Source organism: Sphingomonas sp. SORGH_AS_0879, assembly GCF_030819175.1.
Lineage (GTDB): Bacteria > Pseudomonadota > Alphaproteobacteria > Sphingomonadales > Sphingomonadaceae > Sphingomonas.
The window spans coordinates 2398998-2455686 of the sequence record NZ_JAUTBJ010000002.1; the positions used below are offsets into that span (position 1 = coordinate 2398998).

The window sequence follows — 56689 nt, forward strand, 5'->3', positions numbered from 1 at the left end:
GGCGGTGGGCTTGCTGGGCGCGGTCGTCATCGCCAACTGGTCGGTCGGGCTGATGCGGCAGGCGTCCGCCGTTCTCCTCGACGCCGCCGACCCCGTGCTGGCGAGCGAGGTCCGCAACCGGGTCGAGGGGCCGGGAGACCTGCGTATCCACGACTTCCATATCTGGCGGATCGGGCCGACCGCCCATGCGGTGGTGCTGGCGGTCGAGGGACTCGACTTCACGCCCAGCAGCGCCAGCATCCACCAGCGGCTGGACGGGATGAGCGCGCTCGGCCATGTCACCATCGAAGTCCGCTAACACCTCGTTCAGCGCGGGACGCTAAGTACAGGACCTGTTAATCGACTTGCGCAAGAGACGTCGGATTGCTTCATCCTTGCGGGGCTGGCGGCCGAGGACGAGCCACCAGACCAACTGATGATCGACACCACCCACCTGAAGGCGCATCGGACAGCGGCCAGCCTGCTCAAAAAGGGGCTCGAGCGATGCTCTCGTTCCCCGATGCATCGGGCGTACCAAGGGGTGGTCTGAACTCCAAGCGGCACGCTGTCTGCGAAGATCATGGCCGCCCGCGCGTCATGCTCCTTACCGAAGGGCAGATGAGCGACTACAAGGGCGCAGCCCTCATGTTCGAGGCAAGGCCGGCCGCTCCCAGAACATGTTCGGTCGCCTCAAGAGCCTGTCCCGGCCAAGGTCGGGGACTGGCGACGCATCCACGCCTGCTACGGCCAATGCGCCCACGCCTTCATGTCCGCCATCGCCCTCGCCGCATCCGTCCTCTTCCGGATCAATCAATGAGTACGGAGCCAAGCTTCCCCACGCGTCGAATGCACCGGCGCACGTTTTACTTTGATAGGATCGGGCAGGACATTGATCGGATCGGCGTCGCCGGTCGCACGCTTGCGGCGTATCTCCGGCTCATTCATTCCCACAGGAGAACCATCACATGCGTATGCGCCAAATTGGCCATAGCGGCCTCTTCGTGTCCGAACTCTGCCTGGGCACCATGACCTTCGGCGGCAGCGAGGGCATTTGGGGCCAGATCGGCCAGCTTCGCCAGGATGAGGCCGACGCGCTGGTTCGAACCGCGCTCGATGCCGGCATCAACTTCATCGACACCGCCAATGTCTATGCGGGCGGCGAGAGCGAGCGCATTCTCGGCCAGTCGCTCAAGAACCTCGGCGTCGCACGCGACGATGTCGTGATCGCGACCAAGGTGCTGGGGCCGGTCGGCGACGGTCCCAATGCGCGCGGCGCGTCGCGCGGCCATATCCTCAGCCAGTGCAAGCAGAGCCTCCAGCGGCTCGGCCTTGACCATATCGACCTCTACCAGATCCACGGCTTCGATCCCGCGACGCCGATCGAGGAGACGCTGGAGGCGCTCGACACGCTCGTCCGTCACGGTCATGTCCGCTATCTCGGCCTGTCCAACTGGGCCGCGTGGCAGGTGGTGAAGGCGGTCGGCATCGCCGACGCACGGCGGCTCGCGCCGATCCTGTCACTCCAGGCCTATTACACGCTGGTCGGCCGCGACCTGGAGCGCGAGATCGTGCCGATGCTCCGGTCCGAGAAGATCGGGCTGATGGTGTGGAGCCCGCTGGCGGGCGGCTATCTGTCGGGCAAGTATGACGGCGAGGGCCAGGCGGCGGACGGGCGGCGCGCGAATTTCGACTTTCCGCCGGTCGATCGCACCCGTGGTTCGGTGGTGATCCCCGAGATGCGCCGGATCGCCGAGACGAAGGGCTGCACCGTCGCGCAGGTCGCGCTCGCCTGGCTGCTCCACCAGCCGGTGGTGACGAGCGTGATCGTCGGAGCCAAGCGGGTCGACCAGCTCACCGACAATATTGCCGCGACCGAGGTGTCGCTCGACGTCGACGATCTCGCCGCGCTCGATGCGGTGACCAAGCTGCCAGCGGAATATCCCGGCTGGATGCTGGAGCGCCAAGGCGGCTATCGCGCCTGACGGTCGCAGGTTCGGCGGGACGGATTTGCGACCGTCCCGCCGCGCCGGCCCGCCCTCTCAGAGGCAGCGGATCACTTGAGCGGGATACGGCCTGTCCGGGCAGTATAAGCGGAGACTGGAAAACCAGATGCTTATGCCTGGCGCGCCGCGATCTCATTATCATAGGGTATGCCGTGCATCATAGCTGAGCATGGCAGGCCCCCACCAGCGATCGCCGTTACCGTGGACCGTTGGGGATCAGGACGATCTTGCCCGCGAAATTGCGATCTTCCAGCAGGCGATGGGCGGCGGCTCCCTCGCTCAGCGGGAAGGCAGTGATGGCGGGCGCGGTAATCGTGCCGGTCCGCAAGGCTGCGAACAGCCGGTCGGCGCGGCTCTGTCGGCTTTCCGTACGGTTCAGATAGGTCCAAAGATCGCCGCCGACGACGCCCTTGGACTCCTCCATCAGCGACAGCGGATCGATCGCGGGCGGCGTACCACCCGCCTTGCCGAAGATCACCACGCGGCCACCGGGACGCAAGGCGGCGAGGCTGTCGTGGAGCGTGGTGACGATCGAGTCATAGACCACATCGACGCCGTCTCCGGTCGCCCGCCGCACCTTCGCCACCCAATCGTCATAGCCATAGACCGCGCTCGCACCATTCGACCGCGCCTGTTCGCGCTTGGACGGGGTCGAGGCCAGTGCGTGAACCTCGGCGCCCAGCGCCACCGCCATCTGGGTCAACAGCCGCCCGACTCCGCCCGACGCGGCCTGGATCAGCACCCGGTCGCCCGCCGACAGCCTGCCGCTATCCTCGACCAGATATTGCGCCGTCACCCCTTGCAGCAGCGCGGCGGCCGTGCGGTCGTCGACATCGTCCGGTAGCGCGACCAGGCGCTGGGCGGGCGCGCAGACCCGTTCGGCATGGGCGCGGGGCACGTCGAGAAACTCGACCCGCTGCCCGACCCGCCAGCGATCGACAGCGTCCCCGACCGCGACGATCCGGCCCGCGCCCTCATAGCCGCCGATCCATGGCGCCTCGCCGTCGAGCACATAAATCCCTTGGCGGCGATATATGTCGGCGAAGTTCAGGCCTATCGCGCTGGTCTCCACCAGCACCGAATCGGCGTCCAATGCCTGATCCGGAAGAGCGCCATAGCGCAGGACCTCGGGTCCCCCGAACCGATCGAAGAACAACGCCTTCACCGCTCTATCCTCGACACGCCCATCGCCGATCATCCTTGTCCTGGTTGCCAATGACCGGAGGATGCCTGCTGGACCGTGGCGGAAACAGCCGCATAGGATGCGACGTCTTCGAACCAGGGGTTTGCAATGGACCGATTGACCAGCATGGCGATCTTCGTATCGGTCGTCGATCTCGGCAGCTTCACCGCTGCGGCCAAGGCGCACGACATCTCGGCGACGATGGTGGCCAAGCACGTCAATGCGTTGGAAGCGCGGCTCGACACCCGCCTGCTGCACCGGACGACCCGGCGGTTGTCGCCGACCGAAGCCGGTCGACGCTTCACCGAATCCTGTCGTCGCGTGCTGGCGGATGTCGCGATCGCCGAGGCGGTGGGGGCCGAGGTGGCGCAGACGCCGGTCGGTCGGCTTCGCATCGCCGCACCGGTCGCCTTCGGCACCGAACGGGTTGCGCCCTTGCTGGCCGCCTATCTCGACCGCTTTCCGGACATGCAGGCGGAACTGGTGCTGGGCGACCGCAAGGTCGATCTGATCGAGGAAGGCTTCGACCTGGCCTTTCGGATCGGCGCGCTGGAGGACGACTGGCTGGTCGCCCATCCGCTTGCCCCGTATTGCCTGATGCTCGCCGCCGCGCCGGCCTATCTGGAGCGGCACGGTCATCCGGAGACGCCCGCCGACTTGCGCGAACATCGGCTGATCGGCTTCGCGCAATTCGGTGCGGAGGACCGATGGACGCTGGTCGGTCCGGATGGTGCGCATGTCGTGCCGCTGCCTCCGTCCCGCCTGCGCATCAACCACGCGGCCGCCCTGCGGCAGGCGGCGGTGGCGGGCTATGGCATCATCCTGCAATCGCGGGTGACGCTGGACGCTGATCTGGGGTCAGGGCACCTGATCCCGGTCCTGGCGGATTACGCGCCCGCCCCTCGTCCGCTGACGCTCGTCCGCCTGCCCGATCGTCGCGTGACGGCGGGCCTGCGCGCCTTTGTCGAGATGGCGGTTTCGGCGTTCAATGTCGAAGGATGAAGCAAAGCGACAACGCTCGAAGCCGGTCGATCCCTCACCGAAGCGCCGGATTGAGGCGCCGCCGTCCAAGGTCGAATTCGTCGGACATGAGCATCTCCCACCGCGAAGCGCGTCGGATAGTCTTGGCGGCGCAGGGTTTCGGGCGTTCCCGGCCCGAACGCCCGTCGGTTCGCCACCTGCGTGGCATCGCCGAGCGGCTCAACCTCTTCCAGATCGACAGCGTCAAAGTGCTGACGCGGGCACATTATCTGCCCGCGTTCTCGCGGCTCGGCGGCTATGACCGTGGCCTGCTGGAAGCCGATGCTTGGGGGCCAAAACGCCAGCGGCGGATGTTCGAATATTGGGCGCATGAAGCGTCACTGCTGCCGCTCGACCTGCACCCGCTGCTCCGCTGGCGCATGGCGCGGGCTGAGCGCGGCGAGATCGGCTATCAGGCGCTGCGTCGGTTCGCCGTCGAGCGCCGGGCCGAGGCGGATGCCGTGCTCGAACGGATCACCGCCGAAGGCCCGCTGGCGGCGGCCGACTTCGAGAACGGGTCGAGCCGCAGCGGCTGGTGGGAATGGAGCCACGTCAAGCATGCGCTCGAATGGCTGTTCTGGTCCGGGCAGATCACCACCGCGACCCGGCGGGGCAGCTTTGCGCGCCTGTATGACCTGGCCGAGCGGGTCATCCCCGCGGCGGTGCTGGCGCTCCCTACGCCGTCGGTTGAAGCGGCGCAACGCGGGCTAGTTTTTTGATCCCGGCATTTGATGGTGCATTATCGGGGCAAGCCTGGAAGGATGCGCTATGGGACAGGTTCTACACGGGAGCGCCCGGATGACAGAGGCAGTCCGTCGAGCGATACAACATAGTCAAGAGAGCCTGAGGGTGCTGGCCAAGCGCTATGGCATCAACCAGAAGACCGTCGCGAAGTGGAAAAAGCAGACGGCAGTCAAGGATTTGCCGACTGGCCCGAAGGACCCGCACTCGACGGTTCTGAGCATCGAGGAAGAGGCGGTCATCGTCGCCTTTCGCCGCCATACGCTGTTGCCGCTGGATGACTGCCCTCTACGCTCTCCAGGCGATGATCCCGCATCTGACGCGCTCGTCGCTGCATCGTTGCCTGCAACGCCACGGGATCAGCCGGTTGCCCGAGGTCGCCGGCGACAAGACGCCAAAGCGCAAGTTCAAGACCTATCCCATCGGCTATTTCCACATCGACATCGCCGAGGTGCAGACGGCCGAAGGCAAGCTACGCTTGTTCGTGGCGATCGACCGGACGAGCAAGTTCGCGTTCGTCGAATTGCACGAGCAGGCCGGCAAGATGATCGCGGCCCAGTTCCTGCGCAACCTGGTCGCGGTCGTGCCCTACAAGATCCACACGGTGCTGACCGACAACGGCATCCAATTCACCGATGATGCATTGATCGTTCTGACACTGCACCGTTGAGCTGGTGCCGCTCACCAACTTAGCGTCGTGCCCGCAGAAAGGGCATTCCCGCAGCCGCTCGGTCAGGTCGGTCATGCCGCGTCTCCATCCGCCCATTCGGCAGACCATTGATCCAACCCAGGCACAGCGAAGCGCATTCCGCCGCTATGTTCGGCTAGAGCAAATTCCGAGCGTCGTGAATCGATGAGGGATTCCCAAGCGGCTTGAAGTCTGATTCATGATTGCCACCGGTGACGGGAGGCCGGTCAGATGGGCAAGCCGTTGTCGATGGACCTGCGCGAGCGGGTGGTTGGTGCGATTTCGGGAGGTATGTCGCGCCGTGCGGCGGCAGCACGGTTCGGGGGGAGTGCGGCCAGTGCGGTGCGGTGGGCGGCGCTTCAGCGCGATCAGGGAAAGCCGGTGGCCAAGCCGCAAGGAGGTGACATGCGCTCGGCTGCGACGGAGGCCAAGGCGGCGCGCATATGGGCGCTGTACGAGGCGGCACCCGACATCACCCTTGCCGAGTTGCGCGCGGCACTGGCCGCCGAGGGGAACGCGGTGGCGGTATCGACGCTGTGGCGGTTCTTCGCGCGCCACGGGCATACGCGCAAAAAAAGACCGGCCACGCGCAGGAGCAGGATCGCTCCGACGTCCTGAGCGCGCGCGAGGCCTGGTTCGATGGCCAGCTCGACCTCGATCCGGAAACGCTGGTCTTCGTCGACGAGACCGGTGCCAGCACGAAGATGGCGCGCCGCTACGGACGTGCGCCGCGCGGGCAGCGGCTGCGCATGGCCGTGCCGCACGGTCACTGGAAAACGACAACGTTCGTCGGGGGCTTGCGGCTCTCGGGCATGACCGCGCCGCTCGTCATCGACGGACCCATGACCGGGGCGTGGTTCGCGGCTTGGGTCGCCCGCGCGCTCGCCCCGACGCTGAAGCCCGGCGACGTCGTCATCCTCGACAACCTGCCCGCCCACAAGAGCGTCGTGGCACGCATGGCGATCGAGGCAAGGGGGGCCCGGCTGCTTTTCCTTCCGCCTTACTCGCCCGACTTCAACCCGATCGAAAACGCCTTCGCCAAGCTCAAGGCGCTCCTGCGCAAAGCCGCCGCCCGCACCCGCGACGACTTGTACCGCGCCATCGGTGCCGCCATCGACACGTTCACGCCGGCCGAGTGCGCCAACTACTTCGCTGCTGCCGGTTACGATGCAGACTGATCGGAATTTGCTCTAGCAGATCGCTGACGAAGCCATGGCGGGTCTGGAAACAGAAGGCCTCGCCAAGCTGGTCGCGCACCTGAGCCAGAACTGACGATGCCGCTCGCTCAATATCGGCTGCGCTGGGCAGTTCTCCGGGCGGGCAGTCAAAGCCAGCGCGGGCGACCATGTTGCCGTCCGTCAGGCTGAACTCAACCGTTACCTTGATCGGTGCGAACGCTGCAATTTCTGTGTTCATGCTGCTCATAGCCCAATCTCCCAAGGCTGAATGCCGCGCAACCCGACTGCCTTGCTGGCACGGGCAATCTTCTGCTCAGCCAACCGGACCCGCAGCTTCAACAGGTCGGTGTCACGGGTCACATTACCGCTGTTCCGGATCAGCGAGACGACCAGTTCCCATGTCGGCCCATCCTTGTCGCGGTATGGGGCATTGATGACGGTGACGAATCGTTCGCCATCCCATTCAATCAGTCCAGCCCAGTCGGGCACCTCGTCCTTTTTGAGCAGGCCGACCGGCGTGACATAATAGAACTGGTCGCTGAACAGTCGGGCCTCTCGCTGCTTAACCGCATTGTCACGCCGCAAGTCGGCGCGGCTGATCTTGACCTCGTAGGCTCGCGCTTTGAAACCAGCTGACGAATTGGCGCTGATCGTCCACAAATCGCAGCGTCGAGCGCCTTGGCAGAAGGCAAGCTCGGGGGCCCAAATCGCATCGCCAAGCGATTTGACCAGCGCCTCGGTGATCTGCTGAGCGAGGGGCAGCGAGTCGTTGTTGACCGACTCGGAAAGGCCATCGCCAACCCGCTCCGAGACTATTCCGTGGTTTTGACTTCCCATGATTTCCACCTGTCTCCGGTCTGTTCCGGTTTCAGATGGTTGGCGACGCTTTTCTCAGCGCAGGAATGGCGGAAAACAGCCATTCTGGTCGGGGAGACAGGATTCCTGACCTATTTTTACCGCGCGCTAAAGCATTGATTTTACGTCGCCGCTCAACCCGTCTGTCGGCGAGTTGCACAGCGATGGGTACAACCGGGGGTACAGCATGACAAGGCCCTGACTTGCGCCTGATCCTGCCTTCTATGTTGGTCATCGGCCCCGCCGTCAGCATCTTCCTGCTTCGGGGTTCGGTGCGTGAGATCTGCCACCCAACTCGAACCCGCTAATCATTGTCCAACGGATGCGTTCAAGGTCTCGACGGCATGAAGTGGTTTGCGGGTCGTAGCTGAGACGATAAAGAACCGCAGTCAGGCAAGCGAACGCTCAAGGATACGAAGCGAAACATGGCGAACATCACACGGCGGCGGACAGGTGAGTTTCTGCGTAAGCTGTTCGAGGCCCTGCTTGCCGAGCCGGAGGGTATGGCCGCAGCTGCCGCCATGAGCGCCGTTCGCACCGCCATCCCGCTCACTGCGTTCGAAAAAGGGCAGTATCCTTCTGGCGGCGAGCGGTTCGAAAAGATCCTGCGCTTTGCAACAGTCGACTGCGTGAAGGCGGGCTGGCTCTTGAAGAGCAACGGGGTCTGGAGCGTCACGGACATCGGCCAAAAGGCCTATAAAACCTATGTCGATCCCGAAGCCTTCTACAAGGAAGCGTGTCGGCTGTATGGCGCATGGAAGGCCCAGCGCGATGCGTCAGAGGTACTGCCTGGCGAAGCCGCGGAGCCCGATGCGATCGAAGAAGCGGCGGAGAAACTCAGCGTCACCGTCGAAGCGGCCCTCGATCACGCCTGGACCGAAATTTCCCAGTTCCTGCACTCCAGCGATCCGTTCGAATTCCAGGAGATGGTCGCCGATCTGTTGCGCGGCATGGGCTATCACGTTTCCTGGGTTTCGCCGCCGGGCAAGGATAACGGCGTCGACATCATCGCCTTCACCGATCCCCTGGCCACCGTCGGGCCACGGATCAAAGCACAGGTGAAGCGCTGGCAGTCCAAGGTCGATAGCGATGGGCTGAAGTCGTTTCTGGCCACCCTGTCACCCGGCGACGTCGGCATCTATATCTGTCTGGCCGGTTTCACCAAGGATGCGCAGGATTATGCCCGCAATCAGGAGACGCGCCGCGTCACGCTGATCGACGCCCGGCGCTTCTTCGATCTTTGGGTCCAGAATTATTCCAAACTCGCCGATCAGGCGCGCCGTCGCTTGCCGATTGTCCCGGTGTATTTTCTGGCACCCGCAAGTTAGGCACGCGTCGACTGCAATTGAACGACAGTGAACTGCCCCTCCTCTTCAGCCGACCTGATCGGGACTTTGTCCAGTCACAAGCCTGCATATTCGAGAGCGCCTGCATTGCTCTCTGGCGTGGCTGGACGCTAGTACGGGCGCCAGATCGTTACAACGCAGGGGTCAAGGTGCCGATACTGGAGTGGATGACGCGCGGGGAGGATGTGCGCGCGGCGGCGGCGGTGCCCTATCGATTGCTGGAAGCGGTGCCCGCGCTGGACGGTGGTGATGCCGACACCGCCAACATGCTTATCCAGGGCGACAATCTTGACGCTCTCAAGGCGCTGCTGCCCTACTATAAGGGCGCGGTGAAGTGCATTTTTATCGACCCGCCTTATAATACTCGATCACTAGTTTCTGAGCAATACGACGACAATTTAGAACACGCCAATGGCTAGCAATGATCTATCCCCGCCTTGTGCTGCTGCGTGACCTGCTTGCTGAAGATGGCAGCATTTGGGTGTCGATAGATGATAATGAAGGTCATTACCTCAAGGTAATAATGGATGAAGTATTCGGGCGTTCTAATTTTATTGATACAGTGATTTGGGAGAAAGCTGACTCCCCTCGAAATTCAGCACGCCAGCTCTCATCTGACCACGATTATATATTTGGCTACAGCCGCCGAAATGATTGGACGCCGCGCCGCCTTCCGCGAACTGAAGCAGCAAATTCAATTTACAGCAATCCTGACAACGATGCGCGTGGCCCATGGTTGCCCGGCGATCCTTACGCAAACAAACCGTATTCGCGCGGGCAGTACTCGATAGAAGGGCCAACTGGTCGTCGGTTTCAGCCCCCTGCAGGGCGATATTGGCGAGTGTCGGAAGAGCGTTTGCGGGAACTCGACGCCGATGGACGCGTGTGGTGGGGGCCGCAGGGATCTGCGCGTCCAAGCATTAAGCGATATCTTTCTGAAGTATCGGAGCTGGTTCCCCGCACACTTTGGCGAAAGGAAGACGTAGGCAGCAATCGCACATCCAAGAACGAGATGCGCGCTCTATTCCCGGAAGAGGCGTCGTTTGGCACCCCAAAGCCCGAACGGCTGATGCAGCGCATCCTCCATATCGCCAGCAACCCCGGCGATCTCGTGCTCGACAGCTTCCTTGGCTCAGGCACGACCGCGGCGGTGGCGCATAAGATGGGGCGGCGCTGGATCGGGATCGAGATGGGCGACCATGCCGAAACGCACTGCAAGCCGCGCCTCGACAAGGTGATCGCGGGCGAACAGGGTGGCATATCCGAAGCGGTCGGCTGGACCGGCGGCGGCGGCTATCGCTATTTTCGGCTGGGCGCACCGGTGTTCGAGGCGGACGGACATATCGCCGACGGCATCCGCTTCGCGACGCTCGCCGCGCATGTCTGGTTCAGCGAGACGGGAACGCCCTTCGTCGGCGCTGCCGATACCCCCGTGCTGGGGGTGCATGACGGCATGGCCTATGCGCTTCTCTACAACGGCATTCTCGGCGACCGGTCGGTCAGCGGCGGGAACGTCCTGACCGCCGCCCTGCTCGCGCGACTTCGGGCGGAAAGCGGCTGGGATGGGCCGATGACCGTCTATGGCGAATGGTCGAAGCTGGGCGCGGCACGGCTGGCCGAAGCCCAGGTCGTCTTCAAGCAGACCCCCTATGACGTGAAGGCTCGCTGATGGAACTGAAGGACTATCAGCGCCGGGCGCTCAACGCGCTGCGCACCTTTCTCGACCAGGCGGCGATCCGCGAGCATGCGGTCGCCTATGCCGCCGCCTGCGAGGTCGGCGAGCCGGGGGCCTATGGCGCGACCTATCGCCCGCTCGCCGGCCTGCCCGAGGCGCCCTATTGCTGCCTCCGCCTACCGACCGGCGGCGGCAAGACGCTGCTCGCCGCGCACGCCATCGGCATCGCCCGCGACAGTTATCTGGCGCGCCGCTATCCGGTGGTGCTGTGGCTGGTCACGTCGAGCGCGATCGCCGACCAGACGCTGGGCGCGCTGAAGAAGATCGGCCATCCCTATCGCCAGGCTCTGGAGACGCAGTTCGGCGGCGCAGTCCGCGTGTACGGCATCGACGAGCGGCGGCAACTTCGCCCACAGGATATGGCCGATGCCGCGACGGTAATTGTCGCCACCGTCCAGTCCTTCCGCGTCAACAACGTCGCCGACCGCAACGTCTATCGCGACGATGAAGAGCTGGAGCCGCACTTCGCCGCGCTACCTGCCGGGGCGGATCTCGCCCGGCACGAAGCCGGGCCGCGCCTGGGCAAGCCCATCGCCAGCTTCGCCAATCTGTTGAAGCTGCACCGGCCGTTGGTGATCGTGGACGAGGCCCATAACTTCACCTCCACCCTGTCTGGCGAAACGTTCGGCCGTCTGGCGCCCGCGGCTGTCGTGGAGTTTACCGCGACCCCGGTGCGATCCAATGTCATCGTCTCCGCTACCGCCGCCGAGCTGAAGGCGGCGGACATGATCAAGCTGCCGATCCATCTGTCGCAGCACGGCAGTTGGCAGGCGGCGATCGCCCACGCTGTCGACAACCGCGCGTGGCTGGAAGGCATTGCCGCCAAAGACGGCGGCGGCATCCGCCCGATCGCGCTCTATCAGGCCCAACCCGCCAGAGAAGATGCCGAGGCGACGGTCGACGTCGTCAAACGCCATCTGATCGACGATTGCCGTATCCCGGCAGATCGGATCGCGGTGGCGACGGGTAACCAGCGCGAACTGGACGGCATCGACTTGTTCGACCCCGCCTGCATCATCGAGCATGTCATCACCGTCGACGCGCTGAAGGAAGGTTGGGACTGTTCCTTTGCCTATGTCTTCTGCTCGCTCGCCAGCATCCGCAGCGGTGGGGCGGTGGAGCAGTTGCTGGGGCGCGTGCTGCGCATGCCCTTTGCGACCCGGCGCTCGTCCGAAGAGCTCAATCGCGCCTATGCCCATGTCTCCGAACGCAACTTCTTCGACGCGGCGGAAGGACTGAAGGACCGGCTGACCGAAATGGGCTTTGACGAGCGCACCGCGCTGGAGGCGATCGTCGAGCAGCCCCAGACATTCGACTGGCGCGAGGACCAGCCGCTGTTCACCCGGCCCGAGCTGCCGGTGCTGCATGTACAGGAACGCCCCGACCAGAGTGGCTGGACGCCCGAGATGGTTTCGGCAACCCGCATCGCCGATGATGGCGCGGGCGGCGTGGCGATCACCTTTGACACCGCCGCGCCCGATACGGTGCTGCGCGAGGTCGCTGCGGCGGTAAGTGCATCTGGCGCGACGCCGATGACGGCGATTGAGGCGTTCATCGCGCAACGTGCTGCAGCGTTGTCGCCCGCTGAACAGGGCGAGGTGCTGACGTTACCGCGCCTCGCGATCGAACGCGATGGACAGATCGAGATCGTTTTTCCGGAAACCCTGGTCGACGTCGGCGGCTGGGATCTGCAGCGGGTTGACACCAGCCTGCCGGGCTTCGCGCTGACCGACCGGCCCGACACGTTCGAGATGGATGTGGACGGCGATCAGGTCGTCTATAGCCGGATCGACGCCGCCACCGAATTGGCGCTGGATGATGCGACCGATTGGGACGTTGCAACGCTGTCGCGCTGGCTCGATCGCACCACCCGCCAGCACGATGTCGCGCAGCCGATTTTCCTGGAATATTGCCGACGCGTGGTGGAGGGCGTCGCCGCGCGGATCCCGCTCGCCCAACTAGTGCGCGGCAAATTCGCACTGCGTCGCGCGATCGTGGCGCGGGTCAGCCAACTTCGCCATGAAGCCGGCGTGCGCGGCGTTCAGCTATTGCTTGGCGACATCGTGCCGGTGCTGGCGTTGGGCGACAACGGCTTCAGCTTCAGCAACGAGGGCTATGATCCGCGAACGCCCTATTCGGGACCTTGGCGGCCTCGAAACCACCTCTTCTCACAGGTTGGCGATTTGAAGCATGGCGGGGAGGAATGGAAGGCGGCCGTACAGATCGACGATCATCCCGCCGTCCGCCGCTGGGTGCGCAACGTCGACCGTACCCGTTGGTCCTACAAATTACCGACCTCGACCGACTTCTTCTACCCTGACTTCATTGCCGAGCTGACGGATGGCCGGAAGCTGGTCATCGAATATAAGGGTGCCGATCGCACGGACAGTGCTGAAAGCCTAGAGAAGAAGAATATCGGCGCCCGATTACAGGAGGTAAGCGGTGGCGAGGTGCTATTCCTTTGGGCGGAACTAGATCGCGGTGGCAATGTCACGCGACAAATCGACAGGGCGATTGACCGAATTCTTCCATTGTGAAGTATTCCATAAGCAAAAACCGCATGCTTTTTCCGTTTTTCTAGTTTGGGAGTTGGTTCGTATTGCGGAAATATGGGTAGGATGGCTCGATCTGGGACAAACCAGTCGTATAGCTGCGCGGTTCTGAACGTCGGTCTAAACCGAAACCGGTCATTTGTTGGACAGCGCAACCCCTCTCTCGTTTGCCCCTTATTTCGGGTGATCCGGTAAGTCCGCATCTATATGGCCACAAAGAAGCAATCGTTCATTCATCTAACCGCCGCTAGGGCAACTTATAAGCATAACTTAAAGCGTCGGCATGTCCACGCCAAGTGCTACGCCAGTATTCGCGCCGACGATTCCGTCTGCTTGGCTTTTGCCGAAATTGGCGATCTGAAAGCGGATGACCACTTCTAACGTGTCGCGGTCAAACTTGCCGTTAACGGTGCCCAGCGGATACCCTTTAGTTTTGAGGGCCTTTTGCACATCCTTTACCAAAGTACCTTCCGAGCCGAATCGTACTGACTGGACCAGATCACTGTCCGGCTTGAGGGCGACCATCGCCAATTCCGTGCCGCTGAAAAGATAATAGGCATAGGTTTTTTGGAGGGGGTGCGCCGCGCCGTAGGCGTTTTCAATGAAGCGCTTCCACGGCCCGCTCTCGGGAAGGTTGCCGTTGGCGGGCATTGAAGGCCGACCCGCGACCACCTGGCATCCCGCGCTACTGTAGCCCGGCGTTGCGAGGTTATCGTGATAGGCGCAGTGGAGATTGTCCGCCACGATGCCGCCATCATTGTCAATCTGGTCATCGAGATCGTAATCGGTATCGTCGGCCGTTCGCCAGACCGGGAAGAACATGGCCTGCAGGAACGCGCGGTGGCCGGTGGGCTTGCTGCTTTTGTGTATGCCTCGAGTGTAGGCATATTTTCCCAGCATCAGCGTGTTGACGCCTGCGCCGCCCTTGGCGATCGCAGCCTTCACATATTTCAGGGTGGGAACCGTCGAGCCGGGGAAGACGGCCAGCGTCTGGTCCGACGATCGCACCTGACCAAGCGTGCAGCGCATGAGCAGATGATCGGGATCGGTGACGCGCATCGGATGTCCATTCCCGAAGGGCGTGCCCGATACATCGAGAGGCAAGGCTCCCCTGACGCCGAAGAACATGAGGGAGCCATGGTCCAAAGGATAGTTGTTGCGCCTCGCAGCCCTTTCGAACAGCGCATAGTCCAGCACGAAATCCGGCATCGAGACGTCCCCCGTTACGAGATGAAATCAGATCAGACTGATGAATTCAGCCACCGCGTCACGGCTAAGCCAAGGATCGATCTCATGGCGTTTCACGGGGCCATTGTGATTGACCGTATGCCGGAGCAACCGGGCGATGTATTCCATCGCGAGCGCATGGTCGCTTTTCATTGCGGCCTGGAAAGCATTGCCGTCTGTCGTGCCGACCCTGGCGTTCACCAGATCCTTAAGGTCCTGTCCGAAGCTCAACGAGTTGGCGCTGACCTGCCAAGCCCCGGCTTCGATCGTAGTCGGCGTCGTGGAGGTAGGGTTGGTGACATCGACGCCAGCATTCCATTTCCAGGAAGACTCGAACCCGGCGAGAACGCGCATGACCTCCAGCATCACGGCCCTGCGGTGCTTGGGATCGAGCCACGGCCCCAATGCTTCCCGAACCGAGGAATAGACGTCGTGCACCGCATTGGGCGCAAAGATTGCGTCAGGTGCGGCCTTCCCCCAAGCGACAAGCTCATTGAGGAAGGCATCGGGTGGAGTACCTCGGTTCTTCACTTTCAGCGTCAGAAATTTATAGGCCACTTCACCCACCTCCTTCTATTTCGCCGGAGTCTCGCGCTTGGCCTGTGATGGGGTGGCTTACGGATTCGAATCCGGCGAGCACCCGCATGAACTCCAACATAACGGCCCGACGGTGCTGCGCTCCCTGCCGCCTCCCAGGCGATACTGGAGTGTCGTCGTCGGACCGGCACAAGTTCAACCGGATGCGCAGGCCCTCGTTGCTTGCGGCGTTGCGCGCGGCCTGGAACTCGTTGACTTGGTGGTCGGGGATCAGGCAGCGGAACAGCGGATCGCCGACCCGCTCGACATCGGCGAGCATGCCGACCTGCCGCGGGAAGTCAGGCCCATCGTCGCCCGCGTCGCGCATCGTTCCGCCCACGCCGCCCGCGCTGGCGGGATAGTCGAGCGGCGGGATGTCCACCTCCAGCGTCTCGTCGAAAAACTTGTCGCCCTGGTTGGGTAACTCGGCGCACACCTTGCTGCGCTCGGCGGACCCGCTCGGGGTGAAGGCGATGCGGACGAGACGTGCGGGCATGGTGCTACTGGTATAGCGGCAGGCCGGCGAGCGTGTCGGGCACGCCGGGAACCTGGCCAGTGTCGGAGATCGCGCCGCCGCCGAACGCATCGCGCATCAGCTCCTCTGCGGCCGCGACAAGTTGGCGCGCGTCGGCGGTGATCAGATCGGGGGAGAAGATCGCGGTACGTCGGAACACCGCCAGCGTCTCCTTCGCATCCGCCTCGACCCCCTTCAAGATCGCGGCGCGGAACGCGGCATAGCTCGCCTTCAGCTCGGGAATGTCGCCGTAATCGGCCTTGCGGTCGACCGCGCGGATCGAGAACACGCAATACGCCGCCTTCAGCGGCTCGCCCGCGACGAGCAGCTTGTTGTCCGCCGGATCGACCGACAGCCGCGCGACGTCGATGCTGCCCTTCTTGGCGGCGATGATCGCGAAGGCACCGGGGCGTTCGAGATTGATCGTTGTGTCGATCCCGACTTCCAGCGCGGTGTCCCTCGGCTGGCCCGCGATCAGGTCCATACCCTCGGTGATCAGCGGCACGAACGGCTTGATTGCACCGACGAAGCTGATCCCTGCGATCTGCGACACGCGGCTGACGTAGTCAACGACCGGGGTCAACACATTGCCAGCTTTGACAGAGAACAGCCCGAGCTCCAGCCCCAGGTCGCCGCCGCGCCACGGCACCGCGCCCATCATCGACTTGTGAGCGGTGATCACCTTGCCGATCGAATCCGGATCGAGTTCGGCGAGCTTGGGCGGTTTGGACACCGCGGCGACGACCGCGCTCTCCTCACCCTGCCGCGACAGCTTGACGAAGGAGTAGACGATGCCGTGAAACTTCGTTGCGAACACCCGTGCCCGCTCCAGCCGTAGGGACTCGACGACCAGCTCGACGTAGCAGCCGTCGCGCACGATCGGCTTGGACGCATCGAGCCCTTCCATCGGCAGGTTGGGCGCGAAAATCAGGTCCTCGGCCTCCGCGCCGCGCACCGTCTTCCACAAATCACCAAGCCATCCCATCGCAATCCTCCTTCAGACTTTCAGCGGCGTCAGTCCGAGCGCGGCGAGCGCATTGCTCGCCCAGATCCAGTCGGTAATCTCCGGAAACTCGCCGTAAGCGCTGCGATGAAAGGCGAACCCGACCACCTGGTCGCGGCCGTCGACCAGCGCGGAGCCGGAATCTCCGCGGTTGGTGTCGGCAGGCGTCTGGACCTTCAGTTGTATGCCTGGGCGGCGGCGGAGCAGACCTGCGTCGTGCGAAGACACTCGGGTCCGGACCGCACCCGATTTCGCACCCTCGAAGCGGACGGGCATGCCCGCGGACGGCGCCTCGTCGCTGCGGATACCGCTGCATGCAGTCAATTCAGGCAGGTTCATCGCCTCGTCGAGCGGCAGGAAGACGATATCCTGGATCAGATCTGCGGCGGCGACCATGGTCTGGCGCAGGTCGACGACGACTTGGGTGCCGACGGGGCCGGTGCCGTGATAGCAGGCTGTAACGCCGAGCTGACCGGCGGGGTTGCGGCACATGATGCCCGCGGTCGACAGCTCGCCCGCGTGGTCGACCGTCATCATCGGGTTCGGCACGCACAGCGGCTCCATTCGGGGGCGGCTCGTGACGATCACGTCGGGTGCGACCGCCCGTGCCAAATCAGCGGAGGCTGGCCCTAGTTGGGACAGGATGCGGCTTTCTGGCGAACGGGTCTTCAGCTCCCGCGCATCCGCGAACATGCGTTCCGCCGCCTGGGACAGGATTTGGGGAGAGACCGCCTCTTCGAAGGGCACTTGCCTCACCGTACCTCGCGGCATGCCCGGATCAAGGATGATGACTGCTGAGCTGCGACCGCCCGCGGTCACCAGGAAACGGCGGTCCGCACTGGTCACGCTCTGACGTCTGCCGAACGAGGCAAGCTGCTCCGCCATCGCCGCGGCAACCAGCTCGGCCGCGACGGCCAGCCCGGAGTCAATGCCGTCCTCGCCGCTGCCGCCACGCCGTTCGAATGCGCGGCCGAACTGCTGCATCATCCGGCGAATCCGCCCTTCCGTCCCGCCGCCGCGATCATACCTTCGCGGAGACGCTTGGGGGTCAAGCAACCCGTCCTCCGCCGCGCGGACGAGGCTGCCAATGTCCGATCCAGCACTGCGCGCCACGCGCGTACTCCCTCCCGAAGGCTTCAGAGATGGATGGGGTAGCAGCGCTCCGAACGTCCGTCCGCCCCGGTACGCACACGAGTCGTGCCGACGGCGCGACAAGTGTCAGATGGTATGGCCCACAACGGCGAAGCGCAAGGCTGCGCTAGGGAAAATGTAGGGATGTGACGGGCCGTCCGCGGGGTCGATGCAAGATCCACATCGCTCGCGCCGCTATTTGGTTTGGCGCTCGCGGCGCAACCCCCGCCAGCTTGTGTGGACATTTACCGTAGCCTCGGACCACTAACCCCTGAACAAACGGCCGTTTACCGTCAGGCGCCGCCCATAAGCAGCCATTCCGCTATACCCAGAGTTCCGACGTGCCGGTTCGCTGCCCGAGATCTAAAGGCAGCGCAGACGATCAACCTTTCGGCATGTTCCGATCACTGGCCTTGATCGGGGCGAACGGCAGTTACTGTCGGGACCAGACGTTCGCTGGAGTGAACGCCAACGGCAAAGTTTGGTCGGCAGGTGCCCCGAGGGCCTCCATCCCATGAATTCCGAAAGCGTTTTTCCCTTGGTCACTTTGGCCATCGGAGAACGATCATGGAGATGTCTGAAACCGCACCCACCGCCACCAAGCGTCAAGTCTGGAATGCCGGCAGAACTGTCGGCGCGAAGCGTGCGCTGAAACCCAAGCAAATATGGGAAATCCGATTCTACCTTAATCAGAGCCGCCGCTTGCGAGATCGGGCGCTGTTCGACTTGGCAATCGACAGCAAACTCCGAGGCTGCGACCTAGTGCAGATGAAGATCGGCGACCTTGTCAGCGGCGGGCAAATCCGAACGCGGGCGATCGTCATGCAGCAGAAAACAGGCCGACCAGTTCAGTTCGAGCTGCTTCCAGACGCTCGCGCCAGCCTGCTGGCTTGGCTCGAGCGGCGGGGCGGCACGGTGGACGACTACGTCTTTCCCAGCCGGGTCGATCATAATGGGCATCTCAGCACCCGCCAGTATGCCCGGCTCGTCGATGAATGGGTGACAGGGGTCGGTCTGATTCGAAGTGAGTATGGCACGCACTCACTTCGCCGAACGAAGGCATCGATCATCTACAGGGCAACCGGCAACCTTCGTGCCGTCCAGATCCTTCTCGGCCATAGCAAAATCGAGAACACCGTGCGCTATCTTGGCATCGACGTGGAAGATGCACTTGCCCTTGCCGAGAACACCGAAATTTGAGCCGGTGGCTCCCCGTCTCTTGGCGGGGAGCCTCTCACCGTATGGGACATTGCCGTCATTCTCATAGGCAACGGCATATGACAGCTTCCGGCGAATCCGGACACTTGGGTGACCGTAGATCTCTTATCGTGAGCGATGCGAGTATGAGTAGATCCGCCCCACGGCGTTTGGAAACCTGCTGCATGCCAACCTCGCTGGCTTTCAAAGGACCGGCCTGACGTGACCCCCGTTTCTTCATCCAACTGGAAGTAGAGACCGTCTCCTTAAAGGGACGGACGGAATGAAGCGGAAGCAGTTTTCGGAAGAGCAGATCATCGGCATCCTGAAGGAGGCCGAGGCGGGTGCGGTGGTGACGGAGCTGTGCCGCAAGCACGGGATGTCGAGCGCGACTTACTATGCGTGGAAGGCGAAGTTCGGCGGCCTGGAGGTGTCCGACGCAAAGCGCCTGCGGTCGCTCGAAGAGGAGAACGCCCGGCTCAAACGGCTACTGGCGGACACGATGCTGGACAATGCGGGGTTGAAAGACCTGCTGTCAAAAAAGTGGTGACGCCCGCCGCGAAGCGGCAAGCGGTCGCGCATCTCCAGGCGACGCTGGGGATGAGCGAGCGGCGGGCATGCACGGTCGTTGGGGCAGACCGCACGAGCATGCGGTATCGCTCGTGCCGGGCGGATGATGGCGACCTGCGGTCGCGGCTGCGCGAGCTGGCGCAGCAACGCCGACGGTTCGGCTATCGGCGTCTGCACATCCTGCTGCGCCGGGACGGCATCACGATCAACCGCAAGAAGACCCAGCGGCTCTATCGTGAGGAGGGTTTGACGGTCAGGCGCCGGAAGGGACGAAGGCGCGCCACAGGCAGCCGTGCGCCCGCGTCAGTGCTGGCGCTTCCCAACCAGCGCTGGAGTCTGGACTTCGTCCACGACCAGCTCGTGACCGGCCGTCGGTTCCGCGTGCTCAACATCGTCGATGACGTCACGCGCGAATGCCTTCGGGCGGTGGTGGACACGTCGATCTCGGGCCGGCGGGTCGTGCGCGAGCTGGCCGATCTGATCGCCGAGCGTGGCAGGCCGAAGATGATCGTCAGCGACAACGGGACCGAACTGACGTCGAACGCGGTGCTCGCCTGGTCCGGCGATGCCCGCATCGAGTGGCATTACATCGCGCCGGGCAAGCCCACGCAGAACGGGTTCGTCGAGAGCTTTAACGGTCGCATGCGCGACGAGCTGCTCAACGAGACGCTGTTCTTCACCATCGGTCAGGCCCGCTCGATTCTGGCCCGCTGGGTCGACGACTACAACAACGAGCGTCCGCACTCCTCGCTCGGCTACGCCACTCCGGCAGCCTTCGCTGCCGGGCTCGAACAGCAACGGGCGGGGTTAACCCCGCCCGTTGCTTCACCTGCGCTTATGCGCGAAAACCACGGTCGGTCTCTGGTTGCCGCTGGATGAAAGACCGGGGTCACGTCAGGCCAGATATGGTCCGATAGCCTGATCATAGGTTACCATGCTCGCTAAAGTTGGAAGCCGCTTTCATGTCACTCGTCTCCCTGAACGACCTGTCGCCAACGAACTTCGAAAATCTATGCTTCGACATCATCAAGGGCATGGCGTTTAAAAATCCGGTGTGGCGAACTCCCGGTGCCGACGGAGGTCGCGACATCGAAGCTATGCGGACTTTCGTGGACCCTACCTTTGTTTCCAATCAGGAGAAATGGTTCATAGAGTGCAAGCGCTATGAATCTGCAGTATCTTGGCCAACTATACACGAAAAAATTGCTCACGCCGAAGCGCTCGATGCCGATTATCTGTTTATGATGACCACCTCTTCTGCATCACCTACGAGCATTGATCGCATCAACGCATGGAACGCCTTAAACAAAAGGCCGAAGGTAAGATTTTGGGGTGGCCACGAGATTGAAGCGCACGTCGCGCTAAAGAAAGAAATTTTGTTCAAGTATGGCCTCGGCAAAATAAACGCCGAAATTCTTGGATATGCCGGCGTATCTCTCGAGATGGCGAAAATAATATCGACCGTACATTCCATTTCTCAATCACGACGCGACGCAACGATAGCCTTAGAATATGCAAATTCCTTAGCGAGATGCTGGAATGAACGCATTGCGCAAGTGCAGAGCCGAGGAACGTTTTTTTCCTTCTCCAGAGATTTAGATACCAGAGATTTTACGGATTTTTTCATTTTTCCGGGCAACAGCAGAAAACTAGGTCGTGGAGAGATTTTATCTCTTACTTGGATTTTGTTCGTAACGGAACGTCCTATTCTACAAGTTGAACCATTGTCTAAAAAATTGGTTATTATTCTCGATGAAAGGGAAATCGAAATGATTTTTTGCACATCGTCCAAAGTGACCGTAGATTTCATTTCTGGATCCCATTTATATCACGACGGACGGAATTTATTTATTGAGGAGATGAAATATGAATGAGAAAAAGATAGCCCATCGATCTCCTCTGACCGATAATTTTGACCTATCCCTAGTAGCTAATTTTGCGCATCAATTGATAAACCCATTGAACGGTGTGGCCGGAACACTAGATAGACTTTATGAGGGTAAGATAAAGGAAGAATTCAGACAGAAACAACGACTAAATGCCATTCGTGCGCAAGTAGAAAATTGTATAATATTAACCAGAAATCTCGCATACTTGGCAATCGGCTTTGGCGAATTAGGGGAGTCGGACAAGAAAACGGTAATCCTACCTCAGAATCTCATTGAAGCCTGCATGTTCCATCAAGAAGAGGCGGAGAGTAGAGGGATTGAATTATTCGTTAATGAAAGAGATATTCAGAACAGCGTCAGGGCACATCCGGATTTGATACGACAGGTTTTTATGAATCTGGTAGATAATTCGGTCAAGTACAGTAGCGATAATAGCAAAGTCGAAATATTACATCATATTCAGGCGAGAACTAATGATGCAATAATTTCCATAAGAAGCAAGCCGTCGCACAGAATAAATGAGCAAGATTTTATCAATATGTTTCAAGTTGGTGTGCGCGGAGAAAATGCAAAGCGCGTTATTGCCTCTGGAACCGGGTTGGGGCTCTATATTTGCAAGCAAATCGTAGAGACAGCTCATAATGGCAAAATTTCCGCCGCGAGATATGATCATGATCAGGTAGAATTTACAATTCGCTTGCCAAACGGTTTACGAGGAACCTCAGATCGAAAACTTAGGCAGAGGTAATTATGAAAATTCTTCTCATTGATGACGAGCCTTTTCATATCCGTTGGTTGGCAGAAAACTTACGGGATGATGGATATGACGTTGACTTCGCACGAGACGTGAGGGCGGCTCTCGAAGCCATCGCCCACGAGGAGTTTCGAGCTTTAATTGTGGACCTCAATATACCGGTCTTTGGTGCTGACCTCGATAAGGCCCAAAGCCTCGGCGATATATATGCTCTATTCCCAGGCCTTATGGTTGCATCGGAAGCGCGAAATAAGGGCTACCGTTACAAACAGGTGATCCTCTACTCCGCTCACAAAGAAGCCAGCGTACAAGCAGTCGCAGACATGCTTAACGTTGAATACATTATAAAAGGAAACACTCGCCAAGTCATGCGAGAAATCGAAGATGTTCTGTCCTACGATCCAACAGCAGAATATTAGCGTAAATGCAGAATGATTATTGGACATATTTCCTTTCGGCAAACACAAATCATTTTTGCAATTCGACTGGTGCTCTTTCGGCTGTATCTTCGAGTATGAATTGATAGCCAGTCGCGAGAAACCGGGCAACCGATAGCTCAAATGCGCCTCTCGCCAACCGGCTGCGCCGTCCAGACCGATCGGCAGCTTCTCTCACGACCCGACATCCACAGAAGTAAATGTGAACGACCGACTTTGGTCGTTCATTGACTTTCCGGTCACTGATGTCGGCAAGGTCGTTCGGCCCCTTTTAACAGGCTGCTGAAAAAGGCCACGGCTTGGCGATGAAGGTGGTTTCGTCGCCATTGTCATAGGCGATTTCGCCCTCAAGGCTGCCGTCGTCGTGCAGGTCGGCCCATCCGGTTCCCTGGACGTGGTCGCCCTCATCGCTGCCATTCCAGTCGAAGTCGACGCCGCTGGGGGTGAAGCCGACGTTCAACACGGCGGTGAGTGCGCCGAAGGCCATCTCGCCGGAGCCATCGGCGTCGACGCGAAGAAAGGCCGGGCCACACAGGTCGAGATGCTCGCGCGGCCATGCCGCGGCCTCGACGATCCGCCACCGGCCGACCGGCCCCGTCGAGACGGACATCACCCCGTCTCCAGCAGCCGGGGGAGCCGGATCAGGTTGTAGGCGGCGACCGTCAGCGTGAAGGCGAAGCGGACGCGTGCCAGTCCGCGAAAGCGCGTCTTGCCCTGGCCGGCGGCCGATTTCACCCAGCCGAACACCTCCTCGATCCGCTTGCGGACGCGCTGGCTGGCGGCATAGCCGGCATGCCGGGTGGTGCGGCCATCGATCGCCGAGCGTCGGCCACTGGTGTTCTGGGCGACGTGCGGGGTCACGCATCGGTCGCGCAGGTCCGACACGAAATCGCGCGTGTCATAGGCCCGGTCCGCGCCCAGCGTGATGCGCCGCCCCTCGGGGCCGGGCGAGGTCGTCCACCATCGCCACCGCGGTCAGCCGCTCGGCAAACCCGGCCGCGCGCGTGGTTTCGGTGTCGACCACCAACCCGTGGCGGTTCTCCATCAGCACATGGCCCATGTAGCACAGCCTGGCGCCCGTGCCGGCACTCTTGCGGTAGAGCCGCGCATCGGGATCGGTGAGCGAGGCGTGCGTATCGTTGCTCCGCTTCGTGCCCCGGAAATCGACCTCGGCGTTACGCCCGCCCGGACCGTCGCCGGGCGAGCCATCATCGCCGGCATCCTCCTTCGGACGAAAGCTCTTCATGCTACTACCCAAGCATCGATCAGCGTGCCGTCGACCGAGAAATGGTCGCTCGACAGCAGCCGCCGGACCCGCGGCAAGGCCAGGATCGACGACAGGAAGCGGGCCGCGATCTCGCCGTCCAGCAGCCGTGCCCGGTTCTTCGAGAAGGTGGAGGCATCCCACACCCGTTCGTCCACGCCCAGCCCGACGAACCAGCGGAACGACAGATCGAAATCCAGCCGCTCCATCATCTGCCGCTCCGAGCGGATGCCGTGGAACAGCTGCAACAGCGGCGCGCGCAGCAGCTTCTCCGGGGCGATCGACGGGCGTCCGATCCGCGAATAGAGCGCCTCCAGATCGGGGCCTATCCCGGCCAGCGCCGCATTCACCACCACGCGGATCTTGCGCAACGGATGGCCCGCCGGCATCCGCCGCTCCAGATCGACGCAAGAGAACAATTCTCCCGACCGCGCGTCGCCACCCCGCATCCATTCACCCTCATCGCTGCAGTCGCGATGAATCACCTCAGGTCGCCCACAACAAGCCCTTTTCAGCAGCCTGTTAAAGAGCGAGATCCGGCGACGCGTGCGCGAGCGTGCGGCCGATTGCTGACGGGGTCAGATCTCACCGCTCGGCGTCATCGCAGCGATTGCAGGGGCAACATTGCTATCCCAATATCGCAAAAGCGGCGAGACCGTCAGCAGATAGACCAGCCAGCAAGCCGAGATGGCTTCATCGGAGAAGAAAGCATTCCAGCCCATCTTGCCGTGCGCCAGTTCATGCCGAAGCGCGGGACCGGGCCTGAAATTGAGCAGGCTATCGAGTTCCCACACCATATCGGCTCCAAGGATCGCTTCGAGATCCGCGCGGCAATAACCCAGCAGGATATTAAGCGGCCGATCGCCCTCAAGGCCGTCTTCCTCCATCTTGGCGGCGTCCCGTCCCGACATCTGGAGAATGTGGCGCAGCGAATTCTCGATCTGCGGTAGTAGCAGGTGCCCGGCGGTAGCATAGTCGCCCTGCCACATGCGCGCGAAGCCGACTGAGAAGATGTGATGGTGGCCGATGGGGATGAAGCTGCTCATCTGGACTATAGGCAGCATATGCTGTTCGTTGATCGAAAAGCGTTCCAGCACCGCCTGGCGGGCGGGCTCGATATTGCCGTGAATCCGGAAGCGGCGAACGATCGACATGTGGCGGATGCCGTGTTCCTTGTACCAGGCTTCGCTAGGCTTATCCTCGAAATCGAGCGACGGCCCGCGCGCCACTTCGCGACCCTCATGGTCGGCGTAACTTGTCGCGAACAGGTTCGAGAGCGGAGAGTCCTTGGCCTGCTGGAGCACCAGCTCCTTCAACTTCTCGACATCGTCGGGCTTGGAGAAACCGACCATCGACCGCAACGCGTCGGTCAGGCCCAGCGCCTTGAACTGTCCGTAGGTCTGGTCGCGGACCTCTTCGATCCCGTCGAGCTTGAAGGGGATGCCTGAGAATTCGTCGAGCGCCTTATCTTGCAGCTCGCGCAGGCGGCGGCGCATTTCATCGACTCGATCCTTGGCATCGCCGCGCGCACGGAATTCGCGCAGAGCCTGCTTGACCCAATGCGCCTTTGCAGAACTAGACGGCACGGTTTCGGCCATGGCGAGCGTCCGTTCAATCGACTTGATCGCGGCGTCTCGGCTGGCATCCTCATCACCCGCGCGGTCATAGGCGTCGGCCGCGAGATTCCAGCACTCCTTGACCGCCATATCATAGTCCTCTGGCGGGGCGGTCGACGCGAGACTGGCGGCGGTCTCCGCGACCTCCTCGGAGGGGATCAGCTTGTGCTGTAGGACGCGCCGACCAAGCTGGGCGAGCGGGAAATAGGCACGTTCGGCAACGGCGTTGTTGAACGCCAAGCGTAAGGTTTCGGCGATCGGCTCGATCAACGTGCCGCGCTTGGCGATACGGGCATTGATCATGAAACTACGTTCGAGCGGCTTAACGCAGTCCATGGCTCGCGTGCCGATATCGGGGAACTCCAGCGCGGCACTGCCATCGGCGATGCGGCGTGCAACTTCGCAATAGGCGTCGACCGCCGTGCGCCCGGCGCGGCGCACGCCGGTTTCATAGGCGACATCTGCAAAACGCGCGCGCAGTGTGGGATGGACGATGCCGGGCGCAAGATCGGCGAGGACTTCACTCTGATTGCCCCGGAAGTCATGCGGGATCGCGGTGCGCCGCGTCCCGTTCTGCCACTGCAAACCGAACGGATCACCTTCGCTTTCCACACGAAGATGCAGACCGACCAGAGCCGAAACGAGACGGTAGACGCGCTCAGCCAGCGTGTCGCCGCCATCGACCGCCTCCTTGGTCTTCGACCAGAATAGATCGACTAACGCATGGCGGTCGAGGCGAGTCATGCTGCCGGTCAACGCGTTCAGATCAACCGACGCGAAATCGGCGGCCGTCACCTCTTCATAGAGCGGCTGCGGTTCAGCGGGCTGTTCAATATCCTTGTCGTCTTCGGCGAACGCTGCATTGTCGTCGCTCATCTGAGATGCCCCAAGTCCTTGCCCGAATTTTCTAGTCATAGATAGGAATGGCGGCGTCGCAGATGAATGGCGCACGCTATAAAAGCCGTCAAAAAGGATCGCATGCTGAATTGTCGCACGCGTAACGCATCGGCATCGCGGAATAGCGACCGCAATCTCGAGGTTACCTGCCAGTGAAGTTTCCAGAGCTGCCGCTGGCCGCTGTTAGCGTAACCGGACGTTCCTGGCACCGAAGAGGAACGGCGTATGGTGGTCGACACCTGCCGCAGGCAGATCTCAGCCGCTTCGCGGCGTCGACGACGGATGCAGCTCACCGCGCTCCTGATCGCCGGTCAGAAGAACAACGATAGTAAACCCCATCTTACCTATGAACGATGTTCTGCGAGGCTCCGAAAGGTAATCGACCAGCGCGGGCGTTCCATCGGTGCGATGCTGTGTTCCCAGTCGTGTCGGGCGGGTCCGCTAATGTGATAACCGCCACGCGGATCGAGCGGCAACGACGCGCGGTCGAAGCCGCCGCCGCGCCGACGCCGGAAGCGCATCGTCGCCGGTTCGCCGAGGGAGATGCCGAGGACATGCCCGTAGATCGGCCGATCGCGATGCCAGCCGATCCCGGCGCCTGGGTCGTAGCGGATGAGCAGCGCCTGGATCAGCGCCTCGGGCGCTAGCCCGGCAAAATTTGCCGCCCTATCGCGGATGGGGAGAAGCCAATCCGGCATCGGTGGCGCATCCTTTGGGCGCCCGACCTCGAAGTCGTAACTCCATCCGAAGGACGTTGTCAGCCGCTTGCCCGTCCAGCCCTGAAAGCGGAACGGCTCGAGGTCGGTCGCGTCGATCCGGTCAATCAGCATGCGCTCCTCGTCCGCGGTGATCAGGTTCGCCCGCGTGGCGAGCCCCGGCAGTAGCGGCGCATCAAAGAGGTCGAGCATCACGCCGCCGCATCCGCGAAGATCGGCAATTCTGTCGGTGCCGCTGCCCGGGCCTCGACGAAGTTCGATACCGTTACGCCGACCAGTCGTATCCCCTTCTGGGTCGGCATAACCGACCGGATCAGGTCGAGCGCCGCGCGGCGCAGGCCTTCGCGACTGGTGACCGCCACGGGCTGGCTGCGGCGTCGGGTGATCTGATGGAAGTCGGCGTATTTGATCTTCACCGTGACGGTGCGGCCGAAGGCTTGCCGTCCCTCGCACCAATCCCAGACATCGTCCGCCATCTTGAGCACGCCTGCCTCGATCTCAGCGGGTTCCGTCAGGTCGCGGTTGAACGTCGTTTCCGACCCCGACGACTTGCGCACGCGGTTCGGATTGACCGGACGGTCATCTTCCCCGCGCGCGATGGCGTGGTACCATTCGGCGGAACTGCCGAAATGCTGCTGCAGGAACGCCAGCGACTTGGCGCGCAGATCGGCCCCGGTCTCGATCCCCAGCCGCTTCATCTTCTCCGCCGTCACCGGTCCGACGCCGTGGAAGCGGCTGACGGGCAGCGTCTCGACCCAGGCCGCGCCCATGTCCGGCGTGACTGCGAACTGGCCGTTGGGCTTGCGGTGATCGGAGGCGAGCTTGGCCAGGAACTTGTTGTACGAGATGCCCGCCGATGCGGTCAGGCCGGTCTCCGCGAGAATGTCGGCGCGGATCGCCTTGGCAGTCAGCCATGCGGTTTCCAGGCCACGCTTGTTCGCGGTGACGTCGAGATAGGCCTCGTCGAGCGACAAGGGCTGGATCAGGTCCGTGTACCGCGCGAACACGTCATGGATCTGGCGCGAGACATCGCGGTACACTTCGAAGCGGGGCGGCACGAAGATCAGGTCGGGACAGCGGCGCAGCGCGGTGACTGAGGGCAAAGCGGAGCGAACGCCGAACTTGCGGGCTTCGTAGCTGGCCGCCGCCACCACGCCTCGCGCGGCGGCATGGCCGACAGCGACGGGCTTGCCGCGTAGCGACGGATTGTCACGCTGCTCCACCGACGCGAAGAAGGCGTCCATGTCGACGTGAATGATCTTACGCACCGCCATGCGCACCTTTTAACGCATACAGAACAGGATGTGAACATATTGTGCAAAAACGTTGAAAACCCGTCACTTATCCCACATACCCATCTCTTGGTGTAGATCCGGGCACGACGCCGTTCGAGCGATGCCGCGAACGTCGCCGATGCATTTGCCGGATGGTCACCGCCGTGCGAAGAGATCCATATTCGCATCGCCCCAAGCCTTTAGCGCCGCAATGATCGGCGACAGGGATCGTCCACGATCAGACAGGCTGTATTCGACGCGCGGCGGCACCTGAGCGAAGACCTCGCGCTCGATCAGGCCATCGGCTTCCAACTCGCGCAGCTGATTGGTCAGCATGCGCGGCGTCACATCACCAGCGCGGCGGCGCAGTTCGTTGAAGCGCGTGCGTCCGTCCTGTAGATGGTAGAGGATCACCGCCTTCCACTTGCCGTCGATCAGGCTCACCGCCGCCTCGACGGCGCAACCCGGGGTACAATCGAGGCGGGAGTGACGGGCTTTCGCCATCAGGGCGGTATCCTTTTTGACACTATGAGCGTTTTTTGTGCCTACGGCATAAGCTGACACCGTCCCTATCTCGCGTGCGTCAGTAAAAGGAGCAAGACCCATGCGCGCCATAGCCTATCGCCAGCCCGGCCCGATTGACCGGGACGAAGCCCTTGTCGAGGTCGAACTGCCACGACCCGTTCCGACCGGGCGTGACATTCTGGTCGCAGTTCGGGCCGTCTCGGTGAACCCCGTCGACGCGAAGGTTCGCACTGGCGCCGCGCCATTCGACGGACGTGACGAGCGCATTCTCGGCTGGGATGCGGCGGGCGTGGTCGGGGCGGTCGGCCCGGAGGCCACCCGCTTCAAGGTGGGTGACGAGGTCTTCTATGCGGGCGACCTGATGCGCGACGGCAGCAATGCGGAATATCAGCTGGTCGACGAGCGGATCGTTGGCCATCGCCCCCGCAGCATCGGCTTCGCGGAGGCGGCGGCGTTGCCGCTGACGGCCATCACGGCGTGGGAAACCCTGTTCGACCGATTGAAGGTCGACAACCAGCCGGCCGGCGGCGCCCGTGCCATCCTGATCATCGGCGGCGCGGGCGGCGTCGGTTCCGCGGCGATCCAGATCGCGCGGGCCCGCACCGACCTGACCGTGATCGCCACCGCCTCGCGCGCCGAGACGGAAGGCTTGGGTGCGCGACCTCGGCGCACATCATGTCATCGATCATTCCCGGCCGATGGCACCGCAGATCGCCGCGCTGGAGATCGGCGCGCCCGCCTTCGTCTTCTCGACCACCCATACCGATCGCCATCTGGCCGACATCGCCGAGCTGATCGCGCCGCAGGGGCATTTTGCGCTGATCGACGATCCCGCCAGCCTCGACATCGTCGCCTTCAAGCGCAAGGCGGTGTCGGTCCATTGGGAATTGATGTTCACCCGGTCGCTCTTCGACACGCCGGACGTCGACGAGCAGGGGCGATTGCTGGACGCGGTCGCCGAACTGGTGGACGAGGGGCGCATTCGCACTACGGCGACCGACACGCTCTCGCCGATCAATGCCGCCAACCTGATCGAGGCGCACCGCCGCATCGAGAGCGCCACCACGAGGGGCAAGATCGTCTTGGAAGGCTGGGACAGCCCGCAGGCGTAATCTCGACGCGGGTCCCTACGAGCTACGCGCGCGGGCGGGTTAGGCGAACGCCAAATCGCCCGCGACGATCGCCATGGCATGGTCGACGAAGCGCCCCTTCTCGCCGACCGGTGCAACGTAACGAAGTGCCTCGCGCGCCAGTTCGGGCGCGCCTCCGCGCGCGATCAGCCATGCGGCGAGATAGGGCGCGGCAAGACAACCGCCCGCCGTCGCGACATTGCCATGAGCGGCGAACGGTGCGTCGATGACCGTGACACCGGCCTCCACCACCCATGGCTTGGTGGTGAGGTCGGTGCACGCGGGCAAATCACCGATCAGGCCGAGCCTGGCCAACAACAGCGTTCCCGAACATTGCGCCGCGATCAACTGCCGCGCCGGATCAAGGCGAAGCCGGGCGAGCATCGCCGGATCGTTGGCGATCTCCCGCGTGCGGACACCACTGCCGATCAGCACCGCATCCGCCTCCTCGAGAAATGCGAGCGGCCGTTGGCGATGGACCACGACGCCGTTCATCGACGTCACCGTCTCGGTCGGCGCCGTGATGTGCGCGGCCCAGCCATGCGGGCGCAGCCGGTTGATGATCGCGGCAGCCACGAACGAATCCAGTTCGTTGAAGCCGTCGAAGGTCAGGACCGCGACCTGCATCACCCTTGCGTCCGTCCGGAGAACAGCGTCCGCGTCGCACCGGCGACCCAAACCTGGCCGGTTTCATCCTGCGAGACATGGATACGCCCGCTCCGCCCGAGGCGCGTGCCCTGTGCAGCGACATAGCTGCCGCTGGCCCGGCCGCTGGCGAACAGCCACTGGCCGACGGACGCGTTGAGGCTGCCGGTCACCGGGTCCTCGATCAGCCCGCCATGCGCGTCGGTGAAGAGCGCACGCAGTTCGAACGCGACCTCGCTGCCGGGTGCATGTGGTCCGACGATGCCGATGTCGATATGCTCGGGGTGGTACCGCGCCGGCTCGACCGCCAGCACCGCCTCGGCCGACGCCAGCATGACCGCGATCCAGCCGGGGCCATTGTCGGCCCAGGCAGCATCGACGATCGCCGCGCGGTCGATCCGCAGCAGATCGGCGACCTGTGCGATCTCCGCCTTGGTTGGCGTGCCGCCGCGCAGCAGCGGTGGGGCGGCAAAAGCAAGCTGATCGCCATCGCGCCGGATCGTCACCAGTCCCACGCCGCATTCCTGCACGATCACGCCGTCCTGCTTCGGCTGCCCGCCCGCTTCCGCCCACGCATGCGCGCTGCCCAAGGTCGGGTGCCCGGCGAACGGCAGTTCGTGCGCCATGGTGAAGATCCGCACGCGATAGTCGGCCGATGGATCGGTCGGCGGCAGCAGGAAGGTCGTCTCCGAAAAGTTCAACCAGCTTGCGATCGCCTGCATCTCGTCCGTCGTCAGGCCATCGGCATCGGCGATAACGGCCAAGGGATTGCCGGTCAGCGGATCGGTGCCGAATACGTCGACGAGGCGAAAGGGGCGGGTCACGGTCATCTCCTGTTGATGATGGCTGGTCCTATCGCGGAGCGACTGGCGCCGACAGATACACATCGGTACGATCATGCCGAACTGTATTGGTGGGATTGGCAGTACGATGGCGAGCGCGCCCGACGAAACCCGCACCGGCATGGTGGTCCGTGCGATCCGTGACCGGATCGACGCCCGCACGCTGACGCCGGGCGCCCGGCTGCCGTCGATCCGCGCCATGGCCGAGACGAGCGGCGTCGCGCGCTCGACGGTGGTCGAGGCCTATGATCGCCTCGCCGCTGAGGGGGTGATCCGGTCGCGACCGGGATCGGGCTTTTATGTCGCCGCGCCCTTGGCCCCGCTGGCATTGGATCGGCTGGTCAGCACGAAGGAGCGCGAGGTCGACCCGCTCTGGATGCTGCGTCAGTCGCTCGGCGAACGACGGCACGAAATGATGCCGGGATGCGGCTGGCTGCCCGATGACTGGCTGGCGGGCGACGCGCTGCGCAAGGCGATGCGCCGGGCAGCGCGATCCGACGAGAACGGCACGCTGGCGGGCTATGCATCCCCCTTGGGCTCGCCCCCGCTCCGGGCGTTGTTGGCGAGGCGGATGGCGGATCAGGGGATCGAAGCCGGCCCCGACCAGATCCTGCTGACCGACAGCGGCACCCATGCGCTCGATCTGGTGTGCCGCTTCCTGCTTCAGCCGGGCGATACCGTGCTGGTTGACGACCCGTGCTATTTCAACTTTCTGGCGTTGTTGCGGGCGCACCGGGCAACGGTGGTGGGCGTACCGATGACGCCGACCGGGCCGGACGTCACCGCCTTCACCGAGGCCGCCGCGACGCATCGGCCGCGCTTCTACCTGACCAACTCAGGCGTCCATAACCCGACCGGAGCGTCGCTCGCGGCCGCCACCGCGCACCGACTGCTCAAGATCGCCGAGGCGCATGACATGGTCGTTGTCGAGGACGATATCTTCGCCGACTTCGAACACACGCCGTCTCCACGATTGGCCGCCTTCGACGGCCTCGACCGGACGATCCGCATCGGCAGCTTCTCCAAGTCGCTGTCGGCGGCGGTGCGCTGTGGCCATATCGCGGCGCGACCCGACTGGATTGAAGGGTTGGCCGACCTACGCATCGCAACATCGATGGCGGGCAGTCCGCTCGCCGCCAACCTGCTGCACGCGGTGCTGACCGATGGCAGCTATCGGCGTCATGTTGACGGTGTCCGGACCCGGCTGGCCCGGGCTATGGCCCGGGTGGCCAAACGTCTGCGGGCCATCGGGATCGAGCCGTGGACCGATCCAGCGGCGGGCATCTTCCTGTGGGCGCGATTGCCCGATAGCGTCGACGCCGTTGAGCTGGCACGCAAGGCGATCAATGCAGGGATCGTTCTAGCACCGGGTCCGGTGTTCAGCACCAGCGGCGGATGGCGCGACCACCTGCGCTTCAACGTCGCGATGAGCGACGATGACCGGCTGTACGCCTTTCTGGAATCGGCCGTGTCGCGCCCGCTACTCGAACCGGCTGGCTAAGCGCTCGACCAGGAAGTCGACGAACACCCGCACCCGTGCCGGCGTGGTGGAGCCGCCGACGAAGACGGCGTGGATCAGTTCGACATCGCCTGGATTGTATTCTTCCAGCAATGGCACGAGCCGCCCGTCCGCGATCTCAGCCGCAACGCTGAAGCGGCCGACGCGGGTGATGCCGACCCCGGCAGCGGCGAGATGGCCCAGCGTCTCGCCATTGTTAGCGACGATGCCGCCTTCGACACTCAGCGCGAAATCCCGGCCTTCGCGGCGGAACGGCCAGATCGGTTCGGCGCGGCGAAAGTTGAAGTTCAGGCAATTGTGGGCGTGCAGGTCTTCCGGGACTTTGGGCGTGCCTGCCCGCGCCAGATAGTCTGGCGACGCCACGATCACCCGCCGCGCCTCGGACAGCTTGCGCGCCGTCAAACCGCTGTCGGCGAGCGGACCGAAGCGGATCGCGACATCGGCCTGTCCGCCAGCGATGTCGACCAGCGTGTCGGTTAGGGCGATATCGATCAGGATATGCGGATAGGCGCGCGCGAAATCGCCGAGCAGAGGCACGACGCACAACCGGCCATGCGCCAGCGCCGCACTGATCCGCAACCGTCCGCGCGGTGCGCCCTGGTCGGCGATCTGCTGCTCGGCATCGTCGAGGTCGGCGAGGATGCGCCGTGCGGCAAGGAGATAGGCTTGTCCCTCTGCAGTGAGCGTCAACGCCCGGGTGGAGCGTAGCAGCAGCCGCACGCCGAGCCGCGCTTCGATCCGATCAATCGCACGCGCCACCGCCGAGGGCGTCAGCCCGAGCGTGCGGCCGGCCGCCGAGAATCTGCCTTCCTCCACCACGCTCGCGAACAAGGCAAGTGACCGGGCGCGATCGTCGTTGCCAGCTACCTTTGCGTCCAAGGCATAAATCCTTTGCACCGGCGGGCAGTTCCGCGGCGCTGCTTCACCGTCCATCTATGCGCCTGACGAATGACATTCGAGAAAGGAGGTGTCATGGAATATCGGCAATTGGGATCGTCCGGCCTGCGCGTTCCGGCGCTGTCGTTCGGCGCGGGGACCTTCGGCGGCAAGGGACCGCTGTTCAGCGCGTGGGGCACAAGCGACGCCGCCGAGGCGCGGCGGCTGGTCGACATCTGCCTCGACGCGGGCGTGACGCTGTTCGACACCGCCGACGTCTATTCGGACGGCGCGTCGGAACAGGTGCTGGGCGAGGCAATCAAGGGGCGGCGCGATGCCGTCCTGATCTCGACCAAGACCGGCCTGCCGATGGGTGACGGCCCGCAGGACTGGGGCGCATCGCGGGCGCGGCTGACCGGCGCGGTCGAGGCGGCGTTGCGGCGGCTCGGTACGGACCGGATCGACCTGCTCCAGCTTCACGCCTTCGATGCGTCAACGCCGACCGAGGAGGTGATAGGCACGCTCGACCGGCTGATCGCGGACGGCAAGGTGCGTTATGCCGGCGTCTCCAACTATCCCGGCTGGCAGATCATGAAGGCGCAAGCGCTGGCCGATCGCCATGGCTGGCCCCGCCTCGTCGCGCATCAGGTCTATTACTCGCTGATCGGCCGTGCGTATGAATGGGATCTGATGCCGCTCGGCGCGGATCAGGGTGTCGGTGCGCTGGTCTGGAGCCCGCTCGGCTGGGGGCGGTTGACCGGCAAGATCGGGCGGGGACGGCCGATCCCGACAGGGAGCCGGTTGCACGAAACCGCGCAGTTCGCGCCACCAGTCGAGGACGAGCATCTCTACCGCGTCGTCGATGCGCTGGAAGCGGTGGCGGTGGAGACGGGCAAGACCGTGCCCCAGGTCGCGATCAACTGGCTGTTGCGGCGTCCGACCGTGTCGTCGGTCATCATCGGTGCGCGCGACGAGGCGCAGTTGCGCGACAATCTGGGTGCGGTCGGCTGGGCGCTGTCGCCCGAGCAGGTGGCGGCGCTCGACGCGGCAAGCGACGTGCTGCCGCCCTATCCGCACACCCCCTACCGGCAGCAGGAGGGCTTCGCCCGCCTCGCGCCGCCGATGGTTTGAGGGAGCCACGATCATGAAGTTCAACCTCGGATTGCTCGCGCTGGCGGTCGGCGCCTTCGGCATAGGCGTGACCGAATTCGCGCCGATGGGCATGTTGCCGGTGATCGCGGGGGACCTGCACGTGTCGATCCCCGCCGCCGGGCTGCTGGTCAGCGCCTATGCGATGGGCGTGCTGATCGGCGCGCCACTGATGACGCTGACCACCGGGCGGATCGACCGGCGGACATTGCTGATCGCTTTGATGGGCATCTTCACGCTCGGCAACGCGCTGTCTGCCGCAGCGGGCGGATACTGGATGCTGATGGCGGCGCGGGTCGTCACCTCGTTCAACCATGGCGCGTTCTTCGGCGTCGGATCGGTCGTCGCCGCCAACCTCGTGCCGCCGGACAAGCGCGCGGGCGCGGTGGCGGCGATGTTCACCGGGCTGACCGTCGCGACCATCGGCGGCGTGCCGGCGGCGACCTGGGTCAGCGAGGCGGTTGGCTGGCGCACGGCGTTCGCCGGGATCGCGGGCGTCGGGGCGATCGCGATGCTGTCGCTGCCGGCTGCGGAGGGCGGCGACATGCGCGCCGAACTGCGCGTGTTGACGCGCGGGCCGGTGGTGATGGCGCTGGCCCTGACCACGATCGGCTTTGGAGGCGTCTTCACCGTGTTCACCTATATCGTGCCCATCTTGCGGGATGTGACGCATGCCTCGACCGGCTGTGTCACCGCGATGCTGATGCTGTTCGGCGTCGGCGCGACGATTGGCAACGGCATCGGCGGGCGGCTTGCGGACCGTTCGGTCGACCGGGCTCTGACGACGATGCTGGCGATCATGGCGCTGACGCTGCTTGCCTTCACGGTTCTCATGCAATGGCCGGTGACCGCTGCCATCGCGATCCTGGTCTGGGGCATCGCCAGCTTCGCCATCGTGCCGCCCTTGCAGATGCGCGTGATGGACGCGGCCTCGGACGCGCCGAACCTCGCCTCCGCGATGAATATCGGCGCGTTCAACCTCGGCAACGCGATCGGCGCGGCGCTGGGCGGGGGCGTGATCGGGGCTGGGTTCGGACTGCCGGCCGTGTCGCTCGCGGGGGCGATGATGGCCTCGGTGGCGCTTGTGATGCTCCTGGCGTTCCGGCGTCAGCCAAGCGCCAAGGCCTGCCCGGCCTGACGGGCGGCGACATCAGCCTCGAGTCACAGCCGCTTACGCATCCGGGTCAACGGCACGACGACGCCATCGACTTGCATATCGACGCGCCCAATCTTGTAGCCACAGGCCTCATCGAGCAGCACGCCGCCCCACCGTGCCCATCAGTTCGATCGCCAACGGGACGGTCTAATGGCTTGGCACCTTCGGGCGATGCTGCTCTACAAGGGCCGTCCACTCGCGAATGATCCGGCGGCGCTCCATGCTCGTCTTGCCCGCCAGCGAACGGAGCCGCGCGAATGCCGCCGGACGGCTACACCCCTTCACCTCGAAGAACAGCACCGGCCGTTCGGCCACCCCCAAGTTACAGATCTCACCGGCATCACTTGGCTGAAGGACCGAAGCCGGTCGGCCGCCACCGAGATTGGCGGTGTACAAGGCGCTGGCGATCATGATGCCACCGTCGGGCGAAGCCTGTTGCGCGGTCCAACCGACGGTCAGCAGCAGGCCCAGCAAAATGCCCATGACCGGCTGCCAGATCGACACGACGAGCATCGCGACAAGCAGCAGCATCAAGGCGACAGCAGCTAAGTTCGGACAGTTGCCAGCGATCGACTGGGCCAGCGGAGCTAGCAACACGAATAACGACGCGGTCCAGACCATCACCAGCAACGCCATCGCCCCGAATCCCACGATGAACGCCCAGAACCGCTTTTGAGACGGTACGAATCCGATCGCGGCCCAGGCGCCTCCCAGCGCGCCGAGCACTATGGCGGAAATCATCGCAATCGCCAGCCAGGACTCTCGATACCACAGTAGGCCGACCAGAATTACTATGACGACCAGCACAGTCGTTATGCACGCTCTTTTGACATTCGGGTGCGGCAAACCCGGCGCATTCAAGCGGACAGCCATGGTCATCGTGGATGGCATGAAGACGATCAGAGCAAATGCGAAGGCCGAGGCAATGCTGAAGAGCAGCAGATATACCCACATGCCGTTTTGGAGCACAGGGATGGCCGATTGATCCAGATATCCCAGAAATCCGTTGAACAGAATCACCACCGGGACCGACATAAATGCCCCCATAGCGATCAGCACGGCAGAAATTTTCTGAGCGGTATCGAGAAATGGCGCGTAGCGCCTATTCTGTTTGATCATCCAGACGATAGTGGTCGATGCTACGGCCAAAATCCTGCCCCCCACGTCTTCGATATACGCGCCACACCATAGAAATCCGGCCTTTATGAAATATTACGGCAGCACTGGCTCCGGCACCAGTTGCGCGCGCATCGCTGCCGCATCGCGCCCCGGCGGAGCGCCGAACAGGCGACGATAGTCGCGGCTGAACTGCGACAGGCTTTCGTAGCCGATCGCGAAGCCGACCCGTGCGACCTCCTCGGCGGCGACCAGGCGGCGGCGTGCTTCCTGCAAGCGGACCTGCTTCTGGAACTGCACCGGCGTCATCGTCGTCACCGCCTTGAAGTGGCGGTGGAAGCCGGGGACGCTCATGCCCGCCAGCGCGGCGAGGTCGGCCACGCGCAGCGTCTCGGCATAATGGTCGCGGATGAACGCCGTCGCACGCCCGATCCGAGCGGCATGAGTGTCGACCAGACCCATCTGCCGCAGCGCCGGACCCAGCGTGCCGCCGAGCAGCCGCCAGACGATCTCGCGCCGGATCAGCGGGGCGAGCACCGCCTGATCGGCCGGGTGTTCGAGCAACTCAAGCAATCGCCTGAGAGGATCGCGCAGCGCCGGGTCATGGTCGCTGGTCGCCAGCGCATTGAAGGCGGCAGCCGGGCCCGGCACGCTCACCTGCTCCGCCACCAGTTCGGCCACGGTCACCGGTTCGATCGCGAGCGACAGCGCCAGATAGGGCACGTCGGCACTCGCCCGCACGATGCGCGACGTGACCGGCAGGTCGACCGAGGCGAGCAGGCATTGGCCCTCGGCATAATGATAGGGGGTCGGCCCCAGCATCGACATCTTCGCGCCCTGCACGACGAGGCAGAAGGATGGCCGATAGACCGAGCGGATGATGCCGGTCGGCTCCTCCGCGCGGGTGATGAGCAGGCCCGGGATCGGCGTTTCGCGACCATGGACGAACCAATGGCGCTCGATCAGTTGGGCAAGGTCGGACAGCGTCGTCATGGCAGAGATCGTAGCTTCGCCGCGCGCCGAAAGCACCGTCTACGCATGACTTTGATAGGATCGGGCAGGACTTTGATCGGATCGACGTCGCGGCGCCGAACGTTCGCGGCGTATCTCCGGCTCATCCATTCCAACAGGAGTATCATCCCATGCGTATGCGCCAACTCGGCCATAGCGGCCTGTTCGTGTCCGAACTCTGCCTCGGCACCATGACCTTCGGCGGCAGCGAGGGCATCTGGGGCCAGATCGGCCAGCTTCGCCAGGACGAGGCAGACGCGCTGGTCCGGACCGCGCTCGATGCCGGCATCAACTTCATCGACACCGCCAATGTCTATGCCGGCGGTGAAAGCGAGCGCATTCTCGGCCAGTCGCTCAAGAACATCGGCGTCGCCCGCGACGATGTCGTGATCGCGACCAAGGTGCTAGGTCCGATGGGCGATGGTCCCAATGCGCGCGGCGCCTCGCGCGGCCACATCCTCAGCCAGTGCAAGCAGAGCCTCCAGCGGCTGGGACTCGACCATATCGACCTCTACCAGATCCATGGCTTCGATCCCGCGACGCCGATCGAGGAGACGCTGGAGGCGCTCGATACGCTCGTCCGTCATGGTCACGTCCGCTATCTCGGCCTGTCCAACTGGGCGGCGTGGCAGGTGGTGAAGGCGGTCGGTATCACCGAGGCGCGGCGGCTCGCGCCGATCCTCTCACTCCAGGCCTATTACACGCTGGTCGGCCGCGACCTGGAACGCGAGATCGTGCCGATGCTGCGGTCCGAGAAGATCGGGCTGATGGTATGGAGTCCGCTGGCCGGCGGGTATCTATCGGGCAAATATGATGGCGAGGGCCAAGCGGCGGACGGTCGGCGCGCGACGTTCGACTTTCCGCCGGTCGACCGGACGCGCGGCTCGGTGGTGATCCCCGAGATGCGTCGCATCGCCGAGGCGAAGGGCTGCACCGTCGCGCAGGTCGCGCTTGCCTGGCTGCTCCACCAGCCGGTGGTGACCAGCGTGATCGTCGGGGCCAAGCGGGTCGATCAGCTTACCGACAATATCGCCGCGACCCAGGTGTCGCTCGACGCGGACGACCTTGCCGCCCTCGATGCGGTGACCAAGCTGCCAGCGGAATATCCCGGCTGGATGCTCGAGCGCCAAGGCGGCTATCGCGCCTGAGCGTCGCAGGTTCGGCGGGACGGTTTCGTGACCGTCCCGCCGCTCCGACCGTCCGTCCAGAGGGGCAGCGGATCACCCAGGCAGGATACGGCCCGTCCGGGCGGCATGGGCAAAGGCCGGAAAGCCGAAAGCCTCTGCCTGACGCGCCGGAATCTCATAGTCATAGGGCACGCCGTGCAGTTGAGCGGCCCATCCGGCGTTACGACGCTCGACGATGGCATAGCGCGCCAGCGGGCTGCCCGCCTCCATGACGTGTGGGGTCGCGCCCCGGTCCCGGTAGCAGGGCATCCCGACGCTACCGGGATTGACGATCAGAACGCCATCGACCGCCACCATGCGCGGCGTATGCGTATGCCCGCACAGCACCAGACTGGCCGACCCGATGCCCTTCAGGCGCGGCCGGATGGCGGTGTCGGTATCCAGTGTCGCGCGGCCGGAGCTCACATCCTCGAGCAGATATTCCAGATCCCCGCCCGCCGGGCTGCCGTGGCAGGCGAAGACGTCGCCATCACAGAGGGTGAGCGTCGCGGGCAGACCCTCGATCCATGCCCAATGCTCTTGGGTCAGGAGAGGCCGCGCCAGAACGTCGAACGCCCCGTCGCTGCCGTCCTGCAACTGCCGCTCATGGTTCCCTGCGATGGTGAGATAGCCGGAGCGCATCTGAAGTTCGGCGCTTGCCCCAGGATCGAACGGGCCGGACACGAGGTCACCCAGATTGACGACCAGGTCGGGCGCGGCGGCGGTCATCGCGTCGCGGACAGCCTCCAGCGCGGCCAGATTTCCATGGGCGTCGGCAATGACCCCGATCTTCAATGCTTCCCCCTTGGCCGAAACGCAGCGACATCCCGGATGAGCATGGCAGGTGCTTCCTCGAAACGCCATGCACGACCAGCGGTCACCAGCGACCGCCGTTACCCGAGACCCTCGGGGACCAAGACGATCTTGCCCGCGAAGCTGCGATCCTCCAGCAGGCGATGGGCAGCGGCCCCCTCGCTCAGCGGGAAGGTGGTGATGACAGGCGCGGTAATCGTGCCAGCCCGCAAGGCCGCGAACAGCCTGTCGGCGCGGCTCTGTCGGCTTTCCGCGCGGTTCAGATAGGTCCAAAGATCGCCGCCGACGACACCCTTGGAATGCTCCATCAGCGACAGCGGATCGATCGCGGGCGGTGGGCCGCCCGCCTTGCCGAAGATCACCACGCGGCCACCGGGACGCAAGGCGGCGAGGCTGTCGTGGAGCGTGGTGCCGATCGAATCATAGACCAGATCGACGCCGTCTCCGGTCGCCCGCCGCACCTGCGCCACCCAGTCGTCATAGCCATAGACCGCACTAGCACCGTTCGACCGCGCCTGTTCGCGCTTGGACGGGGTCGAGGCCAGCGCATGGACCTCGGCGCCGAGCGCTGCCGCCATTTGGGTGAGTAGCCGCCCGACGCCGCCAGACGCGGCCTGGACCAGCACGCGGTCTCCGGCGGCCAGCCTGCCGCTATCCTCGACCAGATATTGCGCCGTCACGCCTTGCAGCAAAAGCGCGGCGGCGGTGCGATCGTCGATATCGTCCGGCAGCGCGACCAGACGATCGGCAGGCGCGCAGACCCGCTCGGCATGGGCGCGCGGCACGTCAAGAAAGCCGACCCGCTGCCCGATCCGCCAGCGATCGACGCCGTTCCCGACCGCGATGATACGCCCCACGCCCTCATAGCCGCCAATCCATGGCGCTTTGCCGTCCAGCACATAGACGCCCTGGCGGCGGTAGATGTCGGCGAAGTTCAAGCCGACCGCGCGGGTTTCCACCAGCACCGAGCCGGCGTCCAGCTCGTGATCCGGAAAAGCGCCATAGCGCAGGACCTCGGGGTCCCCGAATCGATCGAAGAACAAGGCCTTCACCGCACTATCCTCGACACGCCCATCGCCGATCATCCTTGTTTTGGTTGCCAATGACCGGAGGATGCCTGCTGGACTGCGCCGGAAACAGCCGCATAGGATGCGACGTCTTCGAACCAGGGGTTTGCAATGGACCGATTGACCAGCATGGCGATCTTCGTATCGGTCGTCGATCTGGGCAGCTTCACCGCCGCGGCCAAGGCGCACGACATCTCGGCAACGATGGTGGCCAAGCATGTCAACGCGTTGGAAGCGCGGCTCGACACCCGCCTGCTGCACCGGACGACCCGGCGGTTGTCGCCGACCGAGGCCGGTCGACGCTTCACCGAATCCTGCCGTCGCGTGCTGGCGGATGTCGCGATCGCAGAGGCGGTGGGGGCCGAGGTGGCGCAGACGCCGGTCGGTCGGCTTCGCATCGCCGCGCCGGTCGCCTTCGGCACCGAACGGGTCGCGCCCCTGCTGGCCACCTATCTCGACCGCTTTCCGGACATGCAGGCGGAACTGGTGCTGGGTGACCGCAAGGTCGATCTGATCGAGGAAGGCTTCGACCTGGCCTTTCGGATCGGTGCGCTGGAGGACGACTGGCTGGTCGTCCATCCGCTCGCTCCCTATCGGCTGATGCTCGCTGCCGCGCCGGGCTATCTGGTGCGGCACGGTCATCCGGAGAGGCCCGCCGACTTGCGCGAACATCGGCTGATCGGCTTCGCGCAATTCGGTGCGGACGACCGCTGGACACTGGTCGGTCCGGGCGGCGAGCATGTCGTACCGCTGCCCCCGCCCCGCCTGCGCATCAGCCACGCGGCCGCCCTGCGGCAAGCGGCGGTCGCGGGCTATGGCATCATCCTGCAATCCCGCGTGACGCTGGACGGCGATCTGGCGTCGGGGCGTCTAATCCCGGTTCTGGCGGATTACGCGCCCGAACCTCGTCCGCTGACGCTCGTCCGCCTGCCCGATCGTCGCATGACGGCAGGCCTGCGCGCCTTTGTCGAGATGGCGGTTTCGGCGTTTCGCGACGAAGGATGAAGCAAAGCGATAACGGTCGAAGCCGGTCCAGCCATCACCGGTGCGCCGGATTGACGCGCCGCCATCCAGGGTTGAATTCGTCGGACATGAGCATCTCCAACCGCGAAGCGCGTCGGATCGTCCTGGCGGCGCAGGGCTTTGGTCGCCCGCGCCCGCGTCAGCCCCTCGGTTCGCCACCTGCGCAGCACCGCCGAGCGGCTCAACCTCTTCCAGATCGATAGCGTCAACGTGCTGACGCGAGCGCACTATCTGCCGGCCTTCTCGCGGCTCGGTGGCTATGACCGTGCCCTGCTGGAGGGCGATGCGTGGGGGCCGAAACGCCAGCGGCGGATGTTCGAATATTGGGCGCATGAGGCGTCGTTGCTACCGCTCGACCTGCACCCGCTGCTCCGCTGGCGCATGGCGCGGGCCGAACGCGGCGAGATCGGTTCGCAGAGGCTTCGGCGTTTCGCGCTCGACCTTCGCGCCGAGGCCGTCGCCATACTCGAGCGCATCACCGCCGAAAGGCCGCTCACGGCCGCCGATTTCGAGAACGGGTCGAGCCGCAGCGGCTGGTGGGAATGGAGCCACGTCAAGCACGCGCTCGAATGGCTGTTCTGGTCCGGCTTTCTCACGACGGCGACGCGGCGGGGCAGCTTCGCCCGCGTCTATGACCTGACCGAGCGGGTCATCCCGCCGACGGTGCTGGCAACACCCACGCCGTCCGTGGAGGCGGCGCAACGTGCGCTGATCGAACGCAGCGCCCGCGCACTGGCGATCGCGACCGCCAGCGACCTGCGCGACTATTTCCGGTTGAAGCCCGCCGAAGCCGATCACGCGATCGCCGATCTGGCGGAAGACGGAGTGCTCGTGCCGGTGCGGGTCGAGGGCTGGAGCCAGAAGGCATGGATGTATCGCGACGCCGCCGTGCCGCATCGGGTGCAGGGCGCTGCCTTGCTTGCCCCCTTCGACCCGTTGATCTGGGAACGGGCTCGCACGGAACGCCTGTTCGGCTTCCACTATCGCATCGAGATCTATGTCCCGCAGGATCGGCGCACGCATGGCTATTATGTGCTGCCCTTCCTGATGGACGAGGCGCTGGTCGCGAGGCTCGATCTCAAGGCGGACCGGCAGGCCGGGCTGCTGCTCGCTCACCGCATCACGCTGGAACCGGGAGCGCCCGCCGATACGCTGTCTCGGCTTCGGGCCGAGTTGGACGGAATGGCGGCATGGCTTTGTCTAGACGCCGTCCGCATCGGCGCGGTCGTGCATCGTAGTTGAGCGTCTTCGCCCGTCACGTTGCTCCACCCCGCTCGGCGGCGGGCACGATGCCGTCGTCGAGCAGCGCATGGAGCGCGGCGATATGGTCATTGTCGCGCGCGCCGCCAGGATCGGAGGTCATGACGACCCTCATCTTGAGGTCTGGCACGATGAACAGCATCTGCCCGCCATAGCCCCAGGCGAAGCGCAGCGGATCGCCACGACTGGTGCCAACGAACCAGCCATAGCCATATTGCCCGCCGCTCCACGGCGATACGGTGCGAGGAGTCCAGCTTTCCTCGATCCAGCGGGCGGGGACGATCCGCCGCCCGTCGATCACGCCGCCCAGGCGATAGAGTTCGCCGAACCGCGCCAGGCTGCGCGGCGACATCATCATGTCGTTGCCGCCGAAAAAGATGCCCTGCGGATCGCGCGACCATGGCGGGATGGTGATGCCGAGCGGCTCCGCCAGCCAGTCGCGCATCAGCGTGTGGGTGTCGCGTCCCGACCCGCGGGTCAGCATCGCCGACAGCAGATGCGTGTTGCCGGTCGAATAGAGCATCGCGCCGCCCGGCTCATCGACGAAAGGGCGCGCGAGGGCGAAGCGGACCCAGTTGCGACTGGACACCCAGCGCCCATAATTCTCACCCGACGTCCGCTCCAACCCCGCGCGCATCGTCAGCAGATCCTCGACGGTCAGCCGGGCAAGACCCGGGTCGGGATCGGGCGGCGCATCGCTGCCGAGCACCGACAGCACGGGCTGGTCGACGCCGGTCAGCGTGCCTTTCACGATCGCGATGCCGACCAGCGCGGACAGGACCGACTTGGACGCGGACTTGATATTGACCGGCCGGTCGAGCGGCGGCCCGCCGTTGAAGCGCTGCTCGGCCAGCACCTGCCCGTCGCGGAGGACCAGCAGCGAGCGGAGCCGGGGAAGACGGCTGGCTTGGGCAACGGTATCGGCCAGGATGGTGCCGTCCAAACCGCGCGTCTCGACCGGGCGAGACATGGCGGCTTGCCGTGGCGCAGGCGCGGCATCGCAACCGCTGGCGAGGAGGAGCGCCAGCGCGGAGGCATATCGCTTCACGGCGTCATCGCAGAGCGAAGCGATTGCAGGAACGCGGCGGGCGCTTCGACCTGCGGCGAATGGCCGAGATCGTCCAGGCGGATCAGGCTTGCGCCTGGGATGCGCTTTACCGCCTCCTCGGCGGCCTGCGGCACGGTGCGGACTCGGGCGCGCCGGCCCTCGGGCGCACTGTTGGCGCGAAAGGCCGTCAAGTCGCGCTGGCCGATGATGAGCGTGGTCGGGACCGCCAGGCGCGGCAGCTCGGCCGCGACCGGCTGGGTTTGGATCATATCGGACAGACGGGCCTGTGCATCGCGCACCGTGTCACCATCGGGGCTGGCATATTGCCCGGCCAGCATGGCGACCCAGCGGTCATAGGCCGGCCGCCAGACCCCATGATAATAGTTACGGAGCTGATAGGCCTTGATCGACGCGGCATCCGTCTTCGCCTCTTCGGCGCGCAGCTTGCCGAGATCGGTATAGGGCACGCCCTCACTCAGCGTGTCGTTGAGGCCGAGCGGGTTGACCAGCACCAGCTTCGCGACCCGCTCAGGGTACAGGAGCGCGAAGCGCGTGGCGAGAATGCCGCCGGTCGAATGACCGACCAGCACGACCTTGCCGGCCCCGGCCCGGTCGAGCAGCGCGGCAGTCAGCGCGGCCATGGTGTGGAAGCTGTACTGATAGTCACTCGGCTTCGACGATTTGCAAAAGCCGATCTGGTCCGGCGCGATGACGCGGTAGCCCGCAGCCGCTAGGCCACGCGCGGTTTCGCCCCAGGTCGCGGCGCAAAAATTCTTGCCGTGGAGCAGGACGACCGTCGTACCATTAGGCGTGGCGGTCGCCGGCCAGTCGAGAAAGGCCATGCGAACCGGATGGCCCTGTGACGTCCCCTCGAACCAGTGCACGGGGGCAGGATAGTCGAACCGTTCCAGATTGGCACCCAACGGCACGGTTTGCGCAGTCGCACTGGTTGAGAGCAGGGCCGAACAAGCGGCGGCAGCGAGAAAGGGACGAAGCATCAAAGGGTAACACCAGCCGCGGCGCCAATATCCCTGGCGCCGCGACGACGTCGTCAGATGGTTCGCTTTGTCTCCGCACGGCTGGTGACCATGTCCCACAATCGGTAGGCCGCGTCTTCATCCTCCGGGGATGGCGCATGGAGATTGAAGCCAATATCCTCCCAAGGCTGGCGGGCCTCCCAATCCGGATTGAGCGACCAGTAACAGACGCTCGCCTCGAACATCGCCAGATGCTCGATGGGGGTTTCCATCGGTGGCAGGCCCTTTGTCTCGACATGCGCGTGAATGGACCGCGCCAGATCATCGAGCCGCTTGTTGATCATTTCGCTTTCCCGTCAGCCGTAGGGGACGTGACGACATGATCGCGATGGGCGCCATGGCAGCGCGTCCCAGAACCTGCTCGGTCGTGCTGGGGCCAGCGGCGATCGGCATGAATTGCCGCAGCAGCTCGGTCGGCATGGGTGACCCGCCACCGGGGTAATCTGCTGGCAACGCGTCCCGTGGCATGTCGCGCAGCCAGGCGTAAGCCGGTTCGTCACGGAGCGTGCCGAGCACGGCGTCAATCGTTGGATCGTCGTTTTCGCTGGCGCCGGACAACAGGATTTTGCCGAACGCGATCAGCGCATTTTTGCGTCGCTCCTCGGATTCCGCCTCATGGGCAAAATGCTGCTCGATGTCGGTCTGCGGTGCCTGGCTGTCTACCTGCTTGTTCTTCGGCAGGACCTTGCCCGGATGGCGCTTCGCCCAGTCGATCACCGAACGCTGGATGTCAGCGGCGAGCTGATGTCGAAACGACGGATCGTCTCCATAGCCAGCGATGAACCGACGGAGTTCCGCATGCTGTCGCCCGGAGACGGCGCTGACGAGCGGCCAAGCACTGCCGAGTGCGGCCCGTTCATTGGTGACGTTGTGCAGTTCTTTGAGCAGCGACGTCGCGATCAGGATACCCAGCGCGGTCCGCAGATCGGCAATTTCCCGTGCGTTCGGCGGACGATGGCCCACCGCCTTATGGTACCGATCCAGCAGACGGGGCAGGAAATTACCTGGCGATCCGATCGCGGGCTGCTTACCGTCGATCGTCTTCGGCCGCTTGCCATAGGCCTTGTACCCGGTGAGGTCGAAGCTGCCACGGGCGATGGCCTCGATCCAGGCGTGCGGATCGGGGGCTGGGCCGAGCAGTACCGCGATCAACTCCGATAGGATCGAGCCGCGTCCGGGGCCTAGGGCTCCAACGGCGTTGCGCCCCGCCTTCGTCACCAAAAGGTCCAGCATTCTGGTGATGCTCGCGGCGGCGGCCTTCTCCTGTTCGGGACTGCCGTCGCCGTACTGCCCCGCCCGCCATGTGACGCCGATACACTTCCAGCTCGGCCGGGGTCAGCAGGGCATTCAGATCCATCCTCGATGCTCCATCGATGCGGACGGCCGACGCTTGCCGCTCGCGATACCAAGCAGGCATAGCCTTGCAGACCCTCACACGCGGTAAACGCCGCCGTAAGGGCGGCACGCACAGCCTCACAAAGAAGCGGAGGAAAGCTCACAGAAAGAAGTGGGCGCCCTCACAGACGAAGGCAGACCGGCCCCATGCGGGGCCGCACAGAAACTGCGGCGCAATACCGCTAAAATGGGGCATTTCATTTCTGTGTCATTTTAGCTGCGTCGGCGCGTGCGCGCCGGGAGCGCAAGCGCTCCTGGTGGAGGCGTCGCCTCCAGGTCCGCCGGCACCGCGATGACGGTGCCTCCGGAAGGCGGGACAGGTCGCATGGCCGGGGGGCATGCTCCGCCAAGACCACCCAAGCGCCGCGTGGCGGCGAGGTCGGTGATGAAAGGCCGGAAAGCGGATCGGCTGAGCCGAGAGGTGAAATGACCAAGGAGGATCGCCGCGAACAGCCCGCGGCCCCCCATGGATAGAAGTCGACCATGCACATTAAGACACTGGAGGCGGTTGCGATCGCCGCCGCCCTGACCCCTGCGCGTCTCGCCGGGCTGCGCTTTCCTGTCGATCCAGATGCGGGTTCAATACCTGCCACTCGGCTGCGGCACTATCTCCATGCGTCGGCGGCGTCGTTGCTGATCGTTCCTGCAATCGTACCGCCCGCCCGCCGAGACGTCGAGGAACTGGTCCGGGCATATGACACCGATGTGCTGATCGCACTCGCATCGCGTGATAACGTTGACGGCATTACCTTCGCGGTCATGCTCGCCGGCAACGATCCGGTTTACACATCCGGACTGAGCCTCTTCCTCGGTGCCGGGGCGCCATCTCATTTCGTGCCTCCGGAGCCGGGCAACACGTCCTTCGCCCTGCTGCCGGCAGGGCTTCGTGGTTGTGAATGCGCGCCATGGGATAGCGAGGTGGATCGGCGAGCGGGATTGGCCGACGGGCGCGCGCTTCTGTCCGGCATCTTCGCGGGAGGGACGAAGTGACCGCGCTTCCCGAATGGCTGGCACCGGGTACGGTCGCCGACCGGCTTTTCGATGTCCGTGCCGAGGCCGGTCGCGCGATCGGCTTCGGCCTCGTCCGGCCGCGGCGCAGCGGACTGGAAAATACGATGAGCCAGATTGCCTTCGCCAAGCTCAATCCCGTCAAGCCTGTCGGGGATACGCCGAGAACGGCATGCGGCTGGCCGGTAACGGCCCGCGATTACCGGATCATCCCGGCGCCCGGCGTGCCGGACGTCACATCCATCGAGCGGCTGTTTGGCGACTATGACGCGGTGGTTCAGCCGCATCAGAAGCTTCTGGGCGCCGTCTTCACCTTTCCGTTCGATCGTGATGTGCCCGTGCATGACGGCTTCGGAGCGGTGCTGTCCTACGCGGCATTGCGGTTCGGTCGGGAGCGTCGCCTGACCAGTCTCGTCGTCGCTCATGCGCCGTGCGATCAACTGGCAGAGGAAGCTCCGCATGCCCACGCCATCGTGCTTGGTCGCACCCACCGGGCGTCCGGTTGGGGGCCGCCCCATTCCGACCTTGCCGAAAGCGAGCATGCCATGTGGGCAGAGGATTGGGCGGATTTCTCCGCACGCTGGGCGCTGACGCTGGGGCAATGAACAGAGTGGCATTGCGGTGTCGCTTCATGCAGCGTGCCGAATCGATTCATGGCAATGGACGGGACGACCCAGCGTCCCGTCCATTGAATTGACCGTCGGCGGCTACGGCTCGTCAGAATGACGATTTCCCTGCCGTACCTCCACCGACCGCACGGCTGACCGCATTCTGCCATGCCCGCTCCGCTGCCACGCCTTGCGACAGGGAGATGTTCAGCTTGCCATAGACGTCGAGCTTGGCCGCAAGACCCTGATGCGGATTGCCCCAGATCTGGCGGCACCGGTCGCCGCCCGTGCACCAGTTCGCCTCGTAGATGGAGGCGGCAACCTGCGAGGTTTCGGGCTTGCCGTAGCGCTTCACCATCTCGGCAGCGATCTGCTCGGGCGTCCGTCCGGCGGCAGGGGCAACATATCGGACGAGCTTGACGGCATCACCGTTCGGCACCGGCTGGAATTCGACGGTCAGGCTCTCGTCGCCCTTGGTCGCGTTCAGCACCGCCACACCCTGTTTCGGCTCCTCGATCGGGAAGACGCCCCGCTGCCGCTTGGCCTCATGGTCGACGGTCGCGGCCCAGTCCTCGCCCGCCGACGTCTCGACCTTCCATCCGGTACGGGCAAGCGTCGCCTGCACCTCGGGCGCGGTCATGCCGATGCGGATGCCCGCGATCGTCAGCGGTGCGGCCGCGGTCTTCGTCTGCGCGGCGGCCTCCTGCTCGGCAACCGAGGCCGATCCGCAGGCGGTGAGCAACGCCAGCGCGGCGGTGGCGGTGATCTTCGTCATCATGTTATGTCCTTGTATTCCGGACGTGCGGGTTCGTTCGCCGAGATGCGTCCCGGCGTGGCAGGTCCGTGAGGGGGGTATGTTTTTACGGGCGGGCTGGGCTTGCCGGTGGCGAGCGGGCCCGGACGGCGAGCCTCATCGCAGCACCAGCGCGACGAAGCCTGCCGTGTCCTGTGCGCCGGCGACGTGGCCGGCATCGAAGGCGTGGGCGACGCCTAGCCGCAACGAGGAGGTGGGCGACAGCGCGGCCGACCAGCCAAGCTCGACGTCCATCTCGCGCGCGGCCGGGGTCAGGTCGACGGTGGTGAGGCGAGTGGCGAGCACGCCGGTCATCAGGTCATAGGCGACTGGCGCCTCGACGACCGCACGGGCGCGTTCGAGCCGAAGCGGTGATGACAGTCCGAATGTGACGGTACCGCCGCCAAGACGATACGCCGCGTCGAGCGCGAAGGCGGTGCCGGTCATCGGACCGGTGAAGCGCAACAGGTCCGATCCGCCATCGACCCGAGTGGTGGCCGCCGTTGCCCGCGCCGATAGCAGGACGCCAGCAACGCTGCGGCTGGCCGTCAGGGTGGTTAGCATCGTCCGGCTGCCGGATAGGGCAAAGCCAGCGGAGCCACGCAAGCCCAGCACCTGGCCACGTTCGGTCAGGTTCGATAGCTCGATACCGAGGCCCATCGGCGATCCGAAAGTGACGCTGCGCAAAGCAGAGCGGCCATCGCGCGATGCGCCCGATGCAAAGCCCGCCGACCAGCCGCCGCCGCTCCATGACGATGACGTGCCGACCGGCGCGACGACGACACCGCGCAGGGCAGAACCGGCGATGCCCGCACCTTGCCCGATCGCAACATTAGCGCTGAAGCTGACAGTCTGGCCTGCGGCAGGTGAGAAGGCGAAGGTGGCCGGTCGGTTGGAGCGCACTGCGGCCCATGGTCCCGTGGCTGCGGAGACGAACCCCAGTTTTACGTCGTTAGCCGTGGTGGCCAGCCAAGGCGGATCGATCGTCGCCAGCATCACACCCGCCAGCAATCCCGAACTCCGAACCCGTGGGCCGGTGGTGCCAGTCATGGCGAAGTCGCGGCCATAGCGGTCGAAGACCGTCATCCGGGTCACCGCATCGGATAGCTGCCCGCCGCTTCCAAACGGGCCCGACAGGCTGAGCGAGGAATAGCGCGCCAGCACCATGTCGGCGGCGGCGAAAGCACTGGTGGGCGCCTGCGCCTTCATCGCCGCCTCGACGTTGAGCAAGCCAACGCCGAAGATCTGGTCGGCACCCTTGTCGCCCAGGTCGGTTGCCGTATCGAGCAGGATGCGCGAGATCGCCTTGCCGCCGAGTTGCGGCCAGTACTGCTTGAGCAGCGCGGCCGCTCCGGCGATCGCGGGGGCGGCGAAGCTGTTGCCGGTGACCGTGGTGATTTGTCCGTCCTTGCCGACGACGCTGACGTCCGTCGCGACCACCGCCAGCGTGCGGTCGGCAAGATCGCCGGGCAGGCCATTGCCGCTGGGCGGTCGCAGCGCACTGTCGACCCGGATGCCGAACAGGAGGTTGTCCTTGTTTTCCAAATTGCTGCCGACAAGGTTGCGGGTGATCGTGCCAGGCGCAGCGCTCTTGTCGTCGACGAAGTTGGACACGGATTGCACGAGCAGCCGGTCGGCTTTGACGACGCTGTCCATGGCGGCACGTTCGTCGGCGGCGATCTGGCCGCCATGTTCGCCATTGAGGCTCATCGAGATCACGAACGCCCCTTTTTCCACCGCATAGGTGATGGCGGGCGCGATACTGGCGGCGTTTGCGCCGCTCCCTTCCTTGATGACCGATGTGGCGGTGACGCCGTCGAGATCAGGAGCCACGACCTTCAGCGCGAGCAGCGTCGCGTCATAGGCGACGCCGTGCACGCCGGAGCCATTTCTTGCGGCGAGAGCGACTGAGGCGACCTCAGTGCCATGGCCCTGCACATCACATCGAGCGGGAAGGTCACCGTCTCCGGCGCACAGGTAGCGCAACGCGCGATCCGGCTCTCGAACGCCTTGCTGTCGGGCGAGATACGGCCGGCGAACTCGGCGCTGCTGGTGGCAATGCCGGTGTCGATGACGGCGATGGTCACGCCCTTGCCGGTGATGCCCTTGTCATAGGCATAGGCCGCTTTCGCACCGACCACGGCGGCGGAAGCCTTGTACTCGGCACTATCTGCAGCGCTGGGCGGCGGGGTCGGTGTGGGGGATGGCGACGGTGTTGGGCTGGGTGTCGGCGTGGGTGCAGGCGTTGGGATCGATCCGGACGAATTAACGCCTCCACCACCTCCGCCGCCACAGGCCGCAAGCAGCATGGCTGCTGAAATCACCGATGATGTTTGAAAAGCTTTCCGCCACTGGCGGCCAAGTCCCGCAACCATACGCACCCCCGTGTCGGGCAGTGCCTGGCTTCCCCAGCCGGCGGCACCGCCCCGTGAAACGAGGCGGTGCCGGCCCGAAAGCCGGAAGTTGAGAACCCGTGACAAGACGAGCGCGCACGCCTTTAGGCCCCCAAAAGGAGCCCTGGACATCCGCGGGCGCCTCCCGGCCGAAACTGGTTCGGGCCGGGCATACGGCTACTTGTCATCAGGGTTCTCACGCCCCGGTCCGCCTGCTGGCGAACCGGGCTTGTCTAAGCGGAACCCGTTAACGAACCAAGTCCCGCCGTGCAGGAACGACGTTCGGGTTGCTGCAACATGAGGCAAGTTGGGCGGCTTGCGACTGCACAATCCGCCGTATTTCGAGATGTTTACCCTCTCCAGCGTCGACAATCTGCTGGAGGAAAGAAAATGAAGCGACGCCACTTTCCGTTGGTTTTCCGCGTGAGCGCCATCCTGCTGCTCACCGCCCTGGTTGCCGGGCAATGGTGGCAGCGCCAGCCCGCCGGCAGCATCGCCGGCTGGGTGCCCGCCATGGCCGAAGTCTATTGCCCAGCCGCCGCAATCCACCGCGCGGGTACCATCGCGGACAGCGCGCGGACACTCGATAGCTGGGGCTATGCCGTCATCGGCAACGCCATCTTTCGCGATGGCAGCAACCGCTGCCGCGTGAGGAAGGCAAGATCGACCGGAGCCGAGCGAAGCCCTGACGAGAAATGAAAATCGAAGGGGCCTGATCCGGACCAGCCGGTCCGGGGATCACGCTGTTGCGCAGGTACCCCCCATGCATTCGACTCTCCATGACACGCTGCCGACGACCTCGGTCGCGCTCCTCAACTATGTTCTGACCGCACTCGCTCCCGACGAGCCATACCCCTATGCGGGCAACACCGGACTGCCGGGGGGCGTGGAGTCGCTCGAGAACAACCTGATCGTCGTGGCGACCCCGGTCGCCGAGCGTCTCTATGACGACGCGGTGATGCGGTGTGCCGCGTCCCGCAAGCGCGACGTGGTGCTGATAAGGCACGGCTTCCACCCCGAAATCCTCGAGCCGGTGCGGGCCGATGTCGCGCTGCACTCGGTCACCGGACCGATCCTGGTGCCAGATTTGAGTTTCTACCGCGATGCCGATGGCGGCCTGCACCTCGTGCCGGCGCGCCCGGACCTCTTCGTCGGGATCACCCGGCACGGGTTGGAGGTGTCGATGCCCGCTCCCTGGAACAGCGGGTGGGAGCGGGTGACCGGGCTCGAACGCGCCGCCGCCGAGATCGTCCGCGCCTGTCGGCGGACAGAACAGGGTTGAGATCAGCGAACACGAGAATGTGCCCCCGGGAATGGGGGATGAAACAAGGAGATATCGAGATGACCAACCCGACTTTCGAAGCCGCCGTCACCCGCGCCGTTGTGAAGCTGCTGCTCGGTACCCGCAAGCTCAAGCCCGGCGTCGCCATCACCGGTGGTGATCCGCTCGAGATCGAGGACCAGATCAAGATGGGCCGTCACGCGGTCGAGACCGACGCCGACGTCCTGCACCTCGAATATCGCGACCGTCCGACCCCGGCGCTGACCGGAATCACAATGTTCCTACCGCGCGATGGCCGCTGCCACATCCAGAGCGGCTGCCGCCTGTGGGTGTCGAAGTCGGGCAACCGCGGGCTGATCCTGCCGCAGAACCATGTCCGCGGGCATTTCCGCCTCGCACCGCGCGAGATCGTGCACATCGACGGCAAGCCCGCCGACGATCTGAGTGAGGGCATCGAACGCGCCAGCACGTGGCTGACCCGGCAGGTCATGCGGCCGGGCGTTCAGTATGACGACGCGCAGTGCACGCTCTGGGCAAAGGCCGCCTGACGGACCCGCGTCGAGGTCTATCACCCTATACGGACGAGCCAGCCAATTCGGACACCCGCTCGAAAAGAATAGCGGTCCTGCCCGAATATGGCGGCTCGGCCGAGATGCCGACACTCACTTCAACCGCACCTTCGCGGCTCGCGTACGATGCTGCCGTCGCTCGGGCGGCCTTAGCCGAATGGGGAGCATCGCTGGGATGTGCGCGGTCAGCGGCGTCAGCAACTTCAGGGCATCAAGCTTGAGGGAAAGCTCGGCTTCCTCGTCATAGGTCCTTGCGGTTTCCGTCTCGCCCTCGTGGCCGAAGATGTCGCATCGCACTTCGCTGGGAACACGCCCTTTCATGGTCGTCGTTGCCAAGCCGCGGAAGCTGTGGACGTCTTTATCCTTCCATGCACCGCCGACGCGATGCCGCCATGACGTGCCTTCGGGGAAAGCCCAGTCCCGCAACGGCCTGAACACGGACTTGTAGAACGTGCCGGCGAATGTCGTGGAGTTGGGCGACTGCATCTCAGGAAACAGCATGGTCGATCCTGCGGCGCGCATCGCCTTCACATAGTCGATAAAGCCCAAGCGGATCAGTTCGGGATGGATCGGCAGCCGTCGAATCGACTGGATGTTCTTGAGCGCGCGATCCTCGGTATATTGGATCAGAAAATAGGGGATCGGGTCTTGTTCGAAGACCTCGGCCAAGCCCAGTCCGGCAAGCTCTGAACTGCGACCGCCATAAAGCGGGAGCATCAACGGCAGCCAGTACCAGGCGTCGTGGAAGATTTCGGTTCCGGGTTTGAAACGCCCGCCGATACCGGCGCACCCGGTCCAGATCGGCGCGGACAACAGCGTGGCGACTTCCTGCTTGGTCCAATTGGCGCGCTTATCCCGATCCCGCTTGCGCTGCTTGCGATCGGATTTGCCGAGTCCGGCCCGCGCAACCTTGAAGGACAGCGGCTTGGCCGGTCGATGCGCCTCGGGATCATCCTCTTCGCCCGCCGCATGGGTCAGGACGGCAGAGACCCAGGTCAGATGCTTGTTGATGGTGACCTGACTGATGCCGATCTGCGCGGGGTCCATGCCCTTTGCCCGCTCGAGGCTGGCGGCGATGCCACCCGCCTGTTCCTCGCGGGTACGGCCCCAGCGGTTCGGCAATGCCCGGCACAGGGTCGTGAAGGCGCGAACATGGGATTGGTCCAGATCCTCGATGAAAGCGTCGCCGCCGCAAGCGTGATCGAACAGGCGGATGGCGGTCCGCACCTGCTTGATCGAATCCGTGTCCCAGCCGCCCTCCTTGCCGTACGCGGCGATGCAGTCCTCAGCCGCATCGACGATGCGTTGTTTCGGTCGCTCGGGCTTTGACGACGGTACCGGGGGCTGAGCCGGCGTGACGATGTCATCCGCGAGCGGTCCTGTAGGCGTAGGACGCGTGCCTTGTGGCGCGATCTGCTCGAAGGCGAATGGCGCGTCGTCCGCCAACGCGTCGTCGACCCATGCGGCCGTCTCGTCTTCGGTGTCGGGCAACAGCGCCGTCGCTTCTCGGCAGGCGGCTGCCCGCGCGGCGCAGATCGTCTTGCCCATACGGGCGACATTGTCCTGCGTCGGCAGGATGCCGAACACGGTGGTGTAGCTGTCGATCTGGGCCTTGGAGACGGGGTCGTTGTTCTGGAATTCGAACACCAGATCGGCGACCTGCTTCGCGCGCGCCGGCGACCAGCCGGCCGCGATCAGGCGGTCATGCTCGTCCAGCGTCCATTGCGCGCCGACCCCGCGGCGGCCCAGAAAGCCCCAGGCCTCGGCATAGAGGGTGTTGATCGACGCGTGATCATCGGACGGCGCGGTGGTGCCCGTCTGATCTTCCAGGATTCGCTGCAACTGCCAGCGCAGCGCATCGCTGAACACCTTCTTCAGTTGATCCGGCCTCATCCCCGTCGATTGGCCATAGGCCATGCGCACCCCCTCGACCGCCACGTTCAGGCGATCGGCCATACACCGCGCATGTTTATAATTTCCCGTTCGAAGGGAAAAGCACAGGGGCACGTGCGTGCCCGCCACCGTGATCTTGCGCCGCCAATGATAGCTGCCACCACGCAGCCGCAGGTTCCGTAATCCCATTCCGTCACCCCCAATGGGTACAGCGATGGGTACAGCCGTGGGTACAACGGTCCCCGAACGCCAGTTAGGCGACGTGAAATCAACGACTTAGGTGCGGATGGTCGGGGAGACAGGATTCGAACCTGCGACATCCTGCTCCCAAAGCAGGCGCGCTACCAGACTGCGCCACTCCCCGACAGGGATGTGCCCTTAGGGGAAGCGGGGCGGCGGGTGCAAGGGGTATTTCGGGGGATTACAGGTTCGCCTGTTCCTCGACGGGCAGGTCCGCATCGGGCGGGTAGTAGAGCTCGGCGCATTCCGCCCTCAGGCATCCGCCCTCGATCACGATGTCGTCGCGATAGGCGTCGGCAATGAAGCCGAGCGTGTCGACATGCCTTGCCTCGAAATACATCGGATGCACGTCATCGCGGCCAGCGCCGTACACGACTCGCCCGACCTTCGACCAGATCGACGCCATGGTGCACATGCCGCAGGGCTGGAGCGTCGAATAGAGCGTCGCGCCGCGCAATTCCAGCGCCCCCTCCCCTTCGCAGCCACGCCGGATCGCCATCATTTCGGCATGGGCGGTGGCGTCGGGCAGTTCGTGCGTCTGATTACGCTCGGCGGCGATGACGCGGCCGTCCAGAACGATCACCGAGCCGAGCGGCGAGGTCGAGGGATCGGAGCCCTTCGAACGCGCCACGTCGATCGCCATGCGCATCCATTTTTCGTCTTCTTGTGTCATGGCGGGCTCAACGCCGTGACCCAGGTTATGGGTTCAACGGATTGGAACACCGTCTATCGAGAGGATGCCTTGCGCGCATAATAGTCGCCCAGCACATCGAAAGCCTC

55 protein-coding genes, 1 tRNA gene and 3 pseudogenes (2 of these 59 only partly in view) are annotated in these 56689 nt (G+C 64.2%); 27 read left to right on the forward strand and 32 right to left on the reverse strand.

Features of this window, described 5'->3' with window-relative positions; translation table 11 throughout:
* Together dmeF and QE379_RS11960 are read left to right on the forward strand one after the other, a co-directional pair.
* Window positions 1–298 carry the 3' end of a CDF family Co(II)/Ni(II) efflux transporter DmeF gene (dmeF, locus tag QE379_RS11955; RefSeq protein WP_307000816.1) on the forward strand. It extends 662 nt beyond the left edge of the window, so the window shows 298 of its 960 coding nt (coding positions 663–960); its start codon lies off the left edge, out of view; the stop codon is at window positions 296–298.
* A gap of 646 nt (window positions 299–944) precedes the next feature.
* A complete protein-coding gene (locus tag QE379_RS11960; protein WP_307000819.1) occupies window positions 945–1961 on the forward strand; it encodes an aldo/keto reductase in 1017 nt (338 codons plus the stop codon).
* 217 nt (window positions 1962–2178) lie between these two features.
* Here QE379_RS11960 and QE379_RS11965 read toward each other — a convergent pair whose 3' ends face one another.
* A complete protein-coding gene (locus QE379_RS11965) occupies window positions 2179–3180 on the reverse strand; it encodes a quinone oxidoreductase (RefSeq protein WP_307000820.1) in 1002 nt (333 codons plus the stop codon).
* Between the two features lie 93 nt (window positions 3181–3273).
* Between QE379_RS11965 and QE379_RS11970 the strand changes: the two genes are divergently transcribed.
* The 4 genes and pseudogenes from QE379_RS11970 (at window position 3274) to QE379_RS11985 (ending at window position 6792) form a co-directional block, all read left to right on the forward strand.
* Window positions 3274–4167, forward strand: coding sequence for a LysR family transcriptional regulator (locus tag QE379_RS11970; protein ID WP_307000821.1), 894 nt, complete (start codon window positions 3274–3276; stop codon window positions 4165–4167).
* An 86-nt stretch (window positions 4168–4253) separates the two neighbouring features.
* Complete coding sequence (locus tag QE379_RS11975) at window positions 4254–4904, forward strand: DNA glycosylase AlkZ-like family protein (protein ID WP_307000822.1); 651 nt, start codon at window positions 4254–4256, stop codon at window positions 4902–4904.
* Window positions 4905–4953: 49 nt separating this feature from the next.
* Window positions 4954–5566 (forward strand): annotated as a pseudogene (locus tag QE379_RS11980) (DDE-type integrase/transposase/recombinase); the annotation flags it as partial.
* Between the two features lie 279 nt (window positions 5567–5845).
* Window positions 5846–6792, forward strand: a protein-coding gene (locus QE379_RS11985) for an IS630 family transposase (protein WP_307000823.1) whose coding sequence is annotated in 2 segments (ribosomal slippage) — window positions 5846–6182 and window positions 6182–6792 — 948 coding nt in all. Because the reading frame shifts where the segments join, the coding sequence is not laid out codon by codon here.
* Here the strand turns inward: QE379_RS11985 and QE379_RS11990 are convergent.
* Both QE379_RS11990 and QE379_RS11995 read right to left on the reverse strand, forming a co-directional pair.
* A complete protein-coding gene (locus tag QE379_RS11990) occupies window positions 6737–7039 on the reverse strand; it encodes a hypothetical protein (protein ID WP_307000824.1) in 303 nt (100 codons plus the stop codon). The two genes, QE379_RS11985 and QE379_RS11990, sit on opposite strands and share 56 nt — an antisense overlap.
* Window positions 7036–7638: a hypothetical protein gene (locus QE379_RS11995; RefSeq protein WP_307000825.1), complete on the reverse strand. Its 603-nt coding sequence runs from the start codon at window positions 7636–7638 to the stop codon at window positions 7036–7038. Before QE379_RS11995 ends, QE379_RS11990 begins: the two co-directional genes overlap by 4 nt.
* 434 nt (window positions 7639–8072) lie before the next feature.
* Between QE379_RS11995 and QE379_RS12000 the strand changes: the two genes are divergently transcribed.
* From QE379_RS12000 to QE379_RS12015, 4 genes are all read left to right on the forward strand, one after another.
* A complete protein-coding gene (locus tag QE379_RS12000) occupies window positions 8073–8975 on the forward strand; it encodes a restriction endonuclease (RefSeq protein WP_307000826.1) in 903 nt (300 codons plus the stop codon).
* A 185-nt stretch (window positions 8976–9160) separates the two neighbouring features.
* Window positions 9161–9412, forward strand: a complete 252-nt coding sequence (locus QE379_RS12005) for a hypothetical protein (RefSeq protein ID WP_307000827.1) — start codon at window positions 9161–9163, stop codon at window positions 9410–9412.
* A gap of 2 nt (window positions 9413–9414) precedes the next feature.
* Window positions 9415–10662: a site-specific DNA-methyltransferase gene (locus QE379_RS12010; RefSeq protein ID WP_307000828.1), complete on the forward strand. Its 1248-nt coding sequence runs from the start codon at window positions 9415–9417 to the stop codon at window positions 10660–10662.
* Window positions 10662–13265 (forward strand): DEAD/DEAH box helicase, encoded by a 2604-nt coding sequence (locus tag QE379_RS12015; protein WP_307000830.1) that lies wholly within the window; start codon window positions 10662–10664, stop codon window positions 13263–13265. Before QE379_RS12010 ends, QE379_RS12015 begins: the two co-directional genes overlap by 1 nt.
* 285 nt (window positions 13266–13550) lie before the next feature.
* Here QE379_RS12015 and QE379_RS12020 read toward each other — a convergent pair whose 3' ends face one another.
* Genes QE379_RS12020 through QE379_RS12040 form a run of 5 tightly spaced genes read right to left on the reverse strand, consistent with a single transcriptional unit; the run spans window position 13551 to window position 17713 of the window.
* Complete coding sequence (locus QE379_RS12020; protein WP_307000832.1) at window positions 13551–14489, reverse strand: peptidoglycan-binding protein; 939 nt, start codon at window positions 14487–14489, stop codon at window positions 13551–13553.
* A gap of 27 nt (window positions 14490–14516) precedes the next feature.
* A complete protein-coding gene (locus QE379_RS12025) occupies window positions 14517–15065 on the reverse strand; it encodes a hypothetical protein (protein ID WP_307000833.1) in 549 nt (182 codons plus the stop codon).
* A 1-nt stretch (window position 15066) separates the two neighbouring features.
* Entirely contained in the window at window positions 15067–15579 is a 513-nt protein-coding gene (locus QE379_RS12030; protein WP_307000834.1) for a hypothetical protein, read from the reverse strand.
* A 4-nt stretch (window positions 15580–15583) separates the two neighbouring features.
* The gene (locus QE379_RS12035) at window positions 15584–16582 is read right to left on the reverse strand and encodes a hypothetical protein (RefSeq protein ID WP_307000835.1); all 999 of its coding nucleotides are present in this window, start codon (window positions 16580–16582) and stop codon (window positions 15584–15586) included.
* Between the two features lie 12 nt (window positions 16583–16594).
* Window positions 16595–17713 (reverse strand): S1C family serine protease, encoded by a 1119-nt coding sequence (locus QE379_RS12040; protein ID WP_307000836.1) that lies wholly within the window; start codon window positions 17711–17713, stop codon window positions 16595–16597.
* Between the two features lie 585 nt (window positions 17714–18298).
* Here QE379_RS12040 and QE379_RS12045 point away from each other — a divergent pair.
* From QE379_RS12045 to QE379_RS12065, 5 genes are all read left to right on the forward strand, one after another.
* Window positions 18299–18931: a tyrosine-type recombinase/integrase gene (locus tag QE379_RS12045; RefSeq protein WP_307000837.1), complete on the forward strand. Its 633-nt coding sequence runs from the start codon at window positions 18299–18301 to the stop codon at window positions 18929–18931.
* 280 nt (window positions 18932–19211) lie between these two features.
* Window positions 19212–20377, forward strand: a protein-coding gene (locus QE379_RS12050) for an IS3 family transposase (protein ID WP_373461696.1) whose coding sequence is annotated in 2 segments (ribosomal slippage) — window positions 19212–19473 and window positions 19473–20377 — 1167 coding nt in all. Because the reading frame shifts where the segments join, the coding sequence is not laid out codon by codon here.
* An 83-nt stretch (window positions 20378–20460) separates the two neighbouring features.
* Window positions 20461–21372, forward strand: coding sequence for a restriction endonuclease (locus QE379_RS12055; protein ID WP_307000838.1), 912 nt, complete (start codon window positions 20461–20463; stop codon window positions 21370–21372).
* Complete coding sequence (locus tag QE379_RS12060; protein ID WP_307000839.1) at window positions 21365–22135, forward strand: sensor histidine kinase KdpD; 771 nt, start codon at window positions 21365–21367, stop codon at window positions 22133–22135. The genes QE379_RS12055 and QE379_RS12060 overlap by 8 nt, the downstream gene beginning before the upstream one ends.
* A 2-nt stretch (window positions 22136–22137) precedes the next feature.
* Complete coding sequence (locus QE379_RS12065) at window positions 22138–22560, forward strand: response regulator (protein WP_307000840.1); 423 nt, start codon at window positions 22138–22140, stop codon at window positions 22558–22560.
* Between the two features lie 289 nt (window positions 22561–22849).
* Here the strand turns inward: QE379_RS12065 and QE379_RS12070 are convergent, their stop codons facing one another.
* From QE379_RS12070 to QE379_RS12095, 6 genes and pseudogenes are all read right to left on the reverse strand, one after another.
* Window positions 22850–23188, reverse strand: a complete 339-nt coding sequence (locus QE379_RS12070; RefSeq protein ID WP_307000841.1) for a hypothetical protein — start codon at window positions 23186–23188, stop codon at window positions 22850–22852.
* Window positions 23188–24291, reverse strand: a pseudogene (locus QE379_RS12075) (IS5 family transposase). The gene QE379_RS12070 and the pseudogene QE379_RS12075 overlap by 1 nt, the downstream one beginning before the upstream one ends.
* Before the next feature lie 129 nt (window positions 24292–24420).
* Entirely contained in the window at window positions 24421–26334 is a 1914-nt protein-coding gene (locus QE379_RS12080) for a hypothetical protein (protein WP_307000842.1), read from the reverse strand.
* 365 nt (window positions 26335–26699) lie between these two features.
* Window positions 26700–27263, reverse strand: coding sequence for an alpha-ketoglutarate-dependent dioxygenase AlkB (locus QE379_RS12085; RefSeq protein ID WP_307003202.1), 564 nt, complete (start codon window positions 27261–27263; stop codon window positions 26700–26702).
* Window positions 27263–28345 carry a DNA polymerase IV gene (gene dinB, locus QE379_RS12090; RefSeq protein ID WP_307000843.1) on the reverse strand — a complete coding sequence of 361 codons (1083 nt, stop codon included), beginning with the start codon at window positions 28343–28345 and terminating at the stop codon, window positions 27263–27265. Before dinB ends, QE379_RS12085 begins: the two co-directional genes overlap by 1 nt.
* 156 nt (window positions 28346–28501) lie before the next feature.
* Window positions 28502–28849, reverse strand: coding sequence for a helix-turn-helix domain-containing protein (locus QE379_RS12095; protein WP_058751874.1), 348 nt, complete (start codon window positions 28847–28849; stop codon window positions 28502–28504).
* Window positions 28850–28949: 100 nt separating this feature from the next.
* On the opposite strand from QE379_RS12095, the pseudogene QE379_RS12100 reads away from it, so the two are divergent.
* Window positions 28950–29982 (forward strand): annotated as a pseudogene (locus QE379_RS12100) (zinc-binding alcohol dehydrogenase family protein).
* Between the two features lie 39 nt (window positions 29983–30021).
* Here QE379_RS12100 and QE379_RS12105 read toward each other — a convergent pair.
* Both QE379_RS12105 and QE379_RS12110 read right to left on the reverse strand, forming a co-directional pair.
* Window positions 30022–30627 (reverse strand): DJ-1/PfpI family protein, encoded by a 606-nt coding sequence (locus QE379_RS12105; RefSeq protein ID WP_307000400.1) that lies wholly within the window; start codon window positions 30625–30627, stop codon window positions 30022–30024.
* Window positions 30627–31469, reverse strand: a complete 843-nt coding sequence (locus QE379_RS12110) for a PhzF family phenazine biosynthesis protein (protein ID WP_042490905.1) — start codon at window positions 31467–31469, stop codon at window positions 30627–30629. The genes QE379_RS12105 and QE379_RS12110 overlap by 1 nt, the downstream gene beginning before the upstream one ends.
* A gap of 106 nt (window positions 31470–31575) precedes the next feature.
* Between QE379_RS12110 and QE379_RS12115 the strand changes: the two genes are divergently transcribed.
* Window positions 31576–32988, forward strand: coding sequence for a PLP-dependent aminotransferase family protein (locus QE379_RS12115; RefSeq protein WP_042490839.1), 1413 nt, complete (start codon window positions 31576–31578; stop codon window positions 32986–32988).
* On the opposite strand, the gene QE379_RS12120 is transcribed toward QE379_RS12115, so the two are convergent.
* Complete coding sequence (locus QE379_RS12120; RefSeq protein WP_042490907.1) at window positions 32968–33885, reverse strand: LysR family transcriptional regulator; 918 nt, start codon at window positions 33883–33885, stop codon at window positions 32968–32970. The genes QE379_RS12115 and QE379_RS12120 overlap by 21 nt on opposite strands.
* 93 nt (window positions 33886–33978) lie before the next feature.
* Between QE379_RS12120 and QE379_RS12125 the strand changes: the two genes are divergently transcribed.
* Both QE379_RS12125 and QE379_RS12130 read left to right on the forward strand, forming a co-directional pair.
* Window positions 33979–35013 carry an aldo/keto reductase gene (locus QE379_RS12125; protein WP_307000845.1) on the forward strand — a complete coding sequence of 345 codons (1035 nt, stop codon included), beginning with the start codon at window positions 33979–33981 and terminating at the stop codon, window positions 35011–35013.
* Window positions 35014–35026: 13 nt separating this feature from the next.
* Entirely contained in the window at window positions 35027–36169 is a 1143-nt protein-coding gene (locus QE379_RS12130) for an MFS transporter (RefSeq protein WP_307000847.1), read from the forward strand.
* A gap of 165 nt (window positions 36170–36334) precedes the next feature.
* On the opposite strand, the gene QE379_RS12135 is transcribed toward QE379_RS12130, so the two are convergent.
* Together QE379_RS12135 and QE379_RS12140 are read right to left on the reverse strand one after the other, a co-directional pair.
* Window positions 36335–37306 carry a hypothetical protein gene (locus tag QE379_RS12135; RefSeq protein ID WP_307000848.1) on the reverse strand — a complete coding sequence of 324 codons (972 nt, stop codon included), beginning with the start codon at window positions 37304–37306 and terminating at the stop codon, window positions 36335–36337.
* Window positions 37307–37399: 93 nt separating this feature from the next.
* On the reverse strand, window positions 37400–38296 hold the full coding sequence (locus QE379_RS12140; protein ID WP_307000849.1) for an AraC family transcriptional regulator: 897 nt from the start codon (window positions 38294–38296) through the stop codon (window positions 37400–37402).
* Between the two features lie 149 nt (window positions 38297–38445).
* Here QE379_RS12140 and QE379_RS12145 point away from each other — a divergent pair, with 149 nt between their 5' ends.
* Window positions 38446–39462, forward strand: coding sequence for an aldo/keto reductase (locus QE379_RS12145; RefSeq protein WP_307000850.1), 1017 nt, complete (start codon window positions 38446–38448; stop codon window positions 39460–39462).
* Between the two features lie 72 nt (window positions 39463–39534).
* Here the strand turns inward: QE379_RS12145 and QE379_RS12150 are convergent, their stop codons facing one another.
* Window positions 39535–40275 (reverse strand): metallophosphoesterase, encoded by a 741-nt coding sequence (locus QE379_RS12150; RefSeq protein WP_307000852.1) that lies wholly within the window; start codon window positions 40273–40275, stop codon window positions 39535–39537.
* A gap of 98 nt (window positions 40276–40373) precedes the next feature.
* Window positions 40374–41378 carry a quinone oxidoreductase gene (locus QE379_RS12155; RefSeq protein ID WP_307000853.1) on the reverse strand — a complete coding sequence of 335 codons (1005 nt, stop codon included), beginning with the start codon at window positions 41376–41378 and terminating at the stop codon, window positions 40374–40376.
* A 93-nt stretch (window positions 41379–41471) separates the two neighbouring features.
* Here QE379_RS12155 and QE379_RS12160 point away from each other — a divergent pair, with 93 nt between their 5' ends.
* Both QE379_RS12160 and QE379_RS12165 read left to right on the forward strand, forming a co-directional pair.
* Complete coding sequence (locus QE379_RS12160) at window positions 41472–42365, forward strand: LysR family transcriptional regulator (RefSeq protein ID WP_307000854.1); 894 nt, start codon at window positions 41472–41474, stop codon at window positions 42363–42365.
* Between the two features lie 138 nt (window positions 42366–42503).
* Entirely contained in the window at window positions 42504–43625 is a 1122-nt protein-coding gene (locus tag QE379_RS12165) for a winged helix-turn-helix domain-containing protein (RefSeq protein WP_307000856.1), read from the forward strand.
* Between the two features lie 13 nt (window positions 43626–43638).
* On the opposite strand, the gene QE379_RS12170 is transcribed toward QE379_RS12165, so the two are convergent.
* The 4 genes from QE379_RS12170 to QE379_RS12185 are packed head-to-tail and all read right to left on the reverse strand — an operon-like array spanning window position 43639 to window position 46961.
* Complete coding sequence (locus tag QE379_RS12170; RefSeq protein ID WP_307000858.1) at window positions 43639–44691, reverse strand: serine hydrolase; 1053 nt, start codon at window positions 44689–44691, stop codon at window positions 43639–43641.
* Window positions 44688–45689: an alpha/beta fold hydrolase gene (locus QE379_RS12175; protein ID WP_307000860.1), complete on the reverse strand. Its 1002-nt coding sequence runs from the start codon at window positions 45687–45689 to the stop codon at window positions 44688–44690. Before QE379_RS12175 ends, QE379_RS12170 begins: the two co-directional genes overlap by 4 nt.
* Window positions 45690–45742: 53 nt before the next feature.
* On the reverse strand, window positions 45743–46012 hold the full coding sequence (locus QE379_RS12180; protein ID WP_307000862.1) for a hypothetical protein: 270 nt from the start codon (window positions 46010–46012) through the stop codon (window positions 45743–45745).
* Window positions 45990–46961 (reverse strand): hypothetical protein, encoded by a 972-nt coding sequence (locus QE379_RS12185; protein ID WP_307000863.1) that lies wholly within the window; start codon window positions 46959–46961, stop codon window positions 45990–45992. Before QE379_RS12185 ends, QE379_RS12180 begins: the two co-directional genes overlap by 23 nt.
* Before the next feature lie 645 nt (window positions 46962–47606).
* Between QE379_RS12185 and QE379_RS12190 the strand changes: the two genes are divergently transcribed.
* Complete coding sequence (locus QE379_RS12190; protein WP_307000864.1) at window positions 47607–48113, forward strand: hypothetical protein; 507 nt, start codon at window positions 47607–47609, stop codon at window positions 48111–48113.
* On the forward strand, window positions 48110–48736 hold the full coding sequence (locus tag QE379_RS12195) for a hypothetical protein (RefSeq protein WP_307000865.1): 627 nt from the start codon (window positions 48110–48112) through the stop codon (window positions 48734–48736). Before QE379_RS12190 ends, QE379_RS12195 begins: the two co-directional genes overlap by 4 nt.
* Before the next feature lie 112 nt (window positions 48737–48848).
* Here QE379_RS12195 and QE379_RS12200 read toward each other — a convergent pair whose 3' ends face one another.
* The 3 genes from QE379_RS12200 to QE379_RS12210 form a co-directional block, all read right to left on the reverse strand.
* Window positions 48849–49517 carry a hypothetical protein gene (locus QE379_RS12200; protein WP_307000866.1) on the reverse strand — a complete coding sequence of 223 codons (669 nt, stop codon included), beginning with the start codon at window positions 49515–49517 and terminating at the stop codon, window positions 48849–48851.
* Window positions 49518–49649: 132 nt separating this feature from the next.
* Complete coding sequence (locus tag QE379_RS12205) at window positions 49650–51470, reverse strand: S8 family serine peptidase (protein ID WP_307000867.1); 1821 nt, start codon at window positions 51468–51470, stop codon at window positions 49650–49652.
* Complete coding sequence (locus QE379_RS12210) at window positions 51371–51673, reverse strand: hypothetical protein (protein ID WP_307000868.1); 303 nt, start codon at window positions 51671–51673, stop codon at window positions 51371–51373. The genes QE379_RS12205 and QE379_RS12210 overlap by 100 nt, the downstream gene beginning before the upstream one ends.
* 675 nt (window positions 51674–52348) lie before the next feature.
* On the opposite strand from QE379_RS12210, the gene QE379_RS12215 reads away from it, so the two are divergent.
* From QE379_RS12215 to QE379_RS12225, 3 genes are all read left to right on the forward strand, one after another.
* Window positions 52349–52624 carry a hypothetical protein gene (locus QE379_RS12215; protein ID WP_307000869.1) on the forward strand — a complete coding sequence of 92 codons (276 nt, stop codon included), beginning with the start codon at window positions 52349–52351 and terminating at the stop codon, window positions 52622–52624.
* Between the two features lie 64 nt (window positions 52625–52688).
* Window positions 52689–53207, forward strand: coding sequence for a hypothetical protein (locus QE379_RS12220; RefSeq protein ID WP_307000870.1), 519 nt, complete (start codon window positions 52689–52691; stop codon window positions 53205–53207).
* A gap of 59 nt (window positions 53208–53266) precedes the next feature.
* Window positions 53267–53755 carry a hypothetical protein gene (locus QE379_RS12225; protein WP_307000871.1) on the forward strand — a complete coding sequence of 163 codons (489 nt, stop codon included), beginning with the start codon at window positions 53267–53269 and terminating at the stop codon, window positions 53753–53755.
* 114 nt (window positions 53756–53869) lie between these two features.
* On the opposite strand, the gene QE379_RS12230 is transcribed toward QE379_RS12225, so the two are convergent.
* The 4 genes from QE379_RS12230 to QE379_RS12245 all read right to left on the reverse strand — a co-directional run.
* On the reverse strand, window positions 53870–55732 hold the full coding sequence (locus QE379_RS12230) for a hypothetical protein (protein ID WP_307000872.1): 1863 nt from the start codon (window positions 55730–55732) through the stop codon (window positions 53870–53872).
* A 224-nt stretch (window positions 55733–55956) separates the two neighbouring features.
* Window positions 55957–56033: transfer RNA gene (locus tag QE379_RS12235), tRNA-Pro, on the reverse strand.
* 57 nt (window positions 56034–56090) lie between these two features.
* Window positions 56091–56582 carry a nucleoside deaminase gene (locus QE379_RS12240; protein ID WP_307000873.1) on the reverse strand — a complete coding sequence of 164 codons (492 nt, stop codon included), beginning with the start codon at window positions 56580–56582 and terminating at the stop codon, window positions 56091–56093.
* A gap of 53 nt (window positions 56583–56635) precedes the next feature.
* A protein-coding gene (locus QE379_RS12245) for a glycoside hydrolase family 2 protein (RefSeq protein WP_307000874.1) crosses the window boundary here: on the reverse strand, window positions 56636–56689 show its 3' end. The gene runs 1782 nt beyond the window's last position; the window shows 54 of its 1836 coding nt (coding positions 1783–1836); its start codon lies off the right edge, out of view — the gene reads right to left on this strand; the stop codon is at window positions 56636–56638.

Coding starts and splice junctions, on each gene's coding strand:
- QE379_RS12095 (WP_058751874.1), bottom strand. CDS start 28,849: ATGGCGAAAGCCCGTCACTCCCGCCTCGATTGTACCCCGGGTTGCGCC.
- QE379_RS12035 (WP_307000835.1), bottom strand. CDS start 16,582: ATGGGATGGCTTGGTGATTTGTGGAAGACGGTGCGCGGCGCGGAGGCC.
- QE379_RS12140 (WP_307000849.1), bottom strand. CDS start 38,296: ATGACGACGCTGTCCGACCTTGCCCAACTGATCGAGCGCCATTGGTTC.
- QE379_RS11960 (WP_307000819.1), top strand. CDS start 945: ATGCGTATGCGCCAAATTGGCCATAGCGGCCTCTTCGTGTCCGAACTC.
- QE379_RS12125 (WP_307000845.1), top strand. CDS start 33,979: ATGGAATATCGGCAATTGGGATCGTCCGGCCTGCGCGTTCCGGCGCTG.
- QE379_RS11970 (WP_307000821.1), top strand. CDS start 3,274: ATGGACCGATTGACCAGCATGGCGATCTTCGTATCGGTCGTCGATCTC.
- QE379_RS12160 (WP_307000854.1), top strand. CDS start 41,472: ATGGACCGATTGACCAGCATGGCGATCTTCGTATCGGTCGTCGATCTG.
- QE379_RS12005 (WP_307000827.1), top strand. CDS start 9,161: ATGACGCGCGGGGAGGATGTGCGCGCGGCGGCGGCGGTGCCCTATCGA.
- QE379_RS12155 (WP_307000853.1), bottom strand. CDS start 41,378: ATGATCGGCGATGGGCGTGTCGAGGATAGTGCGGTGAAGGCCTTGTTC.
- QE379_RS12230 (WP_307000872.1), bottom strand. CDS start 55,732: ATGGCCGATCGCCTGAACGTGGCGGTCGAGGGGGTGCGCATGGCCTAT.
- QE379_RS12015 (WP_307000830.1), top strand. CDS start 10,662: ATGGAACTGAAGGACTATCAGCGCCGGGCGCTCAACGCGCTGCGCACC.
- QE379_RS12080 (WP_307000842.1), bottom strand. CDS start 26,334: ATGAGCGACGACAATGCAGCGTTCGCCGAAGACGACAAGGATATTGAA.
- QE379_RS12045 (WP_307000837.1), top strand. CDS start 18,299: ATGGAGATGTCTGAAACCGCACCCACCGCCACCAAGCGTCAAGTCTGG.
- QE379_RS12065 (WP_307000840.1), top strand. CDS start 22,138: ATGAAAATTCTTCTCATTGATGACGAGCCTTTTCATATCCGTTGGTTG.
- QE379_RS12010 (WP_307000828.1), top strand. CDS start 9,415: ATGATCTATCCCCGCCTTGTGCTGCTGCGTGACCTGCTTGCTGAAGAT.
- QE379_RS12240 (WP_307000873.1), bottom strand. CDS start 56,582: ATGACACAAGAAGACGAAAAATGGATGCGCATGGCGATCGACGTGGCG.
- QE379_RS12060 (WP_307000839.1), top strand. CDS start 21,365: ATGAATGAGAAAAAGATAGCCCATCGATCTCCTCTGACCGATAATTTT.
- QE379_RS12020 (WP_307000832.1), bottom strand. CDS start 14,489: ATGCCGGATTTCGTGCTGGACTATGCGCTGTTCGAAAGGGCTGCGAGG.
- QE379_RS12185 (WP_307000863.1), bottom strand. CDS start 46,961: ATGCTGGACCTTTTGGTGACGAAGGCGGGGCGCAACGCCGTTGGAGCC.
- QE379_RS12130 (WP_307000847.1), top strand. CDS start 35,027: ATGAAGTTCAACCTCGGATTGCTCGCGCTGGCGGTCGGCGCCTTCGGC.
- QE379_RS12000 (WP_307000826.1), top strand. CDS start 8,073: ATGGCGAACATCACACGGCGGCGGACAGGTGAGTTTCTGCGTAAGCTG.
- QE379_RS12070 (WP_307000841.1), bottom strand. CDS start 23,188: ATGTCCGTCTCGACGGGGCCGGTCGGCCGGTGGCGGATCGTCGAGGCC.
- QE379_RS12135 (WP_307000848.1), bottom strand. CDS start 37,306: ATGATCAAACAGAATAGGCGCTACGCGCCATTTCTCGATACCGCTCAG.
- QE379_RS12105 (WP_307000400.1), bottom strand. CDS start 30,627: ATGCAGGTCGCGGTCCTGACCTTCGACGGCTTCAACGAACTGGATTCG.
- QE379_RS12200 (WP_307000866.1), bottom strand. CDS start 49,517: ATGATGACGAAGATCACCGCCACCGCCGCGCTGGCGTTGCTCACCGCC.
- QE379_RS12220 (WP_307000870.1), top strand. CDS start 52,689: ATGCATTCGACTCTCCATGACACGCTGCCGACGACCTCGGTCGCGCTC.
- QE379_RS12190 (WP_307000864.1), top strand. CDS start 47,607: ATGCACATTAAGACACTGGAGGCGGTTGCGATCGCCGCCGCCCTGACC.
- QE379_RS12145 (WP_307000850.1), top strand. CDS start 38,446: ATGCGTATGCGCCAACTCGGCCATAGCGGCCTGTTCGTGTCCGAACTC.
- QE379_RS12085 (WP_307003202.1), bottom strand. CDS start 27,263: ATGCTCGACCTCTTTGATGCGCCGCTACTGCCGGGGCTCGCCACGCGG.
- QE379_RS12180 (WP_307000862.1), bottom strand. CDS start 46,012: ATGATCAACAAGCGGCTCGATGATCTGGCGCGGTCCATTCACGCGCAT.
- QE379_RS11990 (WP_307000824.1), bottom strand. CDS start 7,039: ATGAGCAGCATGAACACAGAAATTGCAGCGTTCGCACCGATCAAGGTA.
- QE379_RS12030 (WP_307000834.1), bottom strand. CDS start 15,579: ATGCCCGCACGTCTCGTCCGCATCGCCTTCACCCCGAGCGGGTCCGCC.
- QE379_RS12055 (WP_307000838.1), top strand. CDS start 20,461: ATGTCACTCGTCTCCCTGAACGACCTGTCGCCAACGAACTTCGAAAAT.
- dinB (WP_307000843.1), bottom strand. CDS start 28,345: ATGGCGGTGCGTAAGATCATTCACGTCGACATGGACGCCTTCTTCGCG.
- QE379_RS12175 (WP_307000860.1), bottom strand. CDS start 45,689: ATGCTTCGTCCCTTTCTCGCTGCCGCCGCTTGTTCGGCCCTGCTCTCA.
- QE379_RS12225 (WP_307000871.1), top strand. CDS start 53,267: ATGACCAACCCGACTTTCGAAGCCGCCGTCACCCGCGCCGTTGTGAAG.
- QE379_RS11965 (WP_307000820.1), bottom strand. CDS start 3,180: ATGATCGGCGATGGGCGTGTCGAGGATAGAGCGGTGAAGGCGTTGTTC.
- QE379_RS11975 (WP_307000822.1), top strand. CDS start 4,254: ATGAGCATCTCCCACCGCGAAGCGCGTCGGATAGTCTTGGCGGCGCAG.
- QE379_RS12115 (WP_042490839.1), top strand. CDS start 31,576: ATGGCGAGCGCGCCCGACGAAACCCGCACCGGCATGGTGGTCCGTGCG.